At 62.4% G+C, this 53952-nt stretch carries 60 protein-coding genes, 2 tRNA genes and 1 riboswitch (2 of these 63 running past the window's edge); of the genes, 24 read left to right on the forward strand and 38 right to left on the reverse strand.

Annotated elements, in window-relative coordinates; all coding sequences use genetic code 11:
- A protein-coding gene (locus ABID19_RS26730) for a glycosyltransferase family 39 protein (protein WP_354493907.1) crosses the window boundary here: on the reverse strand, positions 1-914 show its 5' portion. It extends 577 nt beyond the left edge of the window; only the first 914 of its 1491 coding nucleotides appear in the window; the start codon lies at positions 912-914; the stop codon falls past the left edge of the window.
- Between the two features lie 423 nt (positions 915-1337).
- On the opposite strand from ABID19_RS26730, the gene ABID19_RS26735 reads away from it, so the two are divergent.
- Entirely contained in the window at positions 1338-1853 is a 516-nt protein-coding gene (locus ABID19_RS26735; RefSeq protein ID WP_354493908.1) for a CAP domain-containing protein, read from the forward strand.
- Between the two features lie 33 nt (positions 1854-1886).
- Here the strand turns inward: ABID19_RS26735 and ABID19_RS26740 are convergent, their stop codons facing one another.
- From ABID19_RS26740 to ABID19_RS26765, 6 genes are all read right to left on the reverse strand, one after another.
- Entirely contained in the window at positions 1887-3422 is a 1536-nt protein-coding gene (locus tag ABID19_RS26740; protein ID WP_354493909.1) for a DHA2 family efflux MFS transporter permease subunit, read from the reverse strand.
- A 368-nt stretch (positions 3423-3790) separates the two neighbouring features.
- Entirely contained in the window at positions 3791-4960 is a 1170-nt protein-coding gene (locus ABID19_RS26745) for an HlyD family secretion protein (protein WP_354493910.1), read from the reverse strand.
- Complete coding sequence (locus ABID19_RS26750; protein ID WP_354493972.1) at positions 4957-5436, reverse strand: MarR family winged helix-turn-helix transcriptional regulator; 480 nt, start codon at positions 5434-5436, stop codon at positions 4957-4959. The genes ABID19_RS26745 and ABID19_RS26750 overlap by 4 nt, the downstream gene beginning before the upstream one ends.
- A gap of 76 nt (positions 5437-5512) precedes the next feature.
- Positions 5513-6481 carry a FecCD family ABC transporter permease gene (locus tag ABID19_RS26755; protein ID WP_354493911.1) on the reverse strand — a complete coding sequence of 323 codons (969 nt, stop codon included), beginning with the start codon at positions 6479-6481 and terminating at the stop codon, positions 5513-5515.
- A gap of 50 nt (positions 6482-6531) precedes the next feature.
- Entirely contained in the window at positions 6532-7500 is a 969-nt protein-coding gene (locus tag ABID19_RS26760; RefSeq protein ID WP_435528776.1) for an ABC transporter substrate-binding protein, read from the reverse strand.
- Entirely contained in the window at positions 7497-8309 is an 813-nt protein-coding gene (locus tag ABID19_RS26765; protein ID WP_354493912.1) for an ABC transporter ATP-binding protein, read from the reverse strand. Before ABID19_RS26765 ends, ABID19_RS26760 begins: the two co-directional genes overlap by 4 nt.
- A gap of 92 nt (positions 8310-8401) precedes the next feature.
- Positions 8402-8605: riboswitch (cobalamin riboswitch) on the reverse strand.
- 288 nt (positions 8606-8893) lie between these two features.
- Here ABID19_RS26765 and ABID19_RS26770 point away from each other — a divergent pair.
- Positions 8894-9727: an AraC family transcriptional regulator gene (locus ABID19_RS26770; RefSeq protein ID WP_354493913.1), complete on the forward strand. Its 834-nt coding sequence runs from the start codon at positions 8894-8896 to the stop codon at positions 9725-9727.
- A gap of 42 nt (positions 9728-9769) precedes the next feature.
- Here ABID19_RS26770 and ABID19_RS26775 read toward each other — a convergent pair whose 3' ends face one another.
- On the reverse strand, positions 9770-10705 hold the full coding sequence (locus ABID19_RS26775; RefSeq protein ID WP_354493914.1) for a bifunctional helix-turn-helix transcriptional regulator/GNAT family N-acetyltransferase: 936 nt from the start codon (positions 10703-10705) through the stop codon (positions 9770-9772).
- Positions 10706-11014: 309 nt separating this feature from the next.
- On the opposite strand from ABID19_RS26775, the gene groES reads away from it, so the two are divergent.
- The gene (gene groES / locus ABID19_RS26780) at positions 11015-11311 is read left to right on the forward strand and encodes a co-chaperone GroES (protein WP_006203049.1); all 297 of its coding nucleotides are present in this window, start codon (positions 11015-11017) and stop codon (positions 11309-11311) included.
- A 62-nt stretch (positions 11312-11373) separates the two neighbouring features.
- Complete coding sequence (groL, locus tag ABID19_RS26785; protein WP_354493915.1) at positions 11374-13026, forward strand: chaperonin GroEL; 1653 nt, start codon at positions 11374-11376, stop codon at positions 13024-13026.
- A gap of 309 nt (positions 13027-13335) precedes the next feature.
- On the opposite strand, the gene ABID19_RS26790 is transcribed toward groL, so the two are convergent.
- Complete coding sequence (locus ABID19_RS26790) at positions 13336-13935, reverse strand: TetR/AcrR family transcriptional regulator (protein ID WP_354493916.1); 600 nt, start codon at positions 13933-13935, stop codon at positions 13336-13338.
- 102 nt (positions 13936-14037) lie between these two features.
- Between ABID19_RS26790 and ABID19_RS26795 the strand changes: the two genes are divergently transcribed.
- A complete protein-coding gene (locus tag ABID19_RS26795) occupies positions 14038-14475 on the forward strand; it encodes an OsmC family protein (protein ID WP_354493917.1) in 438 nt (145 codons plus the stop codon).
- A gap of 16 nt (positions 14476-14491) precedes the next feature.
- The gene (locus tag ABID19_RS26800; RefSeq protein WP_354493918.1) at positions 14492-14878 is read left to right on the forward strand and encodes a nuclear transport factor 2 family protein; all 387 of its coding nucleotides are present in this window, start codon (positions 14492-14494) and stop codon (positions 14876-14878) included.
- A 61-nt stretch (positions 14879-14939) separates the two neighbouring features.
- Here the strand turns inward: ABID19_RS26800 and ABID19_RS26805 are convergent, their stop codons facing one another.
- The 7 genes from ABID19_RS26805 to ABID19_RS26835 all read right to left on the reverse strand — a co-directional run bounded on the left by ABID19_RS26805 (position 14940) and on the right by ABID19_RS26835 (position 19076).
- Positions 14940-16403 (reverse strand): FAD-dependent monooxygenase, encoded by a 1464-nt coding sequence (locus ABID19_RS26805; RefSeq protein ID WP_354493919.1) that lies wholly within the window; start codon positions 16401-16403, stop codon positions 14940-14942.
- A 239-nt stretch (positions 16404-16642) separates the two neighbouring features.
- Positions 16643-17254 carry a LysE family translocator gene (locus ABID19_RS26810; protein WP_354493920.1) on the reverse strand — a complete coding sequence of 204 codons (612 nt, stop codon included), beginning with the start codon at positions 17252-17254 and terminating at the stop codon, positions 16643-16645.
- A gap of 41 nt (positions 17255-17295) precedes the next feature.
- Positions 17296-17721 carry a YkgJ family cysteine cluster protein gene (locus tag ABID19_RS26815; RefSeq protein WP_354493921.1) on the reverse strand — a complete coding sequence of 142 codons (426 nt, stop codon included), beginning with the start codon at positions 17719-17721 and terminating at the stop codon, positions 17296-17298.
- Positions 17722-17726: 5 nt separating this feature from the next.
- On the reverse strand, positions 17727-17885 hold the full coding sequence (locus tag ABID19_RS26820; RefSeq protein WP_354493922.1) for a hypothetical protein: 159 nt from the start codon (positions 17883-17885) through the stop codon (positions 17727-17729).
- A 1-nt stretch (position 17886) separates the two neighbouring features.
- Positions 17887-18294: a hypothetical protein gene (locus tag ABID19_RS26825; RefSeq protein WP_029354216.1), complete on the reverse strand. Its 408-nt coding sequence runs from the start codon at positions 18292-18294 to the stop codon at positions 17887-17889.
- Positions 18294-18521, reverse strand: a complete 228-nt coding sequence (locus tag ABID19_RS26830) for a hypothetical protein (RefSeq protein ID WP_354493923.1) — start codon at positions 18519-18521, stop codon at positions 18294-18296. Before ABID19_RS26830 ends, ABID19_RS26825 begins: the two co-directional genes overlap by 1 nt.
- A 345-nt stretch (positions 18522-18866) precedes the next feature.
- The gene (locus ABID19_RS26835) at positions 18867-19076 is read right to left on the reverse strand and encodes a cold-shock protein (protein WP_010915421.1); all 210 of its coding nucleotides are present in this window, start codon (positions 19074-19076) and stop codon (positions 18867-18869) included.
- A 553-nt stretch (positions 19077-19629) separates the two neighbouring features.
- Here ABID19_RS26835 and ABID19_RS26840 point away from each other — a divergent pair.
- The gene (locus ABID19_RS26840; protein WP_354493924.1) at positions 19630-19818 is read left to right on the forward strand and encodes a CsbD family protein; all 189 of its coding nucleotides are present in this window, start codon (positions 19630-19632) and stop codon (positions 19816-19818) included.
- A gap of 69 nt (positions 19819-19887) precedes the next feature.
- On the opposite strand, the gene ABID19_RS26845 is transcribed toward ABID19_RS26840, so the two are convergent.
- Positions 19888-21009 carry a metallophosphoesterase gene (locus ABID19_RS26845; protein ID WP_354493925.1) on the reverse strand — a complete coding sequence of 374 codons (1122 nt, stop codon included), beginning with the start codon at positions 21007-21009 and terminating at the stop codon, positions 19888-19890.
- A gap of 127 nt (positions 21010-21136) precedes the next feature.
- Between ABID19_RS26845 and ABID19_RS26850 the strand changes: the two genes are divergently transcribed.
- Entirely contained in the window at positions 21137-21724 is a 588-nt protein-coding gene (locus ABID19_RS26850; protein WP_354493926.1) for a hypothetical protein, read from the forward strand.
- 57 nt (positions 21725-21781) lie between these two features.
- Here ABID19_RS26850 and ABID19_RS26855 read toward each other — a convergent pair whose 3' ends face one another.
- Positions 21782-22447, reverse strand: a complete 666-nt coding sequence (locus ABID19_RS26855) for a TetR/AcrR family transcriptional regulator (RefSeq protein ID WP_354493927.1) — start codon at positions 22445-22447, stop codon at positions 21782-21784.
- 96 nt (positions 22448-22543) lie between these two features.
- Between ABID19_RS26855 and ABID19_RS26860 the strand changes: the two genes are divergently transcribed.
- The 4 genes from ABID19_RS26860 to ABID19_RS26875 all read left to right on the forward strand — a co-directional run bounded on the left by ABID19_RS26860 (position 22544) and on the right by ABID19_RS26875 (position 25968).
- Positions 22544-23326: an NIPSNAP family protein gene (locus tag ABID19_RS26860; RefSeq protein ID WP_354493928.1), complete on the forward strand. Its 783-nt coding sequence runs from the start codon at positions 22544-22546 to the stop codon at positions 23324-23326.
- A 107-nt stretch (positions 23327-23433) separates the two neighbouring features.
- Positions 23434-24831, forward strand: a complete 1398-nt coding sequence (gene fumC / locus ABID19_RS26865; protein ID WP_354493929.1) for a class II fumarate hydratase — start codon at positions 23434-23436, stop codon at positions 24829-24831.
- A 142-nt stretch (positions 24832-24973) separates the two neighbouring features.
- Positions 24974-25396 carry a DoxX family protein gene (locus tag ABID19_RS26870; protein WP_354493930.1) on the forward strand — a complete coding sequence of 141 codons (423 nt, stop codon included), beginning with the start codon at positions 24974-24976 and terminating at the stop codon, positions 25394-25396.
- A 149-nt stretch (positions 25397-25545) separates the two neighbouring features.
- Positions 25546-25968 carry a DoxX family protein gene (locus ABID19_RS26875; protein WP_354493931.1) on the forward strand — a complete coding sequence of 141 codons (423 nt, stop codon included), beginning with the start codon at positions 25546-25548 and terminating at the stop codon, positions 25966-25968.
- Between the two features lie 13 nt (positions 25969-25981).
- On the opposite strand, the gene ppx is transcribed toward ABID19_RS26875, so the two are convergent.
- Positions 25982-27514, reverse strand: coding sequence for an exopolyphosphatase (gene ppx, locus ABID19_RS26880; protein ID WP_354493932.1), 1533 nt, complete (start codon positions 27512-27514; stop codon positions 25982-25984).
- Positions 27514-29715, reverse strand: coding sequence for an RNA degradosome polyphosphate kinase (locus ABID19_RS26885; RefSeq protein WP_354493933.1), 2202 nt, complete (start codon positions 29713-29715; stop codon positions 27514-27516). Before ABID19_RS26885 ends, ppx begins: the two co-directional genes overlap by 1 nt.
- 318 nt (positions 29716-30033) lie before the next feature.
- Between ABID19_RS26885 and ABID19_RS26890 the strand changes: the two genes are divergently transcribed.
- Both ABID19_RS26890 and ABID19_RS26895 read left to right on the forward strand, forming a co-directional pair.
- Entirely contained in the window at positions 30034-30279 is a 246-nt protein-coding gene (locus ABID19_RS26890) for a zinc-finger domain-containing protein (protein ID WP_354493934.1), read from the forward strand.
- 16 nt (positions 30280-30295) lie between these two features.
- Complete coding sequence (locus ABID19_RS26895; protein WP_354493935.1) at positions 30296-31522, forward strand: FAD-dependent monooxygenase; 1227 nt, start codon at positions 30296-30298, stop codon at positions 31520-31522.
- Between the two features lie 9 nt (positions 31523-31531).
- Here ABID19_RS26895 and ABID19_RS26900 read toward each other — a convergent pair whose 3' ends face one another.
- The 5 genes from ABID19_RS26900 to ABID19_RS26920 all read right to left on the reverse strand — a co-directional run bounded on the left by ABID19_RS26900 (position 31532) and on the right by ABID19_RS26920 (position 36587).
- Positions 31532-32200 (reverse strand): TIGR02117 family protein, encoded by a 669-nt coding sequence (locus ABID19_RS26900; protein ID WP_354493974.1) that lies wholly within the window; start codon positions 32198-32200, stop codon positions 31532-31534.
- A gap of 121 nt (positions 32201-32321) precedes the next feature.
- Positions 32322-33125, reverse strand: a complete 804-nt coding sequence (locus ABID19_RS26905) for an amino acid ABC transporter ATP-binding protein (RefSeq protein ID WP_352932481.1) — start codon at positions 33123-33125, stop codon at positions 32322-32324.
- Positions 33126-33146: 21 nt separating this feature from the next.
- Positions 33147-34304, reverse strand: coding sequence for an amino acid ABC transporter permease (locus ABID19_RS26910; protein ID WP_354493936.1), 1158 nt, complete (start codon positions 34302-34304; stop codon positions 33147-33149).
- Between the two features lie 4 nt (positions 34305-34308).
- Complete coding sequence (locus ABID19_RS26915; RefSeq protein ID WP_354493937.1) at positions 34309-35496, reverse strand: amino acid ABC transporter permease; 1188 nt, start codon at positions 35494-35496, stop codon at positions 34309-34311.
- A gap of 62 nt (positions 35497-35558) precedes the next feature.
- Positions 35559-36587 carry an amino acid ABC transporter substrate-binding protein gene (locus ABID19_RS26920; protein ID WP_354493938.1) on the reverse strand — a complete coding sequence of 343 codons (1029 nt, stop codon included), beginning with the start codon at positions 36585-36587 and terminating at the stop codon, positions 35559-35561.
- Between the two features lie 444 nt (positions 36588-37031).
- Here ABID19_RS26920 and ABID19_RS26925 point away from each other — a divergent pair, with 444 nt between their 5' ends.
- From ABID19_RS26925 to ABID19_RS26950, 6 genes are all read left to right on the forward strand, one after another.
- Positions 37032-38198, forward strand: a complete 1167-nt coding sequence (locus tag ABID19_RS26925) for a cystathionine beta-lyase (protein ID WP_354493939.1) — start codon at positions 37032-37034, stop codon at positions 38196-38198.
- Positions 38199-38461: 263 nt separating this feature from the next.
- A complete protein-coding gene (locus tag ABID19_RS26930; RefSeq protein ID WP_354493940.1) occupies positions 38462-39550 on the forward strand; it encodes an HPP family protein in 1089 nt (362 codons plus the stop codon).
- A 116-nt stretch (positions 39551-39666) separates the two neighbouring features.
- Entirely contained in the window at positions 39667-40338 is a 672-nt protein-coding gene (locus ABID19_RS26935; protein ID WP_354493941.1) for an RNA polymerase sigma factor, read from the forward strand.
- Positions 40339-40434: 96 nt separating this feature from the next.
- Positions 40435-40959: a DUF4142 domain-containing protein gene (locus tag ABID19_RS26940; RefSeq protein WP_354493942.1), complete on the forward strand. Its 525-nt coding sequence runs from the start codon at positions 40435-40437 to the stop codon at positions 40957-40959.
- Positions 40956-41285 carry a cupredoxin domain-containing protein gene (locus ABID19_RS26945; protein WP_354493943.1) on the forward strand — a complete coding sequence of 110 codons (330 nt, stop codon included), beginning with the start codon at positions 40956-40958 and terminating at the stop codon, positions 41283-41285. The genes ABID19_RS26940 and ABID19_RS26945 overlap by 4 nt, the downstream gene beginning before the upstream one ends.
- A 185-nt stretch (positions 41286-41470) precedes the next feature.
- Entirely contained in the window at positions 41471-41860 is a 390-nt protein-coding gene (locus ABID19_RS26950) for a YkvA family protein (protein ID WP_354493944.1), read from the forward strand.
- A 68-nt stretch (positions 41861-41928) separates the two neighbouring features.
- Here ABID19_RS26950 and ABID19_RS26955 read toward each other — a convergent pair whose 3' ends face one another.
- Positions 41929-42744: a crotonase/enoyl-CoA hydratase family protein gene (locus tag ABID19_RS26955; RefSeq protein ID WP_354493945.1), complete on the reverse strand. Its 816-nt coding sequence runs from the start codon at positions 42742-42744 to the stop codon at positions 41929-41931.
- Positions 42745-42827: 83 nt separating this feature from the next.
- Here ABID19_RS26955 and ABID19_RS26960 point away from each other — a divergent pair, with 83 nt between their 5' ends.
- Positions 42828-43412: a TetR/AcrR family transcriptional regulator gene (locus ABID19_RS26960; RefSeq protein ID WP_354493946.1), complete on the forward strand. Its 585-nt coding sequence runs from the start codon at positions 42828-42830 to the stop codon at positions 43410-43412.
- Positions 43413-43450: 38 nt separating this feature from the next.
- Here the strand turns inward: ABID19_RS26960 and ABID19_RS26965 are convergent, their stop codons facing one another.
- The 6 genes from ABID19_RS26965 to ABID19_RS26990 all read right to left on the reverse strand — a co-directional run bounded on the left by ABID19_RS26965 (position 43451) and on the right by ABID19_RS26990 (position 47178).
- A complete protein-coding gene (locus tag ABID19_RS26965) occupies positions 43451-44677 on the reverse strand; it encodes an anion transporter (protein ID WP_354493947.1) in 1227 nt (408 codons plus the stop codon).
- Positions 44678-45345: 668 nt separating this feature from the next.
- The gene (locus tag ABID19_RS26970) at positions 45346-45501 is read right to left on the reverse strand and encodes a hypothetical protein (protein ID WP_354493948.1); all 156 of its coding nucleotides are present in this window, start codon (positions 45499-45501) and stop codon (positions 45346-45348) included.
- A 219-nt stretch (positions 45502-45720) separates the two neighbouring features.
- Positions 45721-46020: a DUF1236 domain-containing protein gene (locus ABID19_RS26975; protein ID WP_354493949.1), complete on the reverse strand. Its 300-nt coding sequence runs from the start codon at positions 46018-46020 to the stop codon at positions 45721-45723.
- 503 nt (positions 46021-46523) lie between these two features.
- Positions 46524-46600: transfer RNA gene (locus ABID19_RS26980), tRNA-Arg, on the reverse strand.
- A gap of 62 nt (positions 46601-46662) precedes the next feature.
- Positions 46663-46968: an ETC complex I subunit gene (locus ABID19_RS26985; RefSeq protein ID WP_027152615.1), complete on the reverse strand. Its 306-nt coding sequence runs from the start codon at positions 46966-46968 to the stop codon at positions 46663-46665.
- A gap of 48 nt (positions 46969-47016) precedes the next feature.
- Positions 47017-47178, reverse strand: a complete 162-nt coding sequence (locus ABID19_RS26990; protein WP_354493950.1) for a hypothetical protein — start codon at positions 47176-47178, stop codon at positions 47017-47019.
- Positions 47179-47276: 98 nt separating this feature from the next.
- Here ABID19_RS26990 and ABID19_RS26995 point away from each other — a divergent pair.
- Positions 47277-47353 (forward strand) — tRNA-Pro (locus ABID19_RS26995).
- Positions 47354-47456: 103 nt separating this feature from the next.
- Here ABID19_RS26995 and ABID19_RS27000 read toward each other — a convergent pair.
- Positions 47457-48284: an alpha/beta fold hydrolase gene (locus tag ABID19_RS27000; protein WP_354493951.1), complete on the reverse strand. Its 828-nt coding sequence runs from the start codon at positions 48282-48284 to the stop codon at positions 47457-47459.
- 130 nt (positions 48285-48414) lie between these two features.
- Here ABID19_RS27000 and ABID19_RS27005 point away from each other — a divergent pair, with 130 nt between their 5' ends.
- Positions 48415-49431 (forward strand): GlxA family transcriptional regulator, encoded by a 1017-nt coding sequence (locus ABID19_RS27005; protein WP_354493952.1) that lies wholly within the window; start codon positions 48415-48417, stop codon positions 49429-49431.
- Between the two features lie 73 nt (positions 49432-49504).
- Here ABID19_RS27005 and ABID19_RS27010 read toward each other — a convergent pair whose 3' ends face one another.
- The 5 genes from ABID19_RS27010 to ABID19_RS27030 form a co-directional block, all read right to left on the reverse strand.
- Positions 49505-49888, reverse strand: coding sequence for a type II toxin-antitoxin system VapC family toxin (locus ABID19_RS27010; protein ID WP_354493953.1), 384 nt, complete (start codon positions 49886-49888; stop codon positions 49505-49507).
- On the reverse strand, positions 49885-50142 hold the full coding sequence (locus ABID19_RS27015) for a type II toxin-antitoxin system Phd/YefM family antitoxin (RefSeq protein WP_095483249.1): 258 nt from the start codon (positions 50140-50142) through the stop codon (positions 49885-49887). Before ABID19_RS27015 ends, ABID19_RS27010 begins: the two co-directional genes overlap by 4 nt.
- 242 nt (positions 50143-50384) lie before the next feature.
- Positions 50385-51089, reverse strand: a complete 705-nt coding sequence (hdaA, locus tag ABID19_RS27020) for a DnaA regulatory inactivator HdaA (RefSeq protein ID WP_354493975.1) — start codon at positions 51087-51089, stop codon at positions 50385-50387.
- Between the two features lie 5 nt (positions 51090-51094).
- On the reverse strand, positions 51095-52294 hold the full coding sequence (locus ABID19_RS27025) for an AI-2E family transporter (protein WP_095483246.1): 1200 nt from the start codon (positions 52292-52294) through the stop codon (positions 51095-51097).
- Positions 52266-52823, reverse strand: a complete 558-nt coding sequence (locus ABID19_RS27030) for a CDP-alcohol phosphatidyltransferase family protein (RefSeq protein WP_127295487.1) — start codon at positions 52821-52823, stop codon at positions 52266-52268. Before ABID19_RS27030 ends, ABID19_RS27025 begins: the two co-directional genes overlap by 29 nt.
- A gap of 621 nt (positions 52824-53444) precedes the next feature.
- Between ABID19_RS27030 and purM the strand changes: the two genes are divergently transcribed.
- A protein-coding gene (purM, locus tag ABID19_RS27035) for a phosphoribosylformylglycinamidine cyclo-ligase (protein ID WP_354493954.1) crosses the window boundary here: on the forward strand, positions 53445-53952 show its 5' portion. Its footprint extends 557 nt past the window's final position; only the first 508 of its 1065 coding nucleotides appear in the window; the start codon lies at positions 53445-53447; its stop codon lies off the right edge, out of view.

Consider the following 53952-nt stretch of genomic DNA (forward strand, 5'->3'; position numbering starts at 1 on the left):
AAGACGACGAAGCGCTCGCCAGTGCCCATTGCACGTGATCGTGCAATAATGTCGGCCCGGTTGCGCCAGACCGCGATGGCGAACAAAATAACCGCGACACAGGAAAACAGAGCTGTTTTCAGCAGCATCACTCCAATGCCGGTCGCCCGGCTGATCAATAGGTTTCCGCTGTTATCGAAGGCGAACTTGTTCGACCGCGCCGTCACATGATGGCTGTGCTCCAGCATCCATAGGCCTACCGGCGCAAGCGCGGCCACCAGAACGACCAGGGTGAGCAAGCCGGTCCGCGAGAGAAGTGTCCTCCTGTAATCCGACACTGAAAACCCGGCGACCAGCAATGCTAGGATGAAGAACGTCGCGTTCAATTTGCCAAGCAGCGCAGCCGCCGCCGCTAAGCCAAGTGCAACGGCTGAGAACCACGATTTCGACTTCATGTGCCAGGCGAAGCAGAAGAACGTCCAGGCGCAGCCCGCCACACCTACGACCGAATGGGTAAGGGCGCGCTGCGATTCCCAGCCGATCGGCGGCAGGAGAAAAATTCCGAGCGCGCCCGCCGCCGCAACCCACCGGCCAAGTCCGAGCAGCCGGGCGCCGCAATAAACGCTGGCATACATGCTGGCGAGAAGGCTGAACTTCACCAGCTGCAGCGTGAACAGATTGATGCCGAAAACGGCCGTGGCCGCACTGACGATCCAGTTGTAGAGGGGTTGCTGCGAACTGCCGTATCCCAGTTGCCAGGATCCGGCATAGGCAAGCTGTTCGGCATCGTCCATGCTGGCGCCGTTCGACATGAAGGTTACGAAAATGATCTGCAACGCAAAGTAGATTAGGACGAAACAGAGAGCGGGATCCGCACCCAGCCATCGGCGCTTACGTGCACCGGACAACGCTTCTGAAATGGAACTTTGCTGCATCGTACTTTTCGGGAGCTCGATCCTGAACTAAGGAATAAGGCGGTCGCCAACATCCGCTACACCATTGCAGTCGTCGGGAAAATGGTCGGCTGTACATTGAAGGTTGGGCCATCGTGGTCGCTGTCGGTGCCGAGCCCTTACTGACGCAGAGCCGCGCCAACGCGGCGATAACCGTAGAATTCGAACTCGTCGCCGATTGCGATCATCGCCTCCACAATCGCGGTATCAACGCTACGCTTTTCGCGACGGTCATGAGATCCAGGCGCGACCCTCTCAGTGGCTTACCGGCCTTCCGGAAGCTTTTCTCGATATCCGTCTCGGTACCACGCGTCGGACTTCACCACCGGGAAGACGAACCGCGGCGAGCGAGATTTTTGGGCGCCTGCCCGCCAAAAGCCATGATCGCGCTTATGTCAGGCGGGCATGACCGTTGCGAAAATCGAAAACCCCGATGCCCGATCAAGCCTTGACCGGCGCACGCTGCTGAAAGGCGCCGGCCTTGCCGCGCTGGCCGGGCTCGCTGCCTGCGCCACTGTGCTGCCCACCGGCGAAGGCGCCGGTGTTTCTGCTTCCGCCGCCGGCACGCTGACCAGTATCCGCGCCTCGGCCGGCCTCGCACCACTTGTCGCCGATCCTCAGCTCGAAAAGGCAGCCTTGCAACAGGCCGGCTATATGGCCCGTGGCGGCCGCATGACCCACACCACCGGCTGGGGCAAGGGATTTGCCTCGCGCGTCAAGGGCAACGGCATCACCGGTGCGGCTGCCGAAAACATCGCCGAGGGCCGCTTCGACCAGCAGAAGCTGTTCGACATCTGGATGAATTCGGCCGGCCACCGCCGCAACATGCTTGACCCGCGCTTCACCCGCTTCGGCCTTGCATATGTGCGGGACGGCCGCGACAGCTCGCGGCGCTACTGGAGCCTCGTTCTGGGTAAATAGGAGACGTGACCGGCGCGCCGACCAATCCTCTCATCAATCCATATGCGCAGCGGGCGCCCCGCCGGCGGCCGGACCAGCCTTTGGCTTGCGCAGCAGGAAAACGAACGGGATGGCAAACAGCGTCATCATCATCAGCAGCTTGAAGTCGTTGACGTAAGAAATCATCATCGCCTGGATATTGACCATGCCATCCATCTGGGAGAGCGCGGTGGGATCGCCGCCGGCCGCTGCCGGCGACGCCGCCCAGAGGTTGGGATTGAACGGATTGATGTGAGCCGAAAGCTCGCTGTGATTGACCTGCGTGTTGCGTACCAGCAGAACCGTCACCACCGATACGCCGATCGACGAGCCAAGATTGCGCACCAGGCTGAACAGCGCGGTGGCATCGGTGCGGAAGCGTGTATCCAGCGTGGCGAAGGCCACGGTCGACAGCGGCACGAACACCATTCCCATCCCAAGGCCCTGGATGACGCCGGAGCTGAGGATGAGCCAATTGTCCATCTGCGGTGAGAAGCCGGACATGGTGTAGAGCGATTGCGCGGTCAGCAGAAAGCCGATGACGACGAGGATCCTGGCATCGATCCTGTGCATGATGCGGCCGACCAGGAGCATCGCAACCATCGTGCCGATACCGCGGGGACCTATGACGACACCGATGGTCATGGTCGGATAGCCGAAGATGGTCGCCAGCATTGGCGGCAACAGCGACATGCTGGCAAGGATGAGCACGCCCATGACGAAGATGAACGCCAGCCCGGTCACGAAATTACGGTCGAGGAAGATCTTCGGGTCGATGAAGGGATGCTCCGCCGTCAAGGTGTGAATGATGAACACCCAGAAGCCGGTGATGGAAAGACCAAGCTCGATCCATATCTCGACCGAGGAAAACCAGTCGACCTCGCCGCCGCGGTCCAGCATCAGCTGCAGCGCGCCGACGCCGAGCGAGAGCATGGCGAAGCCGAAGAAATCGAAGCTGCGTATACGCCTTGCAACGGCCGGCAAGTAGGCGGCCATGCCCAGGAAGGCGAGGATGCCGACGGGCAGGTTGATGAAGAACACCCAGCGCCAGTTGAAATTCTCGGTCAGCCAGCCACCCAGCGTCGGGCCCAGGATCGGTCCCAGCATGATGCCGGCGCCCCAGATGGCCATAGCCTGGCCGTGGCGTTCCTTGGGATTGATGTCGAGCAGGAAGGTCTGCGACAGCGGTACGATCGCCGCGCCGAACACGCCCTGCATGAGGCGGAACAGCACCATGGTTTCAAGGCTCCATGCCAGGCCGCACAGCATGGAGAAGACAGTGAAACCGACCACCGCCGTCAGGAACAGCTCCTTGCGGCCAAAGCGGTCGGCCAGCCAGCCGGTCACCGGTGTCATGATCGCCGCTGCAACGATGTAGGAGGTCAACACCCAGTTGATGTTGTCGGGGGAAGCGCCGAGATCGCCGGTCATGGTCGGCAGCGCGACGTTGGCGATCGTGGTATCGAGCGCCTGCATGATCGTCGCCAGCATCAGCGCCACCGTGATCAGGCCGCGGTGCGGCACTTCGCGAAAGGGTTCTGGCGTGTTCATGATGTGGAACTTCCGGCGGGTAACAAAAACGTGTACACAAGAGCTACCTTGAGTCAGCGCATCGTGCTTTCCGAAAAATCGATTCCGATTTTCGGGCCGGTGCGTTGGGTTTCCGGGCGGCGAGGCCTTTCCGTATGGAGAGACCCTCATCGCGGTGGGACGCGACTATCGATGTGGGGGTTACATCGACCGAGTGTCTCGATAAACGGGCGCCTGCCGCCCGGAAACCTGAGGACCGAAGGGCTACGTCGGGTTGTCCGGGTTTTGGCCAGGCCGCAACGCGGCCCGGTTCACACCCTCAACCCTTCGCCAACCTCCCATCGGACCGATCCTGTCATTCAGTTCGCAAGAATGGCGAGTAATTCTATTTAGTGCTCGCCCGCCGTGGCGTGGCCGAAGATGCTCGGAAAGCCCCGCGCCACGCCGGTGTCCACCGTGACGGTCGCGCTCATACCGGTGCGCAGCGCCATCTTGGCGTCGGCATCGGCCAGCTGCAGGCGCACCGGAATGCGCTGGGTAACCTTGACCCAGTTGCCGGTGGCGTTCTGGGCAGGCAGCAGCGAGAACTCGGCCCCCGTGCCGGCGCCGATCGCCTGGACCGTGGCTTCGAACGTCTTGCCCGGATAGGTGTCGACCACGATTTCGGCCTTTTGGCCGGGCTTCATATGGGTGAGCTGGGTCTCCTTGAAATTGGCGTCGATCCAGGTATCGGCGGTCTCGACCAGCGAAAACAGCGGCGTACCCGAGCCGACATACTGGCCAACCTTGAACGAGGCAGCCTGGCTGACGATGCCGTCGGCCGGCGCCCTGACCGTGGTCTGCGCCAAATCGTAGGCAGCCTTGTCGCGCGCGGCGAGCGCCGCCATCACGGTCGGATGCTTGTCGGTCTCGATATCGGGATTGCCGCCAAGCGCCGCCTTGGCCCTGAGGATACCCTGCTCGGCCACCGCCAGTTGCTGCTTGGCCTTGTCGAGATCGTTCCTGGCCTCGTCCAGCGACGACTTGGCATTGATGCCCTTGCGGGCAAGGTCGGCGGCACGATCGTATTGCGACTGCGCGTAGTCGACCTGGCTGGCGTCGGACTTCTCCTGCGCTATCGCCTGGCTGTAGGCCGCACGCAGCTGCTCGACATTGAGGCGCGCGGCGGCCACTGCCGCATCGGCCTGCGCGAGCGCGATCCGGTAGGGCTCGGGATCGATAACGAACAGCACATCGCCCTGCCTGACGGACTGGTTGTCGAAAATGTCGACCTGAACGATGCGGCCCGCCGTATCGGCGGCAATCGAGACCTTGGCCTGCTGCAGGTTGGCGTTTTCCGTCTCCTGGTAGCGGCCACCGGTCACCCAGACGTAGCTGCCGCCGGCGATCAACGCCACGGGGAGCGCAAACATCAAAAGGAAGCGGCCGGCACGGCGCTTCTTCCTCGGCGCCACCGGCGCTGGCTGCGGAGCAACCGTAACCGGCGCTGCCGCCGGCTGCGCGGGAGCGTCCATCTCCAGCTTGGTTGCATTCTCATCTACTTTGGCTACCGCGTTCATGCTGCTGCGCCTTCTGTACTCTTGACTTTTTCGCAGGACGCCGTGTCGCCGTCCGCCAGGTTTTCGGCCATCGTGTCCAGTGCCTTGATCAGGACGCGGCGATCTTGCGGCGACACGCCGGTCAGCGATTCCTCATAGACTTCGCCAGCGAGGCTCTTCACTTCTGCGTAGGCCTCGCTCGCCTTGGCAGTTGGAAAGATCATGCGGACGCGGCGGTCGGCAGCGTCGGCACGACGCTCGATCCAGCCGCCCTCCTCCATCCGGTCGACCAGGCGCGATACGCTGATCGGCTCGATCTCGAGGAGTTCGGCGAGCCGCGCCTGGGTGATGCCTTCTTCCTTGGCGACGCGGACCATAAGCCGCCATTGCGCCGAGGAAAGGCCGAGCCCGCTGGCCTTCGCCTCGAAGCGCTTGCGCATCAGGCGCTGCACGTCGTGGATCAGAAAGCCCAATCTGTCGATGCCGTCGGAAACCATAAGCGGCATATATTATAAGCGTGCTCATCATTCAAGGAGCCGCATTGTGCCAGAAGGCGGCAAACTTGCATGACAGTCATGCCGGACGATTGCGAATGAGCATCGTGACGACGAAGAAAGCACCGACCGAACTGGTGATGATGCCGATCGGCAGCTCCTGCGGCGGCAGCAGCGTGCGCGCCAGAAGGTCGCTTGCCAGCAACAGCACCGCTCCGAACAGGGCGCAGCTTGCAATCAGGCGCAGGTGCAACGGACCGGCCAGGGTCCTGGACAGATGCGGGATCATCAGGCCGACGAAACCTATGACGCCGGCGACCGAGACTAGGATCGCCGTCGAGAATGCGGCGACGAGAAATGTCGTCCTGCGCATCCGCGCAACCGGGACGCCGAGGGTTTCGGCGGCATTTTCACCGGCCAGGAAAGCGTCGAGCCGGCGGTGATTCCACAGCGCATAGGCAAGGATGGTGCCTGCGCCCAGAGCAGCCAGCCCGACATTGTCCCATCGCGCCAATCCGAGCCCGCCCATCGTCCAGAACAGCACCGAGTGCGCGGCGCGCTGGTCCCCGGCAAAGACGAGATAATTGGTCAAGGCGGTGAACATGAACGAGACGGCAAGGCCGGCCAGTATCAGCCGTTCGGGCCCTTGCCCCCTCACCCGGGAAACCAGCAGAAGCACGATGCCAGCGGCCAATATGCCCCCGGTGAAGGCGGCGAGCGGCAACGTCCAGATGCCGAAATGGTCGCCAAAAATGGTGATGACGGAAACCGCGCCGGCCGCGGCACCGGAAGACAGGCCGAACAGGAATGGGTCGGCAAGGTCGTTGCGCGTTACCGTCTGCAGCAACGCGCCGATGACGCCCAGCCCGGCGCCGACACAGATGGCCATGATCGTGCGCGGCAGCCTGAGATCGACGACGATCTTGGCGATCGGACCGGACACGATGTCTCCGTCCAGTCCGGCCGCATGTCCGAGCGCCGCAACCACGTCTGTCAGCGGGATCACCGTCGATCCATAAGCGATGGACATCAGAGCAAGCGCGGCCATCGCTGCTGCTCCTGCTGCCATCGCCAATTCGAACGCCCGGTGGCGCAAGCTCAAAAAGCTTCCGGGTGCATCGCCCTGGCGATCTTGCCGATCGCCTCGATATTGGCCGGCCCAGGCGTCAGTTCGGCATAGCGCAGTGCTACGAAGCGTTCATTCTTGACCGCATCGGTCTCCTTCATCGCCGGATGGGCTTTGAGGAAATCGAGCAGTTTCCTGTAGCCGCCACCCTCCTGGTAGTCGAGCAGGACCAAGAATTGCGGATTACGGGAGGCGACCGTTTCCCAATCCGTGTTGCCCCAGCTCGTCTGCATATCGGCCATGATGTTGTCGCCGCCGGCAGCGGCGATCATGGCGCTGGGAATCGCGAACTTGCCTGACGTAAAGGGTTTGTCTTCGCCAGAGTCGTAAAGAAACACCCGCGTACCCTTGTGGTCGCCGACCTTTGCAGTGATATCGGCGAGTTGCGCTTTCCAGTCCGAAACAAGTTTTTTCGCCTTGGCCTCCTTGTCGAAAATCCTGCCCAGCTTCTCGACGTCGCCATAGAGCAAGTCCATCGAGGCAGCGGGGCGGTTGTTGTCGAGATGGACGCAGCTTTCCGTCAGCACCAGCGTCTTGATACCGTGCGGCGCCAGCGTATCGGGCGTCACCTCGCCGCCCGGCTTCATGCCGTAGTACCAGCCGGCGAAGAAGAAATCGGGCTCGACGGCAACGAGGTTTTCGAGTGTCGGATACTTTGGCGCGAGTTCCGGGATCGAGCCCTGCTCGGCCTTGAATTCCGGACCGACCTTGTACCATCCGGTGATGCCGGTCAGGCCGACGATCGACGGTTGCAGCCCCAGCGCGAAAGCCATCTCGGCCATGTTCAGATCCTGGATGACGGCGCGCTTCGGCGCGGCGTCGAAAGTCAGCGGCGTGCCGCAGCTGTCAACGGTTACCGGGAAAGCAAAGGCGGTTACCGGAAAAGCCAAGGCGGTCTGGGCAAGCAGAAGGGAAGCAAAAGACAGTGCGAGGCGTTTCACGGATGTTGCTCCTTGGTTAAATCGGAATAGGCGCGGTTTGGAACTTCGAAGACCGTGAGTTCGCGGTCTTCGGTGGGATGGCGCAGCCGAAGCACATCGACGCCGAAAATCTCGCGGATCAACTGCTTGGTTAGCGCCTCGCGCGGACCGGCGAGTGCCTGCAGGCGGGCCTCATTCATCACCGCCACTCTGGTGGCGAATGGCGTGACCAGCGACAGATCGTGAAGCACCGCCACGACGGTCATGCCAAACTGCGATACGAGTTCGAGAAGTTCGCTGCGGGCGCGCGGATCGAGGTGATTGGTCGGTTCATCGAGGAACAGGATTTTAGGCTCCTGGGCGATGGCGCGTGCCAGTTGGGCGCGCTGCCGCTCGCCACCGGACAGCGAGCCGATCGTGCGGCCGACCAGCGGCAGCAGGCCGGTTCTACGAAGCGCTTCGACGACGATGTCGCGTTGCTCGCTCCTCCGGCGCAAACCGGCATGCGGGACGCGCCCAAGCTCGACGTAGTCGATCACGGCAAGCCGCGGATCGGGCTGATCGGTCTGGCCGACGACCGCCATGTGCAGCGCCCGCTCGGCGGCCGAGAACGTCTCCAGCCGGCGGCCGGAAAATCTCACCTCTCCCGCGCTTGGCCGCAGCGTACCGCATAGCATGCGCAACAGCGTCGTCTTGCCGGCGCCGTTGGGGCCGATGATGGCGAGGCGGTCGCCCGCCGCCACCGAAAGGCTCACCGCGCTGACCAGGCGCCGACTATCCGCCGTCGCGCTCAGTTCGCGCGCTTCAAGAAGAGGCTGGGAGGCGTCCAACTTACCGTCACTTTCTCAATGGCGACGGAAGGAAGCTGGACCGACCGGCCGACAAGACCGATGTCCACGTCTCCTCCCGGCACACCCCGTCCGGTCAACTCAAGCCGATGGCAGGTCTCCTGGCTCGCGGGTCTTTGCGCCATCCTGCCTTCCCAGCCTTGCCGGCCAGTGGCATTTCGGATCTTGCTAACCGCTTACAGTTGCGGGGGCAGCCACGGCCTCGATCCGAAGATCTCACCGCGTTCCCTTTTCACCCCTCGCCTTTCGACTCGGGGACCATCAGTCGCCCACCCTAATTTCCCGCCAATCACAGCGCAATAAATTTCCGGGGCTCGGAAAGCCACGAGAGCTAGGATCTTGTCAGAGGGAGTCATATGGGCCGCCGTTATGTAATAACGTTACTATCTAGACGTTGCCTGCTCCTGTCAAGCTCTTTCGCCTGACGCCTTCGACTGCCGGCCGCCGTCGCTCGCGATTTGCGCAATGCGCAATTTCGATCAAACTGCGAGCTCCAGGAAACGGCACGATGACCTGCCGACGCGAAGACTTTGCCAATGTGAAGACTGGCCCATGCAAGGAGCCAAATGAATCCGACCGAGAAAGCGCTGTGGTTCGTCGAAAGCCATCTGCCGGAATCCGTCTCGCTCGACGATGTCGCCAAGAGCAGCGGGGTGTCGCGTTTTCACGTGACGCGGGCATTCGGTGCGGCGACCGGCCGTTCGGTGATGGGCTACATGCGTTCTCGCCGGCTGACCGAAGCGGCGCGCAAGCTCGCCGCCGGTGCACCCGACATCCTCTCGCTCGCGCTCGACACCGGCTACGCTTCGCATGAGGCCTTCACCCGTGCCTTCCGCGACCAATTCGGCACCACGCCGGAACTGGTGCGCGCGCAAGGCTCGCTCGACAACCTCGATCTCGTGGAGCCGATCCTGATGAACCAGTCCGTCCTCACCGATCTCGACCCGCCGCGTTTTGAGACCAGCCGGCCGTTTCTCATCGCCGGTCTCGGCGAACGCTATAGCTGCGAAACCAGCGCCGGCATCCCGATGCAGTGGCAGCGGTTTGGCCCCTATATCGGCAACATTCCAGGCGAGATCGGCGACGTCGCCTATGGCGTCTGCGTCAACGGCGACGACACCGGCAATTTCGACTACATCGCCGGCGTCGAGGTGTCCGATTTTTCGGACCTGCCGAGGGAGTTTTCGCGCGTGCGCGTGCCGGCGCAGAAATACGCCGTGTTCGCCCATCGTGACCACATCTCGACCATCCGCCGCACGGTCAACACGATCTGGAACAAATGGCTGCCGGCCTCCGGGCACGAGATTGCCGATGCGCCCGAATTCGAGCGCTACGGCCCCGAATTCGATCCGCGCAGCGGCAATGGCGGGCTGGAAATCTGGATACCGGTCAAAGGGTGAGGCGGGCGGCCGCAGGCCGACGCCGAAGCGTAGGAAGTGCTGCTACAGCTCCAGGTTCCAGTTCTGGCCGACCAGATCCTTGCCGAAGGAATGGTGGCGCTCTTCCTCGGCAAGCTTGAAGCCCGCCGCCTCATAGATGCGGCGCGCCGAGACGAGAATGTCGTTGGTCCACAATGTCAGCGTCTTGTATCCCTTCGCACGGGCAAAGCCGATGCATTCCTTGACCAGTCGCTTGCCGATACCGAGACCGCGCGCCGAGGGCTCGACATAGAGCAGGCGCAGCTTCGCCACCGTGTCCGACTGGCGCACGACAAAGACCGAGCCAACGACTTCCCCCTCCCGCTCGGCGATCCAGCTGCGTTCCCATTTCGGATCGAAGGATTTGACGAAGGCGCCGAGGATTTCGGCGACCAGCGCCTCATAGGTTTCGTCCCAGCCATATTCCTGCGCGTAGAGCAGGCCCTGGCGATGAATGATCCAGCCGATGTCGCCGACCTGCAAAGGCCGCAGCATGTAGGGAATTTTGGGCCCTTCACTCTCGCCCAGCAGGCGCTGCACCGTCTGCATCGCCTTGACCAGCCTGTCCTGCTCCGGATCGGGGAGCCGGTCGAGCAAGGCCGCGACCTGATCGTGCGAACCCTGGTTCAGCGGCGCGAAGGCAGCCCTCCCCGCCGGCGTCAGCGCGATCGACGAGCGCCGCGCATCGGCTTCCGTCGCAGCGCGCTCCACAAGGCCGCGCTCCTGAAACTTTTTCAGCAACCGGCTGAGATAGCCGGCATCGAGACCGAGATCGCGCGCAAGATCGGTGGCGGTCAGGCCGTCGCGATGCGCCAGTTCATAGAGCACACGAGCCTCGGTCAGCGAGAAGGCGCTTTTCAGCCATCCTTCGTCGAGCAAGCCGATCTGGCGGGTGTAGAAGCGGTTGAAGCCCCGCACCGCATCGATCCGCTCCTTGCCGGGTTGATGATGAATCGTCATGGCATTCCTCCTGCTTGCACAAGATCAATCATTTACTTGACAGAGTCAAGTATTTGAAGACTTGCGAACCGCTCTGTCGACGATGTGCCGAGCCGGTTTGCCATGCCTCCACCAGAACCTGTGGCCTTGAATCATCGAAACGTCGGTAGTTCATCGCCGGGTGCCGATCGGCTCACTCGGCGCCTTGACTCTCGCAAGCCATCGGCCTATTTCAGCGCCACGTTAGCACTCGCCATTGGTGAGTGCTAACCAGGTCCGGCGCCGCCGGACGGAGGAACTGTTCTCACCATTCTCATCGAGGAATAAAAAATGGCAAAGTCGAAGTTCCGCCCGCTTCATGACCGCGTGGTCGTACGCCGGGTTGAATCCGAATCCAAGACTGCCGGCGGGATCATCATCCCCGATACGGCTAAGGAAAAGCCGCAGGAAGGCGAGATCATCGCCGTTGGTTCCGGCGCCCGTGACGAAGCCGGCAAGCTCGTTCCGCTGGACGTCAAGGCCGGCGACCGCATCCTGTTCGGCAAGTGGTCGGGCACCGAAGTCAAGCTCAATGGCGAAGACCTTCTGATCATGAAGGAATCCGACATCATGGGCATCATCGGCTGAATATCGGCCTCACCGTCACTTAAATCTTCGGGCTCAATTCAAGCCCCTGCCAGGAGCTAAAAATGGCTGCCAAAGACGTAAAATTTTCCCGTGATGCCCGTGAGCGCATGCTGCGCGGCGTCAACATCCTCGCCGACGCAGTGAAGGTCACGCTCGGCCCCAAGGGCCGCAACGTCGTCATCGACAAGTCGTTCGGCGCCCCGCGCATCACCAAGGACGGCGTCACCGTCGCCAAGGAAATCGAGCTTGAAGACAAGTTCGAGAACATGGGCGCGCAGATGGTCCGCGAAGTCGCTTCGAAGACCAACGACATCGCCGGCGACGGCACCACGACCGCGACCGTTCTGGCGCAGTCGATCGTCCAGGAAGGCCACAAGGCGGTTGCCGCCGGCATGAACCCGATGGACCTGAAGCGCGGTATCGACCTCGCGGTAACCGACGTTGTCGCGACGCTGATCAAGAACGCCAAGAAGATCAAGACCTCGGAAGAGGTTGCCCAGGTCGGCACCATCGCCGGCAATGGCGATGCTTCGGTCGGCTCGATGATCGCCGAAGCGATGCAGAAGGTCGGCAATGAGGGCGTCATCACAGTCGAGGAAGCCAAGACCGCCGAAACCGAACTCGAAGTCGTCGAAGGCATGCAGTTCGATCGCGGCTATCTCTCGCCCTACTTCGTCACCAACGCCGACAAGATGGTTGCGGATCTGGAAGACGCTTACATCCTTCTCCACGAGAAGAAGCTCTCCAACCTGCAGGCCATGCTGCCGATCCTCGAGGCTGTCGTGCAGACCTCGAAGCCGCTGGTCATCATCTCGGAAGACGTCGAAGGCGAGGCTCTGGCCACGCTCGTCGTCAACAAGCTGCGTGGCGGCCTGAAGATCGCCGCCGTCAAGGCGCCGGGCTTCGGTGATCGCCGCAAGGCCATGCTGGAAGACATCGCCATCCTCACCGGTGGCCAGGTCATCTCGGAAGACCTCGGCATTAAGCTCGAGAACGTTGGCCTCAACATGCTCGGCCGCGCCAAGAAGGTGTCGATCTCCAAGGAGAACACCACCATCGTCGACGGCGCCGGCAAGAAGGCCGAGATCCAGGGCCGCGTTGCCCAGATCAAGCAGCAGATCGAGGAGACCACCTCGGACTACGACAAGGAGAAGCTGCAGGAACGTCTCGCCAAGCTGGCGGGCGGCGTTGCCGTCATCCGCGTCGGCGGTGCGACCGAGATCGAAGTCAAGGAAAAGAAGGACCGCGTCGATGACGCCCTCAACGCGACCCGCGCGGCCGTCGAAGAAGGCATCGTTCCCGGCGGCGGCGTCGCACTCCTGCGCGCTTCGCTGAACATCAAGGCAACCGGCGCCAACTCCGACCAGACCGCTGGCATCAACATCGTGCGTCGTGCGCTGCAGGCTCCGGCCCGCCAGATCGCGGCCAACGCCGGTGCGGAAGCATCGATCGTTGCCGGCAAGATCCTCGAGAACAAGGGCCCGACCTTCGGCTACAACGCCCAGACCGGCGAATATGGCGACATGATCGCCATGGGTATCGTCGATCCGGTCAAGGTCGTGCGCACGGCTCTCCAGGATGCGGCCTCGGTCGCTGGCCTCTTGGTCACCACCGAAGCCATGATCGCGGAGGCTCCGAAGAAGGAGTCGGCTGGCGGCGGCATGCCAGGCGGCATGGGCGGCGGCATGGGCGGCATGGGCGGCATGGATTTCTAAGGAAATCCATAAGCACGCCCATGAATCTAAGTTGCTCAAGCCCAAGCGGGCTTGAGTGGCGGCATGGATTTCTAATCCACGTTCCATCAGCCTTCAGATACGGAAAGGGCGGCCGAGAGGCCGCCCTTTTTTGTTTGTCATGCACCACAATCGCCGTGCCAGCCTCGATCGGCAGGCGGGACCTCCTGTATCGCTGTACGCTTTGGCAATAGTAACGGCATGGATTGCAGGGCTGGAACCATCTCTGTTCAGCTTTCGGCCCCTCGACAGGACTCCGCGCCGTCCTCAAAAGCGATGAGGCGTGAAGCGTCAACGCGCTGTGACAGCGACCTTTTTGGCAGGCAATGCACTTTCCACCAGCGCGGCGACCTCATCGGCCACCGCCAGCACCGGGGCACGGTCGCGGGTGGCGCGCGCGATCACCATCAGCCCTTCCAGCGATGATTCGACAAGCAACGCCAGAGCGTGGGCGCGGCGCTCAGGCACCGCTGCCCTGACGAAGGCCGCTTGCAGCAAGCCTACCCATTGCTGGAAAGCCGACCGGCATAATTCGGCCAACTCCGGCATGTTGGCCGGCGAGTCCAGCACCACGGGCGCGACCGGACAGCCAAGCGTGAACTGGTTGTCCTCCAGCATGCGTGCCACCGCCTGGTAGATATGGTGGACGGCCACCGCCGGGTCCTGCTCGGCGGCGAGCGCCTCATCCATCCATTGCGTGACCTTTTCGACGCTGTCGCGCGTCACCTCGATGACCAATTGGTCCTTACCGCCCGGAAAATGAAAATAGAGCGATCCTCTCGGCGCGCCGGAGGCGCTCAAAATATCGTTGAGCGAGGTGCCGTGATAGCCGCGCTGCCTCAGCAGCAGCGCCGTCGCTTCGATCATGCGGGTGCGTGTGTCTTTCGCCATGTCAGCCTCTGTCAGGAGACAGCATTATAGGCCTTGCCAAGAATATGACAACCGGTCTATATAATATGTAGATCAGTCTACATACAATCAGGGAGAGATCCAATGACAGTCCGTGAAGCTTCGGCCGAATGGCAAGGCACGCTGAAAGAAGGTTCAGGCCGCTTGCGGCTTGGCAGCGGCGTCTTCGAAGGCGCCTATTCGTTTCCGTCGCGTTTCGAGAATGGCCCCGGCACCAACCCGGAAGAGCTGATCGCCGCCGCACATGCCGGCTGCTTTTCGATGGCGCTGACCGCTATCCTCGGCCGCGACGGCCACGTCGCCCAAAACATCCGCACCATCGCCAAAGTGCATCTCGGCGCAACCGAGGCGGGGCCGACGATCACGCGCATCGAGCTCGAAACCGAGGCGGCGATCACGGATCTGGCAGACGACGAATTCGAGTGCCTTGCGCAGTCCGCCAAGGCAGGCTGCCTCGTCTCGCGCGCGCTTGCCGGCGTGCCCCGCATCACGCTCAAGGCCACGCTCGTCAAGGGTAAATGAAACCAGGAGAATGACGATGACACAGGAGCTTATCATGGACAGGGCTGCGAACGAGCTGTCCGGGCAGACGGCCGAGATCATGCGGCGCTTCAACGACGTGTTCCAGCGCCACGACCCGTCGGCGCTCGCCGAGCTGGTGGCTGAGGATTGCGTGATCGAGAACACCGTGCCGGCGCCGGATGGCGCCCGCTACGCAGGCCGCGAAGCCTGCGTCGGGCTGTGGTCGGCGATCGCCACCCAGGCTGGTACACGCTTCGACGTGGAAGAAACCTTCGTTGCCGGCGAGCGGGCGACGATCCGCTGGCGCTATTTCATGGCCGACGGCAACTCTATCCGCGGCGTCAACCTGATGCGCGTCGAGAGCGGGCGGATCGTCGAGGCGATGGGCTACGTCAAGGGGTAGGGCTTCGCCCGGAAGCCCGCCAGCAGGACGTAGATTTCCGGGCGAGTTGCCATCCGTCTTCCTACGCCGCGGATGGTCCAAACCAGCGGGTCAGCGCTTCGCGAAGGCCCGTCGAAGCCGTGCCGCCAACCCAGGCGACATAACCATCGGGCCGAATCAGCACGGCGCTGGGCGCGCTGACCTCACCGATCACCGGAAGCTGCCACGCTCCATCATAGCGGGCGTCGACAGGGCGGACCCGGTCGGCCCATGGGCTGAGGTCGAAAGCAAGGGGATCGCCAAGATTGAGTAGCACCGGTCGGGCCTCGTGCAGCAGCGTGAAAACCCGCTGCGGACCGGCGTCGGTGGCTAAATCGAGGTCGGGCATGCGGCGGCCAAGCAATAGATGCCCCTCGCCAAAGTCGTAGGCGATATCGAGACCGGACATCATGCCGGCAAAGCGCCGGCGCGGCTCCTCCATGGCAAGAAATTCCGTCATCGTGTCGCGCAGCGCATTAGTGCGCTCGTCTCCGCGGCGCAGCGCAACCGATGCCATCGTGGTGCGCAAAACCCGCGCGGCAACCGGATGACGCTCGGCATGGTAAGTGTCGAGCAGGCTGTCGGGGGAAATCCCTTTCACCACTTGGGCCAGCTTCCAGCCCAGATTTACCGCGTCCTGCACGCCGGTCTGGAGACCTTGGCCACCATCCGGCGAGTGGATATGCGCGGCGTCGCCAGCAAGCAGCACCCGTCCCTTGCGGTAGGACGCCGCTTGCCGGGTCATGTCGGTAAAGCGACCAAGTGATCTCAGATTGTGGACACCATAGTCCGTGCCGTAAATATCGATCAACGCCTGGCTGAGATCGGCGAGCGTGGGTTCGCCCGCGGCATCTGTTTGCCGCTCGGTCACCAGTATGCGCACCACCGGACCGTCCATCCTGCTGAGGCCATGAATGCCGATGGCGTCGCGGCGGATGCCCCATTCCGGTTCGCTTGAAATCTCTGCCTCAGCGATCAAATTGCTGGTCGTCGGGTCCCAACCGGGAAAATCAATACCGGCCGTTTTGCGCACGAGACTCCGCCCGCCATCGCAGCCGACGAGATAATGCGCATGCAGAAACGTGCCGTTGGACAATTCGATGTCGATGCCTGCATCTCTCTCCACGAAGCCCAGCACCTCGAGGCCGCGATAGATCGTAACGCCGAGTTCAGCGACCCATTCAGCCAGTATCTGCTCGATTTGCCTCTGCCACAAAGCGAGCCCGTAATTGTGCCGAGTGGGAAAGTCGCTGATATCCATGGTGACGTCTGCGAACCGGGCCACCTGGGCAGTTTGCCCCTGCGACAGAAACCGGTCGGCAATGCCACGCTGATCGAAAACCTCAATCGTGCGGGCGTGCAGGCCTCCGGCGCGGGAACCGGCAAGGTCCTGGTTGGCGCGACGCTCGACGATGGCGGTATCGATGCCCGCCAGGGCGAGCTCGCCCGCCAGCATCAACCCTGTCGGACCGCCTCCGACAATCAGTATCTGATGGGAAATCGCCATGCGATCGGCACTACTGCTATCCAAGCGCCCGGCGTCGCGAGCGCCTATTTCGAATTGTTGCATGATTTTGAGCCCTCTTTCAGTCAGGGCTCCGCAATCTAAGCATAAAAAGCCGAATGCCAATTCTTGATCTTAATTGGTTCGGCCCCATCTATTAAAGCAAGGAGGCGCGACAGCCGTCGCCACCCACGAAATTCCCCAGCAAATGCGATGATCAACCGCCCACCCGGCAGCTTGGCTTACCTCTCGGTCAGCGCCAGTTTGGCGCCAAGCATGACGAAGGCGCCGGCGAAGGTTCGGCGCATCCAGATCAGCACCATCGGCCGCGACACAACATGGCTGCGGATCGAGGCGGCGAAGATGCCGTAGCCGACAAAGACGACGAAGGTCAAAAGCATGAAGGCGGTGCTGAGCTCCAGCATCTTCGACAGCGCGTACGGTTCGGTGGTGCTGACGAACTGCGGCAGGAAGGCGAAGAAGAAGATCGACAGCTTCGGGTTGAGGATATTGATGAGGATGCCCGAGGTGATGACCTTGCCGACCGAGCGCGGCGCGACATCCTGCCCAACGTTCAAGCCGCCGCTCTCCTTCAGCGTATTCCAGGCCATATAGAGCAGGTAGGCGACGCCCAGATATTTGATCGTCTCAAAGGCAAGTGCGCTGGTGTGCAGCAGCGCCGCCAGCCCGGTGATGGCCGCCGCCATATGCGGGATGATACCGAGCGTGCAGCCGAAAGCAGCGATGATGCTGGCGCGCGCGCCACGCGAAAGCCCGGCGCTCAGCGTATAGAGAACGCCGGTGCCGGGCGAAGCCACGACAATCAGCGACGTCAACAAGAATTCGATGGTCACGATTGATCCTCCGCTGTCCTGCCCGGCGGGAAGGTATCCAGTCAGGGCTCGCCGCACAAGCTGTGGTGGAGGGAGGCGATCGGCAGCTCCACCGGCAATCCATGCGCCCTGCGCGCCATCAGGCAATCGTCGCCACCGGGCATGCAGGCACGGCAGACGTCCGGTCGGACCTCGTAGATGCCGCAAGCGGTCGACTTGCCGACCTCGCCGGAAAGTGCCGAACAGCGCACGCCGTCGCAGCGCATGCCGGCTTCGTCGGCCGCCACGTATTTCTGCGGGATCCGGTCGAGCTGCGCGTCATCCTCGGTCGAAAAGCGCGGCCATTCGGCCGAATAGGAACAGCAGGCGCCGCAGCTCTGGCAGTTGAAGAGAGGAGCGACGCCCTCCCCCAGAGACGAAAAATCTCCGGCGTTCGCGAGGGCAAGCAGCCCTGACGCAACGGGATCCAGATCGGCTTTTCGCGGCAAGGAGGCTATTTCTTCTTCCTGGTCTTGCGCGACGCCACTTCCGCCGGCGACTTGAACAGATCGGCCGCGGCCTCGGCGGTAACGTCGGCTTTCGGCGCGGCGGCCGGCTTGGCGGTGGCAGCGGATGCTGCCGGCTGATCCTTGGCGGAGAATTTTATGGCCATATCAATCCTCGTCGGAGAAACGCGATGATGGCGCATTCGGGTTGCGAAGGCGGCCGATCAGCGCCGAGACCGCCGTGATGTTCATTTCCTCGGGCGACCAGTTCCTGGCCTCCTCGATGTGCCGGGGCGCCAGTTCGCGATGCGTGCTGCCGCTATAGGCGGCATCCTGATGGGTGACCCGCTCATGGGTCTTGGCATTTTCGCGGACATACTCGATCAGGTAGTTCGGGCATTCGGAGCGACCACGCACGCCAAGGCGGACCTGGGCATCGCCATGGGCGCGCTTGCAGCGCTCGAGCTTTTCGAGCACGCGCCGGACATATTCGACCGGCTTGTCGAGCTCTCCTACGACATCGGCGATGGTCGAATCGGCGGCGATCGCCTTTTGCGGGACGCGCTTGGTAGCCATCAGCGCTTGCCCACGCGCTTCGACAAGGCGGCGAGCGCGGCGGCGGCAGCCATATCGTCGGCTTCCTTTTCCAGGCGCAGTTCGCGCAGTCGCGCGGTCTTGGCTTCCCGGGCCTGGCTGGCGGCATCCTGTTCGGAAATGATGCGGTTGAGCGACATGGACTGGGTCTGAGTCTTGCTGAAGATGGATTCGGCCAGGTCGCGGGATTTCTTTGAAGTGGCGGTCAAGGTCTTTCTCCCGGTTCGGAGCGTAATGCCGCAAATGGCGAGACCGGTCTTTCGACCAGGACCACGCACAAAGCAATACGGCAGTCGGATTCAAATTGCTGAAGCACCCTTAACACGTTCAAGCAAACGCGCGGTGCTCTTTTCGAACTTTGAAGCGCCCCAAATGCAAAAGGCCAGGCATTGCCTGACCTTCCGCTGGAGCGCCGCGCATCCACATGAACGCGCTGGCACTTTCTCATTCTGCGCATGATCCTTCCGGAAACTGATGTTTCCGGGGCCATGCGCGAAATTCGCCATTCACCAATGCCAGTACATCCGTGGTCACCGGGGAGGCTGAATTCCGTTTTAGGCCGCCTTCAACTGATCGGCGGACATCTTGCCCGACTTGTTGTCGCGGACCATCTCGTAGCCGAGCTTCTGGCCCTCGACGATGTCGCGCATTCCGGCACGCTCTACGGCCGAGATGTGGACAAAAACGTCGGCCGAGCCGTCGTCAGGCTGAATAAAACCAAAACCCTTGGTGGCGTTGAACCATTTAACTGTGCCTGTGCTCATAACGAACCCTTTCCGTGGCAAATATTCGTTCGCCGTCATGCGAATGCACAACAGCGTTTGTCTCGATTTTGATGGGGGAAGTTCGTCAAAGGCGCGCCTAGGCACGCGGATAACAAAAGTCAGTCAAACAAATATCGACGAATTTCTTATAGACTTCTTTTGGCGCCGTGTCAATTTTTGCTTTCGCCACCGGACGGACCGGTCACCGTAAGCCTGGCTGAGGCAGGAGATTCGATGGCGGATTTGGCACCGAAATCGATCGAGCGCAGCTGTTGAAAAAATGCGCCATACCGGGAACCATTTTGGCGTCCGTGCATTTTGGGTATCGTCAGCAGTTCACGAGAGCAATCTCCGGAAAGGCTGACACAAAGGACGCCTCCCGGGCAATAAAACGCGCGAGGGGCGTTCTTTTATGGTGAGCGGCGATCGCCGCTTAACCGCCGGCGGGCCGGATCGGGCTCCGGCCCTGTCCCCTTCGCCACCTCCGCGGGCCGTGGGCTCGGAACCGAAAAACCAGCCGCCCGTTTCCCAAACGGCAAATTGATTCCAGGAGATGCGGCCCATGGTGAACAAGGATCAGGTTGCGGGCATGGTCAAGCAGGTCAAAGGTTCGGTGAAGAAAGCCGCCGGCAAGGCCACCGGCAACAGGCGCATCGAGGCTGAAGGCTCGGCCGACAAGATCGCCGGCAAATTGCAGAAGACCTATGGCGACGTGAAGGACAGGGTCAGGAAGGCGCTCTGATCCGTGCGCGGCTGTTTCGATAGCGATGAGGAAGGCGGCTTGGCCTCCTGTTTGCCTCAGTTGATGCCGTTAGAAGTTCAGGCTCTTCGAGAAAGCGTTGGCGAAAGCGACCTCGCCATGGTCGCCAACAGCTTCGCCAAGCACCACGTCTATGCCGTCGCCGGTTACCCGCGCCAGCGCGAAGCCGCCCATATAGGCAGCCTTGGGCTTGAACAAATCGAGCCCATCGCTGCGGTAGATCATCGGTGTCTCATGCTGGTGGCCATGGAAAATGCCGATGACATTGTAACCCTTCAGTGCTGTCAGCAGCGCCTGCCGGTCCGCCGCGCTCCACCAATGCGGAGCGCCAGTGCCGTCATCGTCGAAGGTGCTTTTGGCGGCATCCCACCGTTCGATCGAAAAAACATCCCAACCGTAGTGCTGGAACAGGATGACCGGGCGGCCGTCCGCCGCGTGGGCCGCCAGATCCTGCTTCAGCCATGGTAGGCCGGATGCCGCGCCGTGGCCGGTGTCGCCGGCAAAACGGTGCGTTTGCACGAGATGCAGGCCGCCCCAGTCCCATGAATAGCAGTCGGTGTCGACATCGTAATCGGTCACCGGCACCGGCGGCTTGAAGAACACGCCGGAGCGGTGATTGACCTCGACGTAGTCGCGCATTTCGCGGCGGTACCAGTCGACGTGCTGCGGCGGGCCGTTCTGGTCGAGATCGTGGTTGCCGAGCCCGACATAGACCGGCACATGCACGCGATCGGGGCCGACACCCTCCTGGTAACGCTGGCTGAACTGAAGGAGCTGCGTGCCTTCGCTGGGCTGGGTGACCTGGCCGCCGCCGTCGTCGGTCATGTCGCCGCCGACGACGAGGCCGAGCGGCGTGCCGATGCGGCTGCCGGCCGAGCGCAGGCCGGTGGCGATGCGGTTGATTTCGGCCGGCCACTCCTTTTCGCCAAGGCCGTTCAACGCGACAACACTGCGCAGCAAAGCGGCGTCGGTCTTGCCTTCCTGCTGGCAATTGGGACTCAGCCCGCTGGCCATGCGGCAGGCATGGACATCGGCGACGAACAGGAAGGTGGCGTCGACAGGCTGCCGGGTCTGACCAAGGGCCGGCCGCGCAAGGGCGCCGGCCGCGGCAAACCCCGCCGCCTGCGCCAAGAAGCTGCGCCGGGAGAGTGATCCTGCCGAGATGGAATTCATGGCGCGAAGTTCAGCACAGCCAGCGCCTCTTCGTCCAGTTGCCCCGAACGGAATGTCGACACGGTGCCGCAGGTCTGGCATTTCTTTCGGTGTCTGAACTCAACTTCTACGGGCAGAGGAGGACGCTATGAAGACTATATCCATCGGCACGACACTCACCATCCTGGCGAGCGCCGCTCACGGTGCGGAGTGCATCGACGCCAAGGCAGCCAAAGCCGGCTTTATTCTCGAAAGGCCCGGCATCCACAGCGAGTTTCGGCCGGCGGCGGGTGGAATGGTGTCGGTTGCCAACAGATACGAGTCTCAATCGCCGCAGACGCAGTTTCTGTTCGGCGGTCTGATCGAGGTGTTTCGCGACAGCGAGACCGGTCAGCTTGCCGTGATCCCGTTTTCCGATCTCAGAAAGCTGTTTCCGCTCAAGGCCGGGGCGAAAAGCAAGACCGTGTTCGTCCGTCTCGCACCCAACAAACAACCGAAGGGCACCGAGACGCTCGAGATCGACGTCAAAGGCAAGGAGACGTTCAGCCTGGGCGACTGCAAATACAACGTGCTCACTGTCAGGCAGACGATCAAGAATGAGGCCGGCAAGACAGAGGATGAATTCACCGCGCTCTACGCGCCCGACCTGCAGGCCGTTCTGGCCAGGCGCTATGACGAGGGCACCAGCGGCGAAAGCGTGGTCGGCTACGAGACGATCAAGCCATTGGCGGAGTAGCCCCCTCAGCCTTCCCACCCCTCCGTCCCGTAGGCCAGAGGGGTGTTGTCCCCGAAATCAAAGGCTTCCGGAGCGCAGCAGCACCCGGCGACGTCGCTTCGCTCTTGCCGGGACAGCTCCCGGCTCCAGCGCCATCAGGCAATCGCGCAGCACAGCAGAATCCTGCGTCGTCTTGGCCATCGACATGGCGCCGGAATAGGTGGCGACCGCTAGTGCTGCGAAGCGCTGCGGGTCGATGCCCTGCTCCCTGCCCGCTTGCTGATCGGCCCTGATCTTATCGGCAATCGCCGCGCGCCATGCCGAAAAGATGCCGGCAAGGGCAGTGCGAAAATCCGGATCGGCGAGCGATAGTTCGTGCGCCAGATTGTTGAGCGGGCAGCCGCGCACGAAACCCTGCTGTTCCAGTTCCGCCGCCACGGTGTCGAACACCTTGCGTATACCCTCGCGCGCCGAGCCTGCCGCCTGCACCGGGGCGATCCATGTTTCTTCCACGGCCGCCGCCACCCGCTCCTCGATCACCGCCAGCGCCAGCGCCTTCTTGGTCGGGAAATGATGGTGCAGCGCGCCACCGGTGACATCAGCCGCCGCCATCAGGTCGCCGATGCTGGAAGCGTGGTAGCCGCGCGCCTGAAAGGAGGCTTCGGCGACATCGAGCACGCGTTTGCGCAGACCTTCCGGGTCGTTAGTGCGTTTCCCGGGCAACGCCTTTGGGCGAGTGATCATCTCTGCTGACATGTCCTAGAGATAGCAGATTGACAAAACAGGACAACCGGTCTGTTTTATAAAACAGGATGACTATCCTGTTTTGGAGATTGCGCGATGAGCCCGCCCCTGAATGTCCCGTTGAAGTCCGGCCTCAATGCCTCGCCGGTCGTCGAGCTCAGGCAATACACGCTGAAACCTGGCCGGCGCGATGCGCTGATCAGTATCTTCGACCGTCACCTGATCGAGGGCCAGGAAACCGCTGGGATGACCATCATTGGCCAGTTCCGCGATCTCGACCGGCCTGACATGTTCGTCTGGCTGCGCGGCTTCGACGGCATGGAAGCGAGGAAAAATGCACTGGCTGCGTTCTACGAGGGGCCCGTGTGGGCTGCCTGGCGCGATGCCGCCAATGCCACCATGATTGACTCCGACGACGTGCTGTTGCTGAAACCCGCATGGCCGGGCGCGGGCTTCGACCTGACTGGCTCGCAACGAGCGGCTTTTCAGGATCACGAAAAGCCGAGCAGAAACAATCGTTTGTCGGGTATCGTTGTCATCAAGATTCATCATCTGCGGCCTGATGCCGAAGCCGACTTCGCCAGCCGCTTCGAAACCGACGCCATTCCTGTCTTGGCGGCACTTGGAGCGCGGCCGCTTGCTGCTTTCGTCACCGAGCATGCCGAAAACAGCTTTCCACGCCTGCCGGTCCGCTTAGGTGAAAACGTTTTTATCAGTGTCGCGGGCTTCGACAGTACGGACGCCCATGCAAGCTTTGAAGCGGCGCTTGCCGGTTCTCCGGAGTGGCAGGCATTGCAGCAGAAGGTCCAGACATGTCTGGCGGGATCGACCGAGACCTTGCGCCTATCTCCGACCTCACGATCGTTGCTTGTTGGGTAAGAGGCGCTCTTCAAACCGATTTGCATTCTTATCGCTCGCAATCTTCGCTTGAAGGCTTTTGTGCAACGCGATAGGCCGTTTGCAAAATTGCAAGCCGGAGAGACCAAGTGAGCGCGCCAGAGACCAGAACCGAAACCGACACGTTCGGTCCCATCGAGGTCGCCGCCGACCGCTACTGGGGCGCGCAGGCGCAGCGTTCCCTAGGCAATTTCAAAATCGGCTGGGAAAAGCAGCCGACGTCGATCGTTCGCGCGCTCGGCATCGTCAAGCGCGCGGCGGCCGAAGCCAATATGGAGCTGAAGCGGCTCGACCCGGCTATCGGCAAGGCGATCATAGAAGCCTCCCAGGAAGTCATCGACGGCAAGCTCAACGATCATTTCCCGCTGGTCGTCTGGCAGACCGGCTCGGGCACACAGTCCAACATGAACGCCAACGAGGTGATCTCCAATCGGGCGATCGAGCTGCTGGGCGGCGTCCTCGGGTCGAAGAAGCCAGTACACCCCAACGACCACGTCAATATGAGCCAGTCGTCGAACGATACCTATCCGACGGCCATGCACATCGCCTGCGCCGAACGCATCGTGCACGACCTGTTGCCGGGGCTGAAACATTTGCATGCGGCGCTCGAAGCCAAGACCAAAGCTTTCGCCCACATCATCAAGATCGGCCGCACGCATACGCAGGACGCGACGCCCCTCACCCTTGGCCAGGAATTCTCCGGCTATGCAGCGCAGGTCGCCTCGTCAATTAAGCGCATCGAGATGACGCTGCCCGGCCTGCAGGAACTGGCACAGGGCGGCACCGCCGTCGGCACCGGCCTCAATGCGCCGGTCGGCTTTGCCGAAAAGGTGGCGGCGCGCATCGCTGAGATCACCGGCATCGGCTTCGTCACCGCGCCGAACAAGTTCGAGGCGCTGGCGGCCCATGATTCCATGGTGTTCTCGCACGGCGCCATCAACGCCTGCGCCGGCGCCCTGTTCAAGATTGCCAACGACATTCGCCTGCTCGGCTCCGGCCCGCGCTCCGGCCTTGGTGAACTGTCGCTGCCGGAAAACGAGCCGGGTTCGTCGATCATGCCGGGCAAGGTCAACCCCACCCAGTGCGAGGCGTTGACGCAGGTCTGCATTCAGGTGTTCGGCAACAATGCGGCTGTGACCTTCGCCGGCAGTCAGGGCCATTTCGAGCTCAACGTCTACAATCCGCTGATGGCCTATAATTTCCTGCAGTCAGTGCAGCTGCTCGCCGACGCCGCCATCTCGTTTACCGACAATTGCGTCGTCGGCATCGAGGCGCGGGAAGACAACATCAAGGCTGCCCTCGACCGTTCGCTGATGCTGGTGACGGCATTGGCGCCGACCATCGGCTACGACAACGCCGCCAAGATCGCCAAGACCGCGCACAAGAACGGTACGACCTTGCGCGAGGAAGCGCTGGCCACCGGGCTGGTCAGCGAAGCCGACTACGACCGCCTGGTGCGGCCGGAGGACATGACACATCCCGGGTGACGGCACGTCATCCCGGATGATTTTTGCGCTGATCGCAAAAACGTTACTGCGGTGAACGATCTGTAACCGAATCCACATCTTTGGTGAACAGTCGACCTGCTCTATCTCAGCGGCACTACAACCCGTTCCGGAGAGAGTCACCATGTCCACCAACACATCCGTTGCCGGTTCCGGCACCGTTTCCAACGCCTCAGCCACCATCCTGCTTGGCCGTGTCCTGCTTTCAGTCATCTTCGTGCTTTCCGGTTTCGGCAAGCTCACTGCGATCGCCGGCACCGCCGGCTACTTCGGCAGCATGGGCCTGCCGATGCCGACCGTAACGGCTGTTGTCGTCGGCCTGCTCGAGCTGCTCGGCGGCCTTGCTATACTGATCGGTTTCCAGACCCGGGTCGTTGCCTGGGTGCTGGCGGTCTTCACAGTCGCTACCGGGCTGGTCGCCCACACCGGCTGGGCCGATCAGATGCAGATGATCAGCTTCATGAAGAACCTGGCGATTGCCGGCGGCTTCCTCGTGCTGGCTTCCTCGGGCGCCGGCGCCTATTCGGTCGGCGCCAAGCGCAGCTGAAGCAAGCTAAATAGCTGTTGCAGCAAGGGGCGCGGAATTTTCCGTGCCCCTTTTTCGTTGTCGGTTTATGCCCGTCGATCTGCTGGCCGGAACTTTGCTAGGATCGGCCCTCGGCAAAGACCAATCGGTCGCCAAGATCGGAGCTGACGATGCCCCGCAATGCGCTGCTTCTGCTTTCCCGTCTTCTGCTCGCCGCCCTGTTCGTTCCGTCCGGCTTCCACGCGCTCAGCGACGTTGCCGGCACATCGGGCTATTTTGCCGGCCTCGGCCTGCCGCTGCCGACACTCGTAGCCTGGGCGACGGGCCTGTTCGAGCTGATCGCCGGACTGCTCATCCTCGTCGGCCTCAACACCTCGATCGTAGCGCTCCTTCTTGCCGCCTTTTGCATCGCGGCAGGCGTCATCGGCCATTATGGCCAGGGCGGCGGCGATCCGACGCTGACCTTCATGCATTCACAGATGCTGATGAAGGACATCGCCCTATCAGGCGGTTTTCTGGCGCTGGCGATGGCAGGTGCCGGCACTTATTCGATCGACGGGCGGGCGTTTGTGACCGGTGCCGGCGCAACTTGACGACTGAGCCAGATTACTTGGCTGGCGCGCTTGACCCGCCCTCGACTGCCAGCACCAGGCGGCGATTGGTGACCCTAGCCAGTTGCGCCAAGCGCCCGGCCGGCCGCTCGCCGTAAAGATCGGCCAGCGACGCCGGCAGCACCAGCGCCAGCACACCATTGCCACGGCTCTCCCATTTCAGCCGCGGCATGACGCCCGGCATCGCCGCCGTCAGCACGTAGACGACGCGCATCACCGCGGCCAGTGCGCGGGCGCGCTCGAGGTAGCGCGGCGTCGCCAAACCCCGGATTTCCGGAGCGGCTTCGTTGAACAAGCCTTCGTGACGAAACAGATTGACAAGCGCCAGGAAGGCGCGCCCGGGGTGGTCGACGCCGATGAAGGAGGCATGAGCGATGATGTTGAGCGACTGCTTGCCGCGATATTCGGGATGCGCGCGCCAGCCGATGTCGGCAAGCAAACAAGCGGCCTGGCGATAGCGCCTCTCATCGTCGGTCTCGTCGATACCAAAGGCGGCGAAGGCCTTGCCCGTCCACTCGACCAGCTCATGCGCGTGGGCGACCGAGCGCGAGCGCAGCCGGGCGAGTTCCTCCGAGGCCGAGATCAGCGGATCCGCCTTCTGCTCGGCTTCGTCGAGCAGCGAATAGAGAAAGCCCTCGCGCACGCCCAGCGCCGAGACGATGATCTTGGACGGCTGCATCGCCGCCATGATCTCCTGAAGCACGATGGCGCCATAAGGCAGCAGCGAGCGGCGGTTCTTCGAGACGCCCTCGATACCCCTCACCTTCTCGATCTCACCCTTGGCCACCTGCTTAAGGAAGTTGGCAGCGCTGTCGATGCCTATCTCGTAGTGGTGCATGACAGCCAGCGAATAGTTGGTCATTTCCATGTGCAGCCGGGCGAGATTTCGCCAGGTACCGCCGACCGCGTAGAATGGCCTGCCCCGCCCGCCGCTCAGGAGCTTTGCTTTCGCGAGTTCGTCGCGCGCTATCTTTCCCGCCTGGGCCAGTGAGCTCTTCGCCATGTCCTGCAGGCGCAGGCCGCCCAGCGGCAGCGTGATGCCGTCGCCGATCGTCTCGCCGTCGACGTCGACCAGTTCGAGGCTGCCGCCGCCGAGGTCGCCGGCGATGCCGTAGGCCGGATGGAAGCCGGAAATGACGCCAAGCGCGGAATAATGAGCTTCCTGGCGTCCGCTCAGCACCTGGACCTCGGTCTTGAGCACATCTTCGGCGCGGTGGATGAAATCGGGGCCGTTGATAGCCTCGCGGGCGGCGGCGGTCGCCAGCACATACATATGCTCGGCGCCGGCCTGCTCGGACAGCGCGCGGAAACGGCGAAACTCGTCCATCGAGCGGGTCACCGCCTCGGGGTCGAGCTTTCCGGTCGAAACGATGCCGCGACCCAGGCCAGCCAGCATCTTTTCGTTGAACAGCGTAGTCGGCGAGCGCGACAACCCTTCATAGACGACAAGACGGATCGAGTTCGACCCGATGTCGATGATGGACAGCGGTCGGCGGTCCTGAAGCCGGCCCTGGGACGTTGAAATCATCAGCCGGACGCTGCGCCGTTTTTCTTGCGGCGCTTGAACTGCGCGATGCGCTTGGGCGCATGCGATTTCAGCGCATCGCCCCGTCCCGAAAGGCTCGGATTGGTCATGAAATATTCCTGCGCGTTGAACGGTTCCTCGCCCTCCTCAAGCACGGCGCGCCGGGAGGTTCCGTCAGCCAATACGTCGAAACTTTGCTGGTTGTCCATGATGTTGCCCAGCATGATCTGGCCGAGAACCTGTTCATGCACAGTTGGATTGGTGATCGGCACCATGGTCTCGACGCGGCGATCGAGATTGCGCGGCATCAAATCGGCCGATGAGATGTAGACGACAGCTCCGTCTGACGGCAGCCCATGGCCGTTGCCGAAACAGTAGATGCGGCTGTGTTCGAGGAAGCGGCCGACGATCGACTTGACCCTTATGTTCTCCGACAGACCCGGCACCTGAGGCCTCAGGCAGCAGATGCCGCGCACGACGAGATCGATCTCGACGCCGGCGCGGCTGGCGTCATAGAGCGCGTCGATGATGATCGGGTCGACCAGTGAATTCATCTTCATCCAGATGCGGGCCGGCCTGCCCTCCAGCGCATGGGCGATCTCGTCCGAAATGTGCTTGAGGATGCGCTTGCGCAGCGTGAAGGGCGAGATGGCCAGCCGCATCTCCTCGGCCGGCTCGGCGTAGCCGGTGATGAAGTTGAACAACTGGGCGACATCGCGGGCGATCGTCGGATCGGTGGTGAAGAACGACAGGTCGGTGTAGATGCGCGCGGTGACCGGGTGGTAGTTGCCGGTGCCGAGATGCACGTAGTTGCGCAGCTTGCCGTCCTCGCGCCGCACCACCAGCGACATTTTCGCATGGGTCTTCAGTTCGAGGAAGCCGAAGACGACCTGAACGCCGGCGCGCTCGAGGTCGCGCGCCCAGCGGATGTTGGCTTCCTCGTCGAAACGCGCCTTGAGCTCGACCAGCGCCGTAACCGATTTGCCAGCCTCTGCGGCGTCAACCAAAGCGCGCACGATCGGGCTGTCGTTCGAGGTGCGATAGAGCGTCTGCTTGATCGCCACCACTTCCGGATCGGCCATCGCCTGGCGCAGGAACTGCACTACCACGTCGAAAGATTCGTAGGGGTGATGGACGATAATGTCCTTCTCGCGAATGGCGGCGAAACAGTCACCGCCGTGCTCGCGGATACGTTCGGGAAAGCGCGGGTTATAGGGCCTGAATTTGAGATCGTCGCGGGTGATGGCGACGATCTCTGAAATCTGGCTGAGTGCCAACGGACCGGTAAGCACGCTGATACGGCTCGATGAGACGCCAAGTTCGCCGGCGACGAAGTCGCGCAGTTCGGGCGGCATCAGCTTGTCGAATTCGATCCGGATGACCGAGCCGCGGCGGCGGCGCTTCAGCGCCGTCTCGAACAGGCGCACGAGATCCTCGGACTCCTCCTCGACCTCGATGTCACTGTCGCGGATGATGCGGAACGTGCCGGAGCCCTTGACTTCGTAGCCGGGGAACAGCTTGCCGATATAGAGGCCGACCGCCTCTTCCAGCGGAATGAAGCGGATATGGTGCTTGCGGTCGGGCAAGCGGATGAAGCGCTTCAGCGCCACCGGCAGACGCAACAGCGCACTCATCTCCTCGCCATTTCTGCGATGGCGCAGTTGCAGGGCCATCGAGAAGCCGAGATTGGGAATGAACGGGAACGGATGCGCCGGATCGATCGATAGCGGCGTCAGCACCGGAAACACCTGCTCCTGGAAATGATCCTCGAGCCAGGTCTTCTCATCCTTGGTCAGCGCATCGCGGCTGATGCTCTCGATGCCTTCCTTGTCGAGCAGCAGCATCAGCGCGGAAAGGCTTTTCTGCTGATCTTCCTGCAGACGCTCGACCTCGCGCAGCAACTGTTCCAGCTGCTGTTCGGGGGTGCGGCCGTCCGGGCTCTTCAGCGTGATGCCTTCGCGGACCTGGCCGGCGAGACCCGCGACACGGACCATGAAGAACTCGTCGAGATTGGCGGCCGAAATCGACAGGAAGCGGACACGCTCGAGCAGCGGATGATTGGCGTTCAGCGATTCCTCGAGGACGCGGCGATTGAATTGCAGCCAAGAAAACTCGCGGTTGACGAAGCGGTCCGGGTTGCCGCCCTCTGGGCTCGCCACCTCGACAGTGGTGAATTCGCTCTGCACCGGCTTTAGTTCGTTCATGGTTCCTGCTCGTTTCGCACCCGCTGGCCACAGCGTCGCGCGTCATTCCGGATACGCAAAGGACGCTCTACCACTTTTAAGCTACGCATGATCCCCGACGAAACCGAATTCGATTTTCGCGGCCATGCCTTAACCGGCTTAGCTTATCCTGTGACAGGCTTTTACGACAGTTTGATTTCATCGATCTTGCAAAGAGACCGGTTATGATCCAGATGCAATCCAGGCTACAGCGCGGTACGTTCTTGGACGCGCAAGTGCCGCCGTGGAATTTTGATTTTACGCATGATCCGGGTCATGCGGCAGATGTAGGAGACGACGATGGCAGGCGGTTCCATTCCCCATTTCCAGAACGATGCGGGCTATGCTGCGATCGACATCGGCGTCAAGGAATTCATGTGCACCGGCGCAAATCCGCCTTTCGACCATCCGCATGTGTTTCTCGACATGGGCGACGACAATGAAAAAGTCTGTCCCTATTGCTCGACGCTTTTTCGCTATTCGCCAAAGCTGAAGGCAACGGAAACGCAGCCTGCGGGATGCCACTATATCGACCAGGCCGCCTGACGCGCACGCCATCTCCATGGACGACACCCGGTCCCGGCAGGTCGTCATCGCCGGAGCCGGCGTCGCCGGACTGACTGCGGCGCTGGCATTTTCCGAGCGCGGCTATCTGGTGCGGCTGTTCGAACAGGCGCCGCGCCTGGAAGCGGCCGGCGCCGGCATCCAGCTCTCGCCCAACGCGACGCGCATCCTTCGCCAGTTCGGTGTGCTCGAGCGGCTGCGGCCGGCGACGGTGCGGCCGGAGGCGGTCGTGCTCAAGGACGCCGCCACGCTGCGCGAGCTGGCGCGAGTGCCGCTTGGCGAAGCGGCCGAAAGGCGCTGGCAGGCGCCCTATCTCGTCGCTCATCGGGCTGATCTGCAAGACGCGCTGATGGCGCGCCTTGCCGAACAACCTGATATCAGTCTCGTCACCGGCGCGCGCGTCGGCGACGTCGCCGCAGGACCGCGCCATACCACGGCAAAAGTCGAGATTGCCGGCAAGACCGTCGAAGCCGATGGCTTTCTGCTGATCGGCGCCGATGGCGTGTGGTCGGCGGTCCGCGCTTTTGGCGGGTTTGCGGCCAGAAGCCGGTTTTCGGGCGAGCTTGCCTGGCGCGCTACGATCAGCGCAGACAGTGCCGCGGGCGAAGCTTTTGCGGCGTTCGGCGCCGCCGATTGCGTGACCACCTTCCTGCATCCCGGCTTCCACCTCGTCGCCTATCCGGTCAGCAACGGTGCGGCGTTCAACCTGGCTGCCTTCACCAGGGGCGAGATCATCACTGAGGGCTGGTCAGGTCGCGCCGATCCCGAAATCCTCGCCGGCGCCATGCGTGGCACGGCGGCAGCACTGGCCCGGCTTGTCGAGGATGCCGGCCCGTGGACCGCATGGCCGATCCATACGGTCGACCAGGCCCAGCTATGGACGACGCCCGCCGGCATCGCGCTGATCGGTGATGCAGCGCATGCGATGACGCCGTTTGCGGCGCAGGGCGCGGCGATGGCGATCGAGGATGCCGCAACCCTTGCCGGCTTTGTCGCCGCCTCGCCCGCCGATCCTTGGCAGGCGCTTGCCGCCTGGGAAAAGGTGCGGCGGCCGCGCATCGCCAAGGTCGCCCGCCGTGGTGCGCTCAACCGCCTCGCCTGGCATGCCTCGGGGCCGGTGGCGGTCGCGCGCAACCTGTTCCTGAAGCTGCGCTCGCCGGAAAAGCTCGCGGCCGATCTTGACTGGCTCTATGGCTGGCGGACGCCGGAAGTCGGCGGCCAATAGCGCCAAGCATCAATTATAAATCTGCATCGACAGGTCCAGCGAGGCCGGCAGCGGGTTCCACCAGCCTGTCCGCAGGCCCGCAATGCGCAGGGCAGCCGCGGTCCAGGTGTTGCAGCCGACCAGCGCATTGAAATGGCCGTTGGCTTCGAAGAAGCGGTCGAACCTGGAATAGGCAGCATTCTCGATCGGCACTGGGCCGTTCGGCCCTTGCTGGAAACTCGCGGCGATGAAGTCGAGCAGTGCTGCAAAACGCTCCTCGCCGATATCGAAGCCGGCGACGTCAGGATGCGGCTCGACAATGTCGCCGGCGACATCGACATGCATGACCGAAGCGTCAAGGGTCAGCGCCTTCATCACCGGCCCGGCCTTGAGTTCCGACCAGGTCGGCGTCTCCAGATAAAAAGCGCGGCCTCCCCAGCCAAAGACGATGTAGCGGACGTCAGCCATGTCGACCGGGATGCCGCCATCGACCAGGAAATTGAAGCGCTGGCGCACATCGTCATCGACTGGGATGGCAATATCGGTGTGGATCGGATTTTTCAGCACCAGGATTCGACGGGTGGCGGCGGGATCGGCGGCGGCCGCCGGCAAGAGGGGCCGTGGAATGAACGTGCCCAGCATCACGGCGAGCACGATCGCCACCACCAGAATGGCGAGGAAACGCCCAAACCTTTTCATGAGGGACAGCTTCTTCATGAGCCCCAGCCTTGCAGCCGGGGCGCGACCGCCGGCTGACAACTCAGACGCAGAAGAGCCCGGCCGGGTTTCGGCCGGGCTCTTCTGATTTGGATGAGAGCGATCAGTGCAGGATCTGCGACAGGAACAGTTTCGTGCGCTCGTGGCGCGGATGGTCGAAGAACTCGGCCGGCGTGTTCTGCTCGACGATCTGGCCCTGGTCCATGAAGATCACCCGATTGGCGACCTTGCGCGCAAAACCCATCTCGTGGGTGACGCAGAGCATGGTCATGCCCTCTTCGGCAAGGCCGACCATCGTCTCCAGCACTTCCTTGATCATCTCCGGATCGAGCGCCGAGGTCGGCTCATCGAACAGCATGATACGCGGGTTCATGCACAGCGAGCGGGCGATGGCCACGCGCTGCTGCTGGCCGCCGGAAAGCTGGCCGGGATATTTGTTGGCCTGTTCCGGGATTTTGACGCGCGTGAGGAAGTGCATGGCGATTTCCTCGGCCTGCTTCTTCGGAGTCTTGCGTACCCAGATCGGCGCCAGCGTGCAGTTTTCCAGGATGGTCAAATGCGGGAACAGGTTGAAGTGCTGGAACACCATGCCGACCTCGCGGCGCACTTCGTCGATCTTCTTCAGATCATTGGTCAATTCCTTGCCGTCGACGATAATCTTGCCCTTCTGGTGCTCCTCCAGGCGGTTGATGCAGCGGATCATCGTCGATTTTCCGGAGCCCGACGGGCCGCAGATGACGATGCGCTCGCCGCGCATCACCTTCAGGTTGATGTCCTTCAGCACATGGAATTCGCCGTACCATTTATGCATGGCGATGATGTCGATGGCGACATCGGTGGTGGAAACCTGCATCTTGGCGGCATTGACCTTGATCTCTTCCGCGCTGACCGCATTTTCTGTGGACATGGAGGGTTCCCTTTTTTGTTCTTAGCGTTTGTAGCTGGTGTCGAGCCGACGTTCCGTGAACATCGAATAGCGTGACATGCCGAAACAGAACAGCCAAAAGACGAAGGCGGCAAACACCAGGCCGGACCTGGCCGTCTGCGCCGTCGCCCAATTGGCGTCGGAGAAATTCTGTTTGACGATGCCGAGCAGGTCGAACATCGAGATGATGATGACCAGGCTGGTGTCCTTGAACATGCCGATGAAAGTGTTGACGATGCCCGGAATGACCAGCTTCAGCGCCTGCGGCAGCACGATCAGGCCCATCTTCTGCCAGTAGCCGAGGCCGAGCGAATCGGCGCCTTCATACTGACCTTTGGGGATAGCCTGCAGACCGCCGCGTATCACTTCTGCCATGTAGGCGGCTGCAAACAGCGATACGCCGATCAATGCCCTGAGGAATTTGTCGAAGCTGACACCGGCCGGCAGGAACAGCGGCAGCATGACGCTGGCAAAGAACAGCACGGTGATCAGCGGGATGCCGCGCACCGTCTCGATGAAGACCACGCACAGCGTCTTGATGATCGGCATCTTCGAGCGCCGGCCGAGCGCCAGCACGATGCCGACCGGCAGCGACACGGCAATGCCGACGAAGGACAGGCTGAGCGTCACCAGCAGCCCGCCCCACAGCGAGGTTTCGACATGCGGCAGGCCGAACATGCCCCCGACCAGCAGGATGAAGGCAACCACCGGCAGCGCGCCAAAGAGAAGAATGGCGTTCAGCCCCTTGCGCGGCACCTTCGGGATGAGCAGCGGCACCAGAAGCGCCACAAACAGGATGGCGACCAGGATCGGCCGCCAGCGCTCCTCCAAGGGATAACGGCCGAGCATGAACTGGCCGAACTTGGCGTTGACGAAGGCCCAGCAGGCGCCGGACCAGCCGTCCGGCTGGATGCCGCCTTGCGCCACCGTGGCGCAGACCGTGCGGTTCGGTCCCGTCCACTGGGCGTTGATGAAGGCCCAGTTGATGACTTGCGGCAGGAGCATCGCCACCAGCACGATGCCGATGATGGTCAGGATGGTGTCGCCGGTCGACGCGATCAGGTTCTTGCGGATCCAGGCGCCCAGACCACGCTCGCTTGGCGGCGCCGGCTGCGCCAGCACCATTTCGGCGCGGATGAAGGAAAGGTCGTGTTCCTGCATGGCCCTACCTCTCCACCAGCGCCATCCTGGCATTGACCACGTTCATGACCGCCGAAGTCAGCAAGCTGAGCGCCAGATAGACGGCCATCATGATCACCACGCCCTCGACCGCCTGGCCGGTCTGGTTCAGCACCGTTCCGGCGATCGCGGTCAGGTCCGGATAGCCGATGGCGATGGCCAGCGAGGAGTTCTTGGTCAGGTTGAGATATTGGCTGGTCAGCGGCGGAATGACGATGCGCATGGCTTGCGGAATGACGACAAGCCGCAGGATCGATCCCGGCCGCAGTCCGAGCGCACCGGCCGCCTCGGTCTGGCCTTTGCTGACGCCCCTGATGCCGGCGCGCACGATCTCGGCGATGAAGGCGGCCGTATAGCAGGACAGCGCCAGATAAAGCGACAGGAACTCCGGCCTGACCTGAAAGCCGCCGGTCAGATTGAACGTCGATTGCTTTGGATAATCGAAGCTCAACGGGAAGCCGCTCAGCGCATAGGCCAGCAACGGCAGGCCGACGATCAGCGCCATGGATGTCCAGAACACCGGGAATTGCTGGCCGGTCGCCATCTGCCGCTGTCGTGCCTTGCGGGCGACGAACCACGCCATGGCGATGCCGAGAAGCAAAGCAACAAGGATCAGCCAGGAGCCATCGCCCCACATGGCGCGCGGAAAATAGAAGCCCCGTTGGTTGAGAAAGGAGCCGAACGGCAAATGGATGCTCTCGCGCGGCGCCGGCAGCACGGCAAGCACGCCGGAATACCAGAAAAAGATGACCAGCAGCGGCGGGATGTTGCGGAAGACTTCGACATAGACCGTGCAGATCTTCCTGATCAGCCAATTGTTCGAAAGCCTGCCGATGCCGATGATAAAGCCGATAATGGTCGCGGTGATAATGCCGACGACGGCAACGATCACCGTGTTGATGAAGCCGACCAAAATGGCGCGGCCATAGGTCGAATCCGACGAGTAAGCGATCGCGCTCTCACTGATGTCGAAGCCGGCGCGACCACTGAGGAAGCCGAAGCCGGATGCGATGCGCAGGCGCGTCAGATTGGCAATGACGTTATGGGCGATCCACCAGACCAACGCCGCCAGTACGATGATAACCAGCGCCTGGAAGACGATGCCGCGGACCCTCGGATCGTTGATGAAGGAACCGCGGCTTGGCTCCTCGCGAAGAATTTCCTGCGATGCCATTTCGACCATCCCTGGAAAGAGAAACCGGAAGGCAGGAAGCTGCCTTCCGGATCACATCTCGATCAGCGGATCGGCGGAGCGTATTGCAGGCCGCCCTTGGTCCACAGCGCGTTGATGCCGCGGGCGATCTTGAGCGGGCTGCCCGAACCGACATTGCGCTCGAACATTTCGCCGTAATTGCCGACGGCCTTGACGATGTTGACAACCCAGTCGTTGGAGACGCCGAGATCGGTGCCGATCTTGGTGTCGGCCTCCTCGCCGAGCACGCGCTTGATCTCGGGATTGTCCGAGTTCTTCATCTCATCGACATTGGCTTTGGTGATGCCGAGTTCCTCGGCCTGCAGCAGCGCGAAGTAGGTCCACTTGACGATATGGTACCATTGGTCGTCGCCCTGACGCACGGCCGGTCCGAGCGGTTCCTTGGAGATGATCTCGGGCAGCACCACGTGGTCGGCCGGCGCGCCCAGCGTCAGCCGGATGCCGTAGAGGCCCGACTGGTCGGTGGTGTAGACGTCACAGCGGCCGGCGTCATAGGCGGCGTTGACCTCTTCCAGCTTTTCGAAGACGACCGGGTTATATTCCATCTTGTTCGACTTGAAATAGTCGGCAAGGTTGAGCTCGGTCGTGGTGCCGCTCTGCACGCAGACCGCCGCGCCCGAAAGCTGCAGCGCGGAATTCACGCCCGGCAGCTTCTTGGCATTGATCATGAACCCCTGGCCGTCATAGTAGGTGACGCCAATGAAATTCAGGCCAAGTGCCGTGTCGCGGTTGATGGTCCAGGTGGTGTTGCGCGACAGGATGTCGATCTCGCCAGACTGCAGCGCGGTAAACCGCTCCTTGGCGCTGAGTGGCGTGAACTTGACTTTGCTGCCATCACCGAAGACGGCCGCCGCGACAGCGCGGCAGAAATCCGCATCGATGCCTTGCCAGTCACCCTTGTCGTCGGGTGCCGAGAAGCCGGCCAGACCGGTCGAGACGCCGCATTGGATGAAGCCCTTGGCCTTGACATCGTCGAGCGTGGCCGCCGACGCGGCCGAAGCCGCCAATCCAAGCGCGGCGGCGCCCAGAATGCCGATTGCAATGTGTTTCATAACCCACAGACCCTTTTCTGTTTTTTCAGGCGAACCTGACTTTTTTCCCGTGTGAACGCAGCTTCGCGTTCCGGCCCATTCCCGGAACCCCCGCATCGCAACCGACGCGCTGCCTCCCATTCACAAACTGCATCGAAGGCGATTATTCCTGTGAGGTCAAGGAAAATGACCGAAACCGAAAGAGTTCGAAAACCAATTGCCGGAAATGCCCGAATTGCAGACAAACGCGCCTGGAAATTAGTCAATAGTGCGAACGAAGCCGGCAGATCCGGTCGGTGCAAAACTGGGGTTGGCCCTTCGAAACCGCCTTCCGAAGGTTGCGCATTGCCGAGTTGTCATGGGGGGCAATTGGCACACCCAAAGTCCGCCGGCTGGCGGATGGCGAACGGTTGCGCGGCCAATGCCACCGCACTATGGCTAGCGCTTCACCAGAGGCGAAGCGCAATGACAAAAGACAGCAACGAATTGGGCATCAACACGCGGCTTGCCCACTCGGGCAACAATCCGCGCGACTATTTCGGCTTCGTCAATCCCCCGGTCGTGCATGCCTCGACCGTGCTCTATCCTAACGCTGCGACGATGGCGGGCCGCGGCCAGAAATACACCTACGGCACGCGCGGCACGCCGACCACCGACGCCCTTGCAAGCGCCATTGATGGGCTGGAAGGCTCGGCCGGCACGATCATAGTGCCATCCGGCCTGGCGGCGGTGACGGTGCCGCTGCTGGCTTTCCTTTCGGCGGGCGACCATGTCCTGATCGTCGATTCCGTCTATCATCCGACCCGCAATTTCGCCGACACGATGCTGAAGCGCCTGGGCGTTGACGTCGAGTATTACGATCCGCACGCCGGTGCCGGTATAGCGGCGCTGATCAAGTCCAACACCAGGGTCGTGTTCACCGAATCGCCGGCCTCCAATACCTTCGAAGTTCAGGACATACCGGCCATCGCCCGCGCCGCACACGCAGCCGGCGCGATCGTCATGATGGACAACACCTGGGCGACGCCGCTCTACTTCCGTCCGCTCGACCACGGCGTCGATATCTCGATCCATGCGGCGACGAAATATCCGGCGGGCCATTCCGACGTGCTGCTCGGCACGGTATCGGCCAACAAGGCGTGCTGGAAACAGCTTTGCGAGACCTTCTACACGATGGGCTGCTGCGCCGGACCGGACGATGTCTACCAGGTGCTGCGCGGCCTGCGCACGATGGGCGTGCGCCTCGACCAGCATCAGCGCAGCGCACTTGATATCGCCGGCTGGCTGGAGGGCCAACCGGGCGTGGCGCGCGTGCTGCATCCCGCTCTCCCCAGCCATCCCGACCATGATCTCTGGAAGCGCGACTTTTGCGGCTCGAGCGGCATTTTCTCGATCGTGCTCAAGGGCGGCGGCCAAAAACAGCAGCATGCCTTCCTCGACGCGCTTGAGATTTTCGGCCTCGGCTATTCCTGGGGCGGCTATGAGAGCCTTGCGGTGCCGGTCTTCCTCGGCGACCGCGTCGTCGCCAAAGGCCCTTACGAAGGCCCGCTGGTGCGCCTGCAGATCGGGCTCGAGGATGTCGATGACCTCAAGGCCGACCTTGCGCGCGGTCTCGCCGCGGCGGCGGGTTGAGCGAGGGTGGCGAGCTTCCAAAACCGATTCAGAGAACGCGCTCAACCTCTTGAAAAGATTAGCCGGATCACACTGCATGGCTGCTCCGGCTGGCGGCCCGGAACCTCGCCTGATCTATCCGAGCGCAACAATATTTCCCAAATCCGCTATTTCTCGGATTCGTTTGGCTTTCGAACTTAGCCGTCCGGCGTCATTGGAAGGCGTTTCAAAGTTCAACACTCCTCAGGGTTCAACCCAAGAGTGGGATAAACCCCAGAGCACCCATGGCCTTTCGTCTTTTTTCTCCCATACTGGCCGGCGCGACACTGCGCGAGCGCATGATCGCCTGTTTCGGTGCGACGATCGGCATCGCGCTGACCGGCGCGATCGGTGGCCTTGTGCTCGGCAGCGGTCCGCATGTGCCGCTGCTCGTGGCGCCGATGGGTGCCTCGGCCGTGCTTTTGTTCGCAGTGCCGGCGAGCCCGCTGGCGCAACCCTGGTCGATCATCGGCGGCAACACGATATCGGCGCTCGTCGGCGTGATCGTGGCGCACTTCGTGCATGAGCCCGTCCTTGCCACGGGCATTGCCGTTGCGCTTGCCATCGCCGCGATGTCGTTCACACGCTGCCTGCATCCGCCGGGCGGCGCGGCGGCTCTGACGGCGGTGTTCGGCGGCCCGGCCGTCATCAGTGCGGGTTTCCTGTTTCCGTTCGTGCCAGTGGCGCTGAACTCCGTCGTGCTTGTGGCGCTCGGCTACGGCTTCCACCGGCTGTCGAGACGCAACTATCCCCACGTGCCGGCCCCTGCCCCCAAGAGCACGCATGGAACCATCGACCCGCCAGCGCGGGAGCGAGTCGGCTTCCGGCCGGAGGATATCGATGCCGCACTCGGCGCGCTGGAGGAGACCTTCGATATCGACCGCAACGATATCGAACGACTGCTGCGGCAAGTCGAATTGCAGGCGATGGTGCGCACGCACCGGACCTTGCTGTGCGGGGACATCATGTCGCGCGATGTGATTTCGATCGATGAAAACGCTCGCGCAGAGGACGCTCGTCATTTGCTGCTCGAGCATAACATCCGCACGCTGCCGGTCGTCGATAGAGAAGCAAGGCTGGTCGGCGCCGTCGGGCTTCGAGAACTGACGCGAGCGGCGGAGACCGTAAAAAGCGTGACATCGACAGCGGCGACCGCCTCGGCGAGCGCGCCGGCCATGGGCCTCCTGCCGGTGCTTACCGACGGCCGCAGCCACGCCGTCGTCATCGTAGACGACAACCAGCACATCCTCGGCCTGATTACGCAGACCGATCTGCTGGCCGCAACGGCACGCGCGCAAGCTGGCGACAAGGCGTTGGCGGAAGCGGCAGCGTAATCGGTGCCGGCCGCCGGGAAAAATATTCGGGAACCTTTTCTCGGCTAGACCGTCCACTGCTTCGATCGGAGGATTTGCTTCGGTCAGGAGATTGGCTTGCGATGAGGAAACCGGTCATGTCTGCTGTCTTGACGGTCGTGCCTGCCGCAGCTGACGAGATGCAGCTTGTCGACCGCGCGCTGGCGCGCGAGGGCGGAGCCTTCCGCACGATTATCAAGATGCACAACCAGCGACTCTATCGTATCGCCCGCAGCATCGTCCGCAACGACAGTGAGGCTGAGGACATCGTACAGGAGGCCTATGTCAGGGCCTTTGCCCATCTCGGGGATTTTCGCGGCGAATCCTCGCTCGCCACATGGCTGTCGCGCATCGTCATCAACGAGGCGCTTGGGCGCTTGCGCAAAAGACGGCGAACGGTAGCCCTGCCGCAAACTCCACACGCCGAAATCATCAAATTTCCCCTCGATCCCAGCGACGATCCGGAGCGGACAATGGCGCAACGGCAAATCCTCGAGCTTGTCCAACGGGCGACCGATCGGCTTCCCGACGTGTACCGGACAGTGTTCGTGGCGCGGGTGATCGAGGGTCTCAGCATTGAGGAGACCGCCGAATTGCTTGATGTGCGGCCCGAAACCGTCAAGAGCCGCCTGCACCGCGCCCGCGCCCTCGTGCGCCAGGCGCTGGACGATCAGATCGGCCCGGTGCTGCTCAATGCCTTCCCCTTCGCCGGCCGCCGGTGTGAACGGCTGACCGCCGCGGTGATGCAGCGGCTTGGCTTTATAGACTGATTTTTCGATTCCCGGGAACGTTTGCCCCCGCCCAGCATCCAATCATCGTCAACTGAAAATGCCCGGAGCCAGCCGCATCCGGCGAAGGAGAACGTCATGTTTATTCGATCGACCACCGCACTGGCAGCGCTTTTCCTGCTCAGCGCGGCGCCCTTGGCGCAAGCCGCCGACAAGCCGACCGACCCGCAGATCGCGCACATCGCCTACACAGCTGGCGTGCTTGACATCGAGGCAGCCAAACAAGCGCTGGAGAAATCGAAGAACAAAGAGGTTGTAGATTTCGCCAAAGATATGGTGCGAGACCATGAAGCCGTAAACAAACAAGCGCTTGACCTGATCAAGAAGCTCAACGTGACCCCGGAGGACAACGCCACCAGCAAGGCGCTGACCAAGGCGGCAGCCGAGGAACAGGCGAAGCTCGCCAAACTCGACGGCGCCGCCTTCGACAAGGCTTATGTCGACCACGAGGTTGCCTACCATAGGCAGGTCAACGGCGCGCTCGAAACCCTGCTGATCCCCGCGGCCGAGAATGCCGAACTGAAGAGCCTGCTGGAGACCGGCCTGAAGCTATTCCAGGGCCATGAACAGCATGCCGAACATGTCGCCGGCAGACTGAAATGAGAACAGCACCGACGGCGTCGAAACGGCATCTGTGGGTTGCTTGGGCGCTAACCATTGGGGCCGCACCAGCCAAGGCCGACACGATTGAGGTGACGATCGAGAAGCTTGTATTTTCGCCCGCAAGCATCGAGGCGAAGGTCGGCGACACGATCGAGTGGGTCAACAAGGACGTGTTCGCCCACACGGCGACTCTCAAAGGCGGCTGGGAGGTGATGATCCCGCCGAAGAAGGCGGCGAGCCTGACGCTGAAGACGGCGGGTTCGGTCGACTATTTCTGCCGCTTCCATCCCAACATGAAAGGCCATCTGACGGTAACGTCGCCGTAGCCATGCCAGGGGAGACCGCCCTGTGCGCACAGGGCGGCGCGGCAGCGTCAAGCCACCTGGTAGCGAGGCGGGTTCGCCGGTTTGCGTCGCGGCGAACAGGACAGCGCGGGCGGCGTCGTAGGTTTCCCACAGCGCACGGTCATGGACAGCAACCGCCGCTCGACAATCTATGTTAAAACAATCCTATGAAAGCATGGCTGGAAACGGCAAAGCGCCGGGCGCGCGACATCAGGCTTGATGTCATCGCCCTGTGGTTCGCCGCGCGTGACCCTCGGGTGCCCTGGTCCGCGAAACTCGTGGCGGGGATGGTGGCCGCCTATGCGCTTTCCCCAATCGACCTGATCCCGGATTTCATCCCGGTGCTCGGCTATCTCGACGACCTGATCATCGTGCCGCTCGGCGTAATCCTGGCGATAAAGCTTATTCCGCCGCCGCTAATGGACGAGTTTCGGGCGCGGGCTGCCGCGCTCGAAAGACGCCCGCAAAGCAGGACGGGAATGTTCTTTGTCGTGGCGCTCTGGCTGGCTTTGGCGGCTTTGCTGATCTGGGCGTTCTGGCCCACCCGCGCCAAATAGTCCTCCGCAATCGAACGCCTCAACTATCTCCGGAACCGGCTCCAGCGAGATCACAGTCCCTTTGCGCTTCACTCGCCCGCAGCAATGCGCGACCACGAGCCGGAATAGGTCGGCTTGCGGCGCGCGATCCAGGCATCGAGCCCTTCGCGCAGATCAGCGGTCGGGGCCATGCGGGCGAACTGTTCGGCTTCAACCAGCAACCCTTCCGCGATGGACTGGTTGAGGCCGCGCGTTACCGCGGTGAGGATACTGGCGACCGCCAGTTGCGAGTGCCGGGATATCCGCCGAGCCAGTTCGAGAGCGGCCGGCATCAGGTCGTCGTGTGGCACCACTTGGTTGACGAGGCCTAGTTCGAGCGCGCGTTGCGGCGAGAACGCTTCGCCTGTCAGCAGCAATTCAAGCGCGTGCTTGCGCCCTGCCAGTCTCGGCAGGCGCTGCGTTCCGCCGAAGGTCGGCGGCATGGCGAGATTGATTTCGGGCTTGGCGAACGAGGCACGCTCGCTGGCGATTGCGAGCGGCACGGCCTCGGTGATCTCGCAACCTCCGCCGAAGGCAAGGCCGTTGACTGCGGCGATGACGGGCTTGCGGAAGGCTTCCAGCCGTGCCGTCAATCGCTGCCCGCGCATGACGAAATCGCGCAAGGCGACATCGGCGCCAAGCGCCACGCTTGCCGAGAATTCGTGGATGTCGCCGCCTGCCGAGAACGCCCGCTCGCCTGCGCCGGTGAGGATGACTGCGCGGATAGAGCCATCGACCTCGATGGCGTCGAGGATGGCCAGCAAGCGATCGATCAGGGCGTAGTTCAGCGCGTTGAGTTTTTCAGGGCGATTGAGGGTCAGGACGGCAACTCCGTCGCGAACCTCGCTCAGGACAAGTCCAGTCATTGGCTTCCTTTCCGCTATGGCTGGGCAGGAAAGGATCAGGCTTTCGATTGCTTGTATATTCACTAGTCAGTATACTTCACTCTATGCCGCAAGCGCCCAGCCCTACCCGCAAACGCATTGTCGATGCCGCGATGAAGCTCTTTTATGCCGAAGGGATTGGCCGTGTCAGCGTCGATGCAGTCGCTGAAAAGGCAGGCCTCACCAAGCGCACGCTTTACTATCATTTCAAGAGCAAGGACGACCTAGTCGCGGCTTATCTCGATGGCCGCGACCAGCCAAACCTGAAGCAGATGGCCGGCTGGTTCGACACCGCCGAAGGCGGCCCCGATCGCAAGGTCGAAGCGATCTTCACCAATCTGGCACGCGTGGCGCGCCACCCCAGATGGAAAGGATGCGGTTTCCTGCGAACGGCCGCGGAACTCGCCGCCTTGCCCGGACATCCGGCGATCAAGGTCGGGGCGCGACACAAGGCGAATTTCGAAAAATGGCTGGCCGGCGAAATGTCAGGCCGCGGCATTTTGGAACCGCAGGCGCTAGCGCGCGAAATCGTACTTCTCATGGACGGCGCCTTCTCGATCATGTTGATCCACCGCAACCCTGATTATATCGAAGCAGCCGGCCGGGCTGCGGCGATGCTCGTTCGGGCGAGATCCAAAAACAGCGTCTGACGATGCGTTCATAATGCTGCCGGAACTATCCGTGCCGGCTAAAGCCCGAAAGCCAGCCATGCAGTCCCGGCCAGCAGCGTGACCAGCGTCAGCGGCAGGCCTACCTTGAAGAAGGCGGCGAACGATAGTGGTTTGCCGGAGACCCGCGCGTGCTCGGCGACAATCAAATTGGCGACCGAACCGAGCAGCGTGAAATTGCCGGCCAGCGTCGAGCTCATCGCGACGACCAGCCAGGCGCGCTCGGGGTTTTCCAGACCGGGTATGAACGGCCGCAGCGCCAGCACGGCCGGAACGTTGCTCATGATGTTGGACAACACCGCGGTGAAGCCGGACAGCCGCCAGACATCGTCCAGCCCGAGGTTCTTTGCCGAGGCGATGATGTCGGGGCTGAGCAGCGCCTTCTCGGCGCCGGCGACGACGATGAACAGGCCGGCGAACATGAACAGCAGCGGCCCGTCGATTTCGCGGTAGATGCGCGCCGGCTTGATGGCGCGGGTGACCAGAAGAATGGCGCCGCCGACGAGCGCCGCCTTGGCGACCGGCACGCCTGCGAAGAAGGCGATCGCCAGTCCGATGCAGACGACTGCCGCCTTCAGCACCTGTCCCGGCAGCATGCGGCCGCGATAAACTTCGGGGCTGAGTTCGGCCTTGCGAGCGAATTCTGCGCGATAGACGATGCGCACGATGACGATGACGGCGACGAGGCCGAACAGGGCGACCGGCGCCAGAGCCGCCGAGAAGGCCGGATAGGAAATTCCCGACAGCGCGCCGATGACCATGTTCTGCGGATTGCCGGTGATGGTAGCGACGCTGCCGCAATTCGACGCCGTGGCGGTGGCGATCAGGTAGGGAACTGGGTTGCGGTTGATGACACGGGTGACATGGACGACAATCGGCGCCATGACCAGGCAGATAGCGTCGTTGACCAGGAACGCCGACAGCACGCCGGTCAGCAGCGTCACCATCACCAGCAGCATAAACGGCGCATGCGCGTGCTCGATGGCGATGGCGCCGAGTGCGCGGAAAGCGCCCGACACTTTTAGATGGGCCACGACGATCATCATGCCGAGCAGCAGCGTGATCGTGTCGAAATTGATGGCACGGTAGGCCTCGTCCAGGCTGAGCGCGCCGATGGCGATCATCGCCGCACCGCCGAGCAGCGCGATGCCTGCCCGATCGAGGCGCAGACCGGGGAACCTGCCGATGGCCACGCCCGCATAGGTCAGGATCAGGATCAGCAGTGCCGCCGCGCCCATCGTTGTCATTCGTGGAAAGCCCCGTTCAGATCCGCCCGACCGCCATTGGCGGATATGTCCACCAACGCCCCCTCACCGCGAACATTGCATGAAGCACAGGAAGTGCCCGCGACGTCGGCGAATCTAACCTGCGAGGCGTGCAGCGATCGGTGATACCTGAAAAACGACACGGATTCACGCGCCATGTCTCCGGCGCGATCTGTCACTTACAGGGACCGGTTTGGTCCATTCCGTGGGCGCTTCACAACCTTCGGAGGCGGCCCGGCGTGCTTTTGGAAGCATCTTCAGCGCCGCTCGCGGCCCGCGGCCGGAATTAATGAAAGCCTGGCCGACGTATTTGCGCGTGCCGATCTCGCCATCGGGGCGAACGCCGGCTTCCCCGCCTCGCGCGCTCGGCCCCCGGCGGTCGAGCTTATTGCCGCATCTACCGTGCTCCCGGTGGAGTCGTGAGCAAGTGCTCGTGCTTCCTGAAGATAGCAATCTTGTCGGGATAGGTGATCCGGATATCGCGTCCGCATCCCTCGCACTTGTAATGGGAAACGACCTGAAACCAACTGCCGTTCTTGACGACGGTGAAATTGCACTGCGGGCATTGGAAGGTCAGACCGACAGAGAAAAGGCTGGGAGAGAGGGACATTGCAGCGCCTCGCGTTCTGGAGAGCTTAAGGGCGGCTTGGTTAGTCCAGCGTCTCGGCGACGAAGGATGCGGCAATCAAATCGTCGGCATCGATTCTGCCCTTGCCGTCCTCCATGACGGCTGCGACCTTTCGAAAAGTCTTCAGTTCATTCTCGGTAATCCGCGCGTCGCGCATCCTTTTGTCGAGGTTGGTCATGCGCCTTCGAAGCGCCTGCGATGCTCCAATCTCACGGTTCAACATGGTGATCATATTCCTCCCTTGCCGGCCTCCCGCCGCGCCTTTCGGCACGGCGGGATCTCCTCCTAGCCGCCAGAGCGGTTCAGCTCTTTCTAGAACCTCCGAACCGCTCTAAGTATTTGTTTTTGCGCAATTCCGGACGGAGAACCGCTACGCAGTTTCCTGGAATTGCTATGGTCATTCAATGACTTTGATGATCTTGCGTGTGCCTGGATCAACGACAACAGTCCGGTCGTCGACCACCACGTAGCTGTATTTGGTGTCGGGAACTTCATGAAGTTCTACCGTCTCGGGCAGTGTTGAGCCGATATTGAGCTCTACCCCGGGGACCTTCACCGATGCGAGCGGCTGCTTCTTCACATATTCCTTGATGACGGTCTCCTGCTCAGGCTCGATGACGACGTCCTGAGCGGCAGCGGCGCCGATACCTGCCAGCAGCAGAAATCCCGCGGCTGCAGTGGAAAGACGCATTCTCATAAGTGCCTCCTTTGTGTGAGCTCTGTTGCGCCAAACGGCGTCTTCGCGTCAGGCTCACCAAACCTGAGGCAACAGCAAACGTTCCTTGAGTGGGCTTCGGTCCTATATGAGACAGGACTTAAGTCTCATCTGTTCGCGCAATAGGCTGGATATTGCGCCATCCGGAACCGCCGTTGCTCGCGGTCGTTGCAAGCTGCGAGTTTACGGGAGGAGCCCATGGAAAAGAGGGTCCACCAAGCCCGCTGGTTACTCGCTCCGGTCCTCGCGGTCTCCTTCACCTTTATGGCGATTGGAATGATCGTTAGCTAAGGACCAACTGAGCCGTACTGAGATCTGCGCAGCTACGTCCCTTCCTGCGCTGATAAGGGACCACCCGCTATTCCTCGATTTGGCGGGTGGTCCGAACCGCATTTTGGCTGACCAAGCCGGCCAGCGTACAGAAGGCCAAGAGCGTCTTGCGGCACAAACCGTAACCTATGTGTCCGGAACGGACCTTGAAAGATTGGCGATCCCGACAGGATTCGAACCTGTGACCATCGGCTTAGAAGGCCGGTGCTCTATCCAGCTGAGCTACGGGACCGCTGGGCCGACGCCAGGGTCGACTGAACTATGCGCTGGGACGGCTGCCCGGCATTTGCCGGGTCAATGCGTCCAAGGCGTCCTGCGGTCATAGCGGAAATTCTCCGCATAGGAAATCTGGCGGCGCTTGGATTCCTTCGGCTCCTCGACACGGTACGCCAGCCCCTCTTTTTCGGCATAGGCCACCGCCTCTTCCCTGGTGTCGAACGTAAGCCTGATCTGGCTGCGCATGTCACCCGACGTGGTGTAGCCCATCAGCGGATCGATTTTCTTGCGCATCTCGGGATCGAATTCCAGCACCCAGTGGCCGGTCTTGGCCTTGCCGGACTGCATCGCGGTTTTGGCTGGGCTGAAAATGCGCGCGGACATGGCCACCTCGTTGCTAAGTGCAGCGGCACCGCCGCTGTATTCCCGTCATTACTTCGCAATGCAGCCGGCGGCAAGGCCGATGCTTGCCGCAGCACCCTTCGACAGGGGCTGGCCACCGACAATGATCGCGCCAGGGTCTTGGCAAAACGCCGTTCCCCGCCACCAGCTTGAACAGTTTGCGGCGAAGCCGTTGCGCGACTTGGCTGGCATTTTCCGCTCCGCTCTCGGCCCGGGCCTGCCGTTTGTTCCGTTTTCGTCTTTTAAGGGGTTGCGCAGCCAAGCCTGGAACCCTATAGCCCGCAAGGACTCGGAGTGTAGCGCAGCCTGGTAGCGCATCTGGTTTGGGACCAGAGGGTCGGGAGTTCGAATCTCTCCACTCCGACCATTCATCCATCGCAATCATCGGCCGTGCTGCCGGCGCACCTGCGCCTGACTGCGGCCGACGGGCAGCCCGGATCTCCGAGCGTGCCCGCCTGAAGCTCCGAGCGTCAGCTTTGGATGAACGCCAGGAGATCCGGATTGATGATCTCCGGGTGGGTGGTGCACATTCCGTGCGGAAGGCCCTTGTAGACCTTGAGCGTGCCCTGCTTCACGAGCTTGGCTGCAAGCAAAGCGGAGTCGGCGATCGGCACGATCTGGTCGTCATCGCCATGCATGATCAGGACGGGCACATCGATCTTCTTCAGGTCGTCGGTGAAGTCGGTTTCGGAAAAAGCCTTGATACAGTCGTAGTGAGCCTTGGCTCCGCCCATCATGCCCTGGCGCCACCAATTATCGACAGCCCCTTGCGAGACCTTGGCGCCCTCGCGATTGAAACCGTAGAACGGGCCGGCCGGCACATCCCTGTAGAACTGGGCGCGGTCGGCGACCAGAGCGGCACGGAAGCCATCGAAGACCGCGATCGGCAGGCCGCCGGGGTTGCTGTCGGTCTTGACCATGATCGGCGGCACCGCGCCGATCAGCACCGCCTTGGCGACGCGTCCTTCGCCACCGTAGCGGGCAACGTAACGCGCCACCTCGCCGCCGCCGGTCGAGTGGCCGATGTGAACGGCATTCTTCAAATCCAGATGGGCAACCAGGGCTGCGACGTCGGCAGCGTATGTGTCCATCTCGTTGCCGGTCGCCGTCTGTGTCGAGCGGCCATGCCCGCGCCGATCATGCGCGATGACGCGATAGCCCTTGTCGAGGAAGAACAGCATCTGGTTGTCCCAGTCATCGGCGCTGAGCGGCCAGCCGTGGTGGAACACGATTGGCTGGCCTGTGCCCCAATCCTTGTAGAAAATCTCGGTGCCGTCCTTGGTGGTGAATGTGCTCATCATCGTGCTCCTTGATGTGGATAGCTGAAGTTGTTGGGGGGAAGGTTCGTTTCCTTCTGTGGACAAGCTACTGCAACGGCGTCATGGTGACGATTGGCAAAACAGACATTTGACACGGCAAAACTGACAGATGGTTGCGGCACGCGATACGGTCGAAATCGGCCTCGTTGTTTATCCCGGCGTTCAGGAAGCGGCTGTTCTTGGGCTGACCGATCTCTTCCAGCTGGCCAACCGCCTGGCTGCCGAACGCTCGCCGGACGCGCTGAGGCTTCGTGTCAGCCATTGGCAGTGGCAGGAGGCGAACCAAACGATCATCCGCACCTTCGACAGCGAGCCCGGCGACAGCGACCCCGGCCCTGGCAATGGACCGGCCATGGTCATCTTGCCTCCGACCCTAGGTGATCCGATCCCCCGAGAGTCGGCCGCGCCGTATGCCGACTGGCTCAGGGCCCGCCATGCGGCGGGCGCGACGCTCGGCTCGGTCTGCGCCGGCGCCTTCGTGCTTGCCGAGACCGGCCTGCTGTCGGGTCGTGCTGCAACCACGCATTGGGCCTATCGCGACGCGCTGGCGATGCGCTTCCCCGACATCGCACTGGATGCCGACAAACTGGTCATCGACGATGGCGACATCATCACCGCCGGCGGCTACATGGCCTGGACCGATCTCGGCCTAAAACTCGTCGACAGGGTGCTTGGGCCGACCGTCATGATGGACACCGCCCGCTTCATGCTGGTGGATCCGCCGGGGCGCGAACAGCGCTTCTACAGCCCCTTCGCTCCCAGGCTGAACCATGGCGACGAAGCCATTCTCAAGGTGCAGCACTGGCTCCAGGCGAGAGGCGCGCGCGATGTCACGCTTGCCACCATGGCGGAGCATGCGGCCTTGGAGGAGCGGACTTTTTTGCGCCGCTTTCGCAACGCCACCGGTCTCAAGCCGACCGAATATTGCCAGCACCTGCGCGTCGGCAAGGCGCGTGAGATGCTGGAAGCGACGACCCGATCAGTAGACCAGATCGCCTGGGATGTCGGCTATGACGATCCCGGCTCCTTCCGCAAAGTGTTCGCCAGGATAACCGGCCTGGTGCCGGGCGATTACCGCAGGCGCTTTGGCGTCGAACGGACAGCGCTTGCGGGCGGCGGGAACTGAACGTGGCAGCGGTGGCGGCTCGACCTGGGCAGCAAAGCAAAATCGCGCCGCCTATGGTCCTTGCTTTGCTTCCTTAGAGAACGCTTTCGACATCGGTCCTCGAAAAATCGTCGCCGACAAAAAGCAGGCGGCAGGCATGCTCCTTCGCCACCTCATAGGCGAAGCAGTCACCGAAATTGAGCGCGGCCGGGTGAATGCCCTTACCCCATTTTGCGTAGGCCTCGGCGATGCGACGCGCAGAGGCCGGCGTCACTGCCGCGATTTCTAAACCAAGCCCGTCGATCAGTCCGGACAGCTCTTCGCCGACATTGCGCCGTGCCGCAACGATCAGCGCTTCGGCCACGGTGCCGGCGGAAATCAGGATGTCGTCTTCGGCCTCAAGGGCCGCGATGCAGGCATCAGCCTCCGGCTCGTCAAGAACGATCGCCATCAGCGCCGAAGTATCGACCACGATCATTCAGGCAGGCCATCGTCGCCGTAGAGAAAATCCTGGCTTCGCGCGGCAGATGGCCCAGCCTTCGCCCTCGCGGCGCCGGATGCCCGCATCGCCTCCAGCAATGCCCGGCGGCTTTTCCTGTCCGGCACTGCCTTGACCGGAACCAGACGCACGGCCGCGTGACCGTGACGGGTCAGAATGATCTCGTCACCTGCCTCGGCACGACGCACCAATTCGGTCAGTTGTCCTTTAGCGTCTGTAACGGATACCTGCATCGGCCGCTCCTTTATAGACCATCCTCTGGTCCATACTTGCAGGCGAAAATAGACCATTCAACGGTCCATTACAACGGCCAAGGTAAACTCGCCGGGAGGAGAACCCCAACCGCCTCGAACTCCCGGCGAGCCTACAACCTGATTGATACGCAATCAGGACCGGGGTTAGCCGGCAAGGCTGACGTTGCAAGACCGATGCCAGCACTGATTTCCCGAAATGGGACACCGGCCGAGCTGCTGTATCAAATCTCGAACTCGCCCTGCCCCTCATCCATGGCGCTGACGGTTTCGGCGGCGAGCGCCCTCGTGATCGGCGTTTTGCGCTCTAGTGCAGTGCGGTCGAGCCGCTCCACCACCCGCATCGCGGTGGCCAGCGAGCGTTCGATGCGGCGCACCAGATACTGCACGACATGCGGCTCGACCTCGACCTGCCGGTCGGCGAACAGTTTGGTGATGACACCCGCCAGCAAGAGATCGTCCGGCTCGTGGATCTCGACCGTCGCCGCAGCCTTCAGTCGCGAGGCGAGGTCCGGGAGCCTGACGCCCCAGGCGGACGGAAAGCGCCGCGCGGTCAGCAGCAAGGTCGAGCCGGCCCCGCGCACTGCGTTGATCAGATGGAACAGCCCCTCATCATCGACCGGACCGGCATCGACATCGTCGATCAGAGCCGGCCGCGCGCCGAGGCTCGCGATGCAGTCGCCGATGCGCCCGGCGTCGACTGCCACAGCCCCGGCGCGGGCGCGCCAGATCGACGCCAGGTGGGTTTTTCCAGAGCCTGCCGGACCGGCAAGCACAATGGCCGGCGACGGCCAGTCGGGCCAGCGATCGACCAGCGCCACCGCCTGGCTGTTGGTGCCGGAGACGACGAGCTCGTCGCGCGAGTAGCCGGTGCCGTGGCCGAGATCGAGCGGCAACTGGCGCGGCGGGTCGATCTTGTTGTCCGGCATCTGGCTCAACTGCGCGGCCCACCGCTCCCGCGGCGACGCGCCGGCAGCGGCGGGACAGGTTCGGTGCTGTGGCCCTTGTAGAGCGGCGATTCCAGATAACGGGCGATGGCAAAACGCACCAGCACGGCAACGGCGGCCGAGGCCGGCACGGCGATCAGCAGGCCGACGAAGCCGAACAGCGCGCCGAAGGCAAACAGCGAAAACATCAGCCACACCGGATGCAGGCCGACGCTTTTTCCCACCAGCCTCGGCTGCAGGATGTTGCCCTCGATGAACTGGCCGACGAAGAACACGCCGGCCACCGCCGCGATCATGGTCCAGTCGGGCCAGAACTGAACGAAGGCAACGCCGACGGCCAGGACCAACCCGGTCAGCGAGCCGACATAGGGAATGAAGGAGATCAGCCCGGCGAACAGGCCGATCAGGATGCCGAAATTCAGGCCGGTCAACGTGAGGCCGGTGGCGTACATGGCGCCCAGCACCAGGCACAGCGTGCCCTGGCCGCGCACAAAACCGGCGGTAGCAGTGTTGATGTCGTTGGCGATCGCCCTGACGGTCTTGACATAGTCGCGCGGCACCCAGCTGTCGACGATCGCCACCATGCGGTCCCAGTCGAGCAGCATGTAGAAGGCAACGACTGGTGTCACCACGAACAGGCTGACCACCGACACTAGCGCCACGCCGGAGCTCCAGATCGATGTGAACACCGTGGTCAGGAGGCCGAAGCCGGAGGTCAGCAGCGAATTCAAGCCTTCGCGAAGGCCATTGGCGTCGACGCCGAATTTCTCTTCCAGCCACCTCGGATCGAAGCTCGTGATCAGGGTCTGCAGCCGGGTCAGGTATTCCGGCAGCTTGCTGGCGAAATCGGCCATCTGCGAGGCCAGCACCGGAACGAGGATGACGAAGGCCAGCACCAGAACGACGATGAAGGCGAACAGGATGACAACCGTCGCCATCAGCCTGGACAGGCCGAGCCGCTGCAGCCGGTCGGCGACCGGGTCGAGGAAGTAGGCGAGGACCATGCCGGCGACGAACGGCAAAAGGATGCCGCTGAAGACATAGAGGAAGACCGCGAGGATGATGGCGCTGATCAGCCAGAAGCGGATTTGGCGGCGAAACACGCCAGACGCGGCGGCATCGGCGGCCGCAGCCTCGGCTGCCGCGTCGATGTCCTGGTCAGGTGTCCGGTGTGGAGCCTTCGCCATAGCCGCTCATATGCCTCAGCCAAGCCACGAGATAGGCCGCGGCCGAAGCCACGGTCAAGACCCCGGACAGCAATATGAGCACCGGCCTGAGCGGATCGAGGTCGAGGGCGAGAGCCAGTTCGCCCAGCACCACCGCCGCCAGCACGATCTGGATGGCGGTGTTGGCCTTGGACACGAACAGCGGCTTCATCTCGACCGGGTGGGCCATGACGGTGGACAAAAGCACGGCGCAGACGATCAGCGCATCGCGCGACACCATGGTGACGACCAGCCACAGCGGCAATTCACCGATAAAGCCCAGCACCACGAACACCGAGACCAGCAGCAATTTGTCGGCCATCGGATCGAGATAGGCGCCAAGCCGCGAAAACTGATTGAAATGGCGGGCGATGAAACCGTCGACGCCGTCGGAAATGCCGGCGATCAGGAAGCCGGCGAAAGCCCAGTCCCAGTGCGCCTGCAGCATGGCCAGCACCACGCCCGGCACCAGCACGAAACGCATGATCGTGATCATGTTGGGGATGGTCAAACGCATGTCCCGTCGTTTCTGTTTTAATGATACATGATGGAGATGGGACGCCAGGGCAAGTGGCGACGCTCTCTCCTCGCTCACCTGCTCCACCCCAGACCGAAAAATGAACCTAACGAATGACGATGGCACAGAGATTTACAATCGCCCTGCGTGTCACACTTTGCTATTTGGCCGGGGTAACAGAAAGCCTCCTAGCTTTCGCATCTTTTACAACCCCACACCGCGACGCGTCGATGCATGACCTTTTGACCAGTTTCGTTCTTGCCTTGGTCGTCGGCCTTCTGGCGTCTTGGCCTCTCTGGTTGATGGCTGCCGCCGTGGCGTTCGTTTTCGGGCGGTCAATCGCCGCAAACCCGGGTGTCTGGACTGTGGCGGCAAGTTTGATCGCCGCCGGTTTCTCCTACGGAGCCCTCCCGAGCGACGAGGTCAGGTCTTTAGCGACCGTCGGTACCCTCGCCGCTGCACTGGCGGGCACTTCTTTCTACTGCTGGAGCGTAGGGCGTCCGGTTCGGCCGATCTCCGGTTGAACGTCGCCATCGCGCGCTTGCCTTGCGAGGCAAAAGCGTTCATGCGAAGAGCCCTCAAGCAAGTGGAAACAGAGATGAGCAGGCGCCAGAAATGAGCAAGCGCAAAAACGGGCTCACCTATGCCGAGGCGGGTGTCGATATCGATGCCGGCAATCTCATGGTCGAGAAGATCAAGCCGCTGGTGCGCGCGACGCGCCGGCCGGGCGCCGATGGCGAGATCGGCGGCTTCGGCGGCCTTTTCGACCTCAAGGCCGCCGGCTTCTCCGACCCGGTGCTGGTCGCCGCCAATGACGGCGTCGGTACCAAGCTGAAGATCGCCATCGATGCGGGCAAGCACGACACGATCGGCATCGATCTCGTCGCCATGTGTGTCAACGACATCGTCGTGCAAGGCGCCGAGCCCTTGTTCTTCCTCGACTATTTCGCCACCGGCAAGCTCGATCCCGACCAGGGTGCGGCGATCGTCGGCGGCATCGCCGAGGGCTGCCGGCAGGCCGGATGCGCGCTGATCGGCGGCGAGACGGCGGAAATGCCCGGCATGTATCACGGCAAGGACTACGACCTTGCCGGCTTTGCCGTGGGCGCGGCCGAGCGCGGCC

Source organism: Mesorhizobium robiniae, from assembly GCF_040545535.1.
GTDB lineage: Bacteria > Pseudomonadota > Alphaproteobacteria > Rhizobiales > Rhizobiaceae > Mesorhizobium > Mesorhizobium robiniae.

What these genes read in the sequence shown, in the direction of transcription:
- ABID19_RS26845 (WP_354493925.1), bottom strand. Translation starts at nt 21,009, where the DNA reads ATGAATTCCATCTCGGCAGGATCACTCTCCCGGCGCAGCTTCTTGGCG.
- ABID19_RS27005 (WP_354493952.1), top strand. Translation starts at nt 48,415, where the DNA reads ATGGTTGCGGCACGCGATACGGTCGAAATCGGCCTCGTTGTTTATCCC.
- hdaA (WP_354493975.1), bottom strand. Translation starts at nt 51,089, where the DNA reads ATGCCGGACAACAAGATCGACCCGCCGCGCCAGTTGCCGCTCGATCTC.
- ABID19_RS26855 (WP_354493927.1), bottom strand. Translation starts at nt 22,447, where the DNA reads ATGATCACTCGCCCAAAGGCGTTGCCCGGGAAACGCACTAACGACCCG.
- ABID19_RS26990 (WP_354493950.1), bottom strand. Translation starts at nt 47,178, where the DNA reads ATGCCAGCCAAGTCGCGCAACGGCTTCGCCGCAAACTGTTCAAGCTGG.
- ABID19_RS26910 (WP_354493936.1), bottom strand. Translation starts at nt 34,304, where the DNA reads ATGCAGGAACACGACCTTTCCTTCATCCGCGCCGAAATGGTGCTGGCG.
- ABID19_RS26915 (WP_354493937.1), bottom strand. Translation starts at nt 35,496, where the DNA reads ATGGCATCGCAGGAAATTCTTCGCGAGGAGCCAAGCCGCGGTTCCTTC.
- ABID19_RS26955 (WP_354493945.1), bottom strand. Translation starts at nt 42,744, where the DNA reads ATGACTGGACTTGTCCTGAGCGAGGTTCGCGACGGAGTTGCCGTCCTG.
- ABID19_RS26920 (WP_354493938.1), bottom strand. Translation starts at nt 36,587, where the DNA reads ATGAAACACATTGCAATCGGCATTCTGGGCGCCGCCGCGCTTGGATTG.
- ABID19_RS26745 (WP_354493910.1), bottom strand. Translation starts at nt 4,960, where the DNA reads ATGAACGCGGTAGCCAAAGTAGATGAGAATGCAACCAAGCTGGAGATG.
- ABID19_RS26905 (WP_352932481.1), bottom strand. Translation starts at nt 33,125, where the DNA reads ATGTCCACAGAAAATGCGGTCAGCGCGGAAGAGATCAAGGTCAATGCC.
- ABID19_RS26755 (WP_354493911.1), bottom strand. Translation starts at nt 6,481, where the DNA reads ATGGCCGCGCTTGCTCTGATGTCCATCGCTTATGGATCGACGGTGATC.
- ABID19_RS26890 (WP_354493934.1), top strand. Translation starts at nt 30,034, where the DNA reads ATGGCAGGCGGTTCCATTCCCCATTTCCAGAACGATGCGGGCTATGCT.
- ppx (WP_354493932.1), bottom strand. Translation starts at nt 27,514, where the DNA reads ATGATTTCAACGTCCCAGGGCCGGCTTCAGGACCGCCGACCGCTGTCC.
- ABID19_RS26900 (WP_354493974.1), bottom strand. Translation starts at nt 32,200, where the DNA reads ATGAAAAGGTTTGGGCGTTTCCTCGCCATTCTGGTGGTGGCGATCGTG.
- ABID19_RS26870 (WP_354493930.1), top strand. Translation starts at nt 24,974, where the DNA reads ATGTCCACCAACACATCCGTTGCCGGTTCCGGCACCGTTTCCAACGCC.
- groES (WP_006203049.1), top strand. Translation starts at nt 11,015, where the DNA reads ATGGCAAAGTCGAAGTTCCGCCCGCTTCATGACCGCGTGGTCGTACGC.
- ABID19_RS26950 (WP_354493944.1), top strand. Translation starts at nt 41,471, where the DNA reads ATGAAAGCATGGCTGGAAACGGCAAAGCGCCGGGCGCGCGACATCAGG.
- ABID19_RS26750 (WP_354493972.1), bottom strand. Translation starts at nt 5,436, where the DNA reads ATGGTTTCCGACGGCATCGACAGATTGGGCTTTCTGATCCACGACGTG.
- ABID19_RS26790 (WP_354493916.1), bottom strand. Translation starts at nt 13,935, where the DNA reads ATGGCGAAAGACACACGCACCCGCATGATCGAAGCGACGGCGCTGCTG.
- ABID19_RS26885 (WP_354493933.1), bottom strand. Translation starts at nt 29,715, where the DNA reads ATGAACGAACTAAAGCCGGTGCAGAGCGAATTCACCACTGTCGAGGTG.
- ABID19_RS27000 (WP_354493951.1), bottom strand. Translation starts at nt 48,284, where the DNA reads ATGAGCACATTCACCACCAAGGACGGCACCGAGATTTTCTACAAGGAT.
- ABID19_RS26930 (WP_354493940.1), top strand. Translation starts at nt 38,462, where the DNA reads ATGGCCTTTCGTCTTTTTTCTCCCATACTGGCCGGCGCGACACTGCGC.
- ABID19_RS26970 (WP_354493948.1), bottom strand. Translation starts at nt 45,501, where the DNA reads ATGACCAACCTCGACAAAAGGATGCGCGACGCGCGGATTACCGAGAAT.
- ABID19_RS26875 (WP_354493931.1), top strand. Translation starts at nt 25,546, where the DNA reads ATGCCCCGCAATGCGCTGCTTCTGCTTTCCCGTCTTCTGCTCGCCGCC.
- ABID19_RS26945 (WP_354493943.1), top strand. Translation starts at nt 40,956, where the DNA reads ATGAGAACAGCACCGACGGCGTCGAAACGGCATCTGTGGGTTGCTTGG.
- ABID19_RS26775 (WP_354493914.1), bottom strand. Translation starts at nt 10,705, where the DNA reads ATGACGATTCATCATCAACCCGGCAAGGAGCGGATCGATGCGGTGCGG.
- ABID19_RS26825 (WP_029354216.1), bottom strand. Translation starts at nt 18,294, where the DNA reads ATGGCTACCAAGCGCGTCCCGCAAAAGGCGATCGCCGCCGATTCGACC.
- groL (WP_354493915.1), top strand. Translation starts at nt 11,374, where the DNA reads ATGGCTGCCAAAGACGTAAAATTTTCCCGTGATGCCCGTGAGCGCATG.
- ABID19_RS26795 (WP_354493917.1), top strand. Translation starts at nt 14,038, where the DNA reads ATGACAGTCCGTGAAGCTTCGGCCGAATGGCAAGGCACGCTGAAAGAA.
- ABID19_RS26975 (WP_354493949.1), bottom strand. Translation starts at nt 46,020, where the DNA reads ATGAGAATGCGTCTTTCCACTGCAGCCGCGGGATTTCTGCTGCTGGCA.
- ABID19_RS26985 (WP_027152615.1), bottom strand. Translation starts at nt 46,968, where the DNA reads ATGTCCGCGCGCATTTTCAGCCCAGCCAAAACCGCGATGCAGTCCGGC.
- ABID19_RS26850 (WP_354493926.1), top strand. Translation starts at nt 21,137, where the DNA reads ATGAAGACTATATCCATCGGCACGACACTCACCATCCTGGCGAGCGCC.
- ABID19_RS26965 (WP_354493947.1), bottom strand. Translation starts at nt 44,677, where the DNA reads ATGACAACGATGGGCGCGGCGGCACTGCTGATCCTGATCCTGACCTAT.
- ABID19_RS26805 (WP_354493919.1), bottom strand. Translation starts at nt 16,403, where the DNA reads ATGGCGATTTCCCATCAGATACTGATTGTCGGAGGCGGTCCGACAGGG.
- ABID19_RS27010 (WP_354493953.1), bottom strand. Translation starts at nt 49,888, where the DNA reads ATGATCGTGGTCGATACTTCGGCGCTGATGGCGATCGTTCTTGACGAG.
- ABID19_RS26740 (WP_354493909.1), bottom strand. Translation starts at nt 3,422, where the DNA reads ATGAACACGCCAGAACCCTTTCGCGAAGTGCCGCACCGCGGCCTGATC.
- ABID19_RS26925 (WP_354493939.1), top strand. Translation starts at nt 37,032, where the DNA reads ATGACAAAAGACAGCAACGAATTGGGCATCAACACGCGGCTTGCCCAC.
- ABID19_RS26800 (WP_354493918.1), top strand. Translation starts at nt 14,492, where the DNA reads ATGACACAGGAGCTTATCATGGACAGGGCTGCGAACGAGCTGTCCGGG.
- ABID19_RS26735 (WP_354493908.1), top strand. Translation starts at nt 1,338, where the DNA reads ATGACCGTTGCGAAAATCGAAAACCCCGATGCCCGATCAAGCCTTGAC.
- ABID19_RS27015 (WP_095483249.1), bottom strand. Translation starts at nt 50,142, where the DNA reads ATGCAGGTATCCGTTACAGACGCTAAAGGACAACTGACCGAATTGGTG.
- ABID19_RS26770 (WP_354493913.1), top strand. Translation starts at nt 8,894, where the DNA reads ATGAATCCGACCGAGAAAGCGCTGTGGTTCGTCGAAAGCCATCTGCCG.
- ABID19_RS26820 (WP_354493922.1), bottom strand. Translation starts at nt 17,885, where the DNA reads ATGGCCATAAAATTCTCCGCCAAGGATCAGCCGGCAGCATCCGCTGCC.
- ABID19_RS26840 (WP_354493924.1), top strand. Translation starts at nt 19,630, where the DNA reads ATGCGGCCCATGGTGAACAAGGATCAGGTTGCGGGCATGGTCAAGCAG.
- ABID19_RS26835 (WP_010915421.1), bottom strand. Translation starts at nt 19,076, where the DNA reads ATGAGCACAGGCACAGTTAAATGGTTCAACGCCACCAAGGGTTTTGGT.
- ABID19_RS26935 (WP_354493941.1), top strand. Translation starts at nt 39,667, where the DNA reads ATGTCTGCTGTCTTGACGGTCGTGCCTGCCGCAGCTGACGAGATGCAG.
- ABID19_RS26860 (WP_354493928.1), top strand. Translation starts at nt 22,544, where the DNA reads ATGAGCCCGCCCCTGAATGTCCCGTTGAAGTCCGGCCTCAATGCCTCG.
- ABID19_RS26940 (WP_354493942.1), top strand. Translation starts at nt 40,435, where the DNA reads ATGTTTATTCGATCGACCACCGCACTGGCAGCGCTTTTCCTGCTCAGC.
- ABID19_RS26960 (WP_354493946.1), top strand. Translation starts at nt 42,828, where the DNA reads ATGCCGCAAGCGCCCAGCCCTACCCGCAAACGCATTGTCGATGCCGCG.
- ABID19_RS26895 (WP_354493935.1), top strand. Translation starts at nt 30,296, where the DNA reads ATGGACGACACCCGGTCCCGGCAGGTCGTCATCGCCGGAGCCGGCGTC.
- ABID19_RS27025 (WP_095483246.1), bottom strand. Translation starts at nt 52,294, where the DNA reads ATGGCGAAGGCTCCACACCGGACACCTGACCAGGACATCGACGCGGCA.